We start from the raw sequence: 43,453 nt of genomic DNA, 5'->3' as shown, positions 1-43,453 counted from the left end.
ATGGTCTGAATGGTCTGAATGGTCTGAATGGTCTGAATGGTCTGAATGGCGTTTATTTGGTTGGAGATGAGCGTGAACGGCTTCAACACCTTTCAAGCTAATGAGCAGTGTTTGATCGACCGGAGTACCAGTTGGGGTAAGAATCCCAACGACCCTAAAAGGGTGGTGATTATGTTGATTAAAATGGGTTGATGACATGCCATGCGATAATATCAACTTATTGCCAAGTTGATAATCCAGCTTTTTCGCAACTGCTGAGCCGAGGACAACATCAAAAGGTTGAGAAAACTCTTGCCCATGACGCCATGATAATTGTTGGTTTGCACCATATCGAAAGTGTTTAAAGTATCCTTGTGTTGTTCCCATCACACGATACCCTTTGTGTGAGTCACCAAGAGAAATAGGGATTGTCCATTGTACATCATGATGCTTGGATATTTTCTTATATGTGTCCCATTGGATGTTTTGAGTTGGTACACCAATACGAAAAACGCTGTAGAGTAATAAATTTAACTGTCCTGTGCGTGGCCCAACGATTAAATCCACACCAGAGACGGCATTTGAAAAGCTCTGTTTTGAATGGTAACGGATATGCTCAACACTGACGAGGACAAAAATACTGACGGTCATTGCGATGAGAGAAAGACAAATCGCCCCTTTTCTATCAATTAAACTGCGAAAGGCTAGTTGTAAGAACATGATGCAATCGATTCCCATTGATTGATATGTTGAAATGGTTCAACGCGATGAAAATAATCAGCCAACGATAAGTCATGGCTCACAAACACCAGCGATACTTGATGTGATTTTGAGAGTGACATCATAAATGACATGATTGTTTTTGTATTCTTGCTATCAAGTGCTGATGTTGGCTCATCCGCGATAAGTAATTTGGGTTTATTGATCAGCGCGCGCGCAATAGCAACACGTTGTTGCTGACCAAGACTGAGTTGTCGTGTTGGCTGGCTCCATTCATGCTTAGTCATATTGAGTGATCTCAGCAAATGCTTGATGTCTAAAATCGAACTCTTTGCTTCTGTTGAAGGGGAAAAATAACTTGCTAACTGAATGTTCTCAATTGCATTTAAATACGGGATCAGGTTCAATTGTTGAAATACATAACCGATGTGCCCAGCGCGAAACCGATCGCGTTGTCGAGAACTCATGCGATCAAGTCGTTGCTGGCACACGTCAATTGTCCCGTGAGTGGGTGTGAGTAAGCCACTAAGTAAATTGAGAAAAGTTGTTTTGCCACAGCCAGAAGGACCATAAATAAAAGTGTGCTCGTGATGAGATAGCGACCAGTGAGGAATGTTCAGCATCGATTCATGAGGTGAATTTGGGTAGTGAAAACGAATATCTTTGAGCTGAATCACTGCACTCTCCTCTAGCCATATTAGGTTGTACTTACATATTTATTTTGTGATGTTATCATGTAACAAATTTAACTAAAACTCTGTTTGTCTTATGTGCGCTCAGCTTCCATCTCGACAGTCTCAAATTTGTATCTTGATTTTCTGTTTGCTTTTCTTTATCTCATGTGGGAAATCAAATAAACATGATGTGCAAACCCAATCGAACGTGCTTACCGAAGACAGTCAGATAAAATACCAATTTAAAATGGTTGAGTGGACTGAGCTAATGCCAGAGGAAGATCTGGATGCAATCCTCAATCCGCCAAGTTATATTACTGATGTTGAAGATGGTTCAATTGAAGATCAGATTGAGAGCCAACTGCAAAATAAAAAAAAGCGATTCAAAGATGACCGATACCAGCGGGCGCTTACTTCAACAAAAGTGATCCCAGAAATGAATAATAAACCAATTCGAATTGCCGGGTACGTTGTGCCATTGGCTTTTAATGAGGCGCAAAGAGTGACACACTTTTTTTTGGTTCCTTATTATGGTGCTTGTATTCACGTTCCTCCACCGCCTCCAAATCAAATTATTTATGTTGAGGCGAAACAAGGTTTTAAGTTAGTAGATTTGTATGATGCATTTTGGGTTTCAGGATGGTTACAGACTTCGTTGATTGAAAATGATACTGCAACCGCAGCTTATCGTATGCAGATGCAGTCAATTCAACTTTATTCAGAGTGAAGCTGAGATGTTGATATCTTGTCAGGGCAACAGTTCTCATGCATTCCTTTTTTGCTCAATTGATAATTCGCGCTATGTCCGAAAGCGATACAAATGGACCCGATCACAGTTAAGATAAGTTCTCCTTGCTCTCCAAGTATGCCGGTACCAAGAAGGAGGGCGAGCACTAACAAGATTAATCCAATGCTGACCCCAAAAATCACCCACGAGTTACCATGTTGTTGATATCCAGCTTTTAAAGCAAATAAACTGCTTGGGATGACAGCGATGACCAATGTGATGTGAAAGGCTTCGGTATTCAAGGATAACGCTGCGATACTAGGTAACAGAAGCAAAAGCGATGGGAGTAGCATACAATGAAGAGCGCATGTAAGTGACAAGCCAATGGCTACTCGATCAGTCACAATTTGGGATGTTTTCATATCCAGTTTTCCTCAGTCAATTTTGTTTCAATATTATTGTTTTGGATTTTTATCTTATGTTGACTTCACATGAGCTTGTAATTGATTTCACTTCTTCACCTTGGCTCGGTGTTTACAGACAAGAATAGTGTAAACAATGATAATTAATCAGCAAAATCTAAGGTCACGATCAAGCGTGGTTTCCGATTGTAAGGTGGGGATCGGTGGACAAGACCTGCACCCTCATTCCCTGCCCAAAGTTCTCCTTTAAGTAAAGCGACATCACCTTGGGTACATTGCTCAATAGTATCTTGGGTGTCGAATAAACCGGATTGCTCATCATCAAGTCCGTGTTGGCCACCGAGTTGAGCTCTATTGACAAGGTGATGGGGTATCCATTGTGTTGCATCACCTTGATAAGTGGTTACTAGACGGCATGGAACCCGATCCACATGAAATCGGGGGCACATGGCTCGATCAAGGACTGTAATCCGCATCCCTGCTCGGCGAAGATCGAACAGGCAACAAAACATATCAACGAGTTGTGTGATATCGGATAACAGAGGCTCAAGCGCCGCCGCTGATCCAAGCCTATCGTGTAGGACTGAGCCGACATTGTCTGGACTGACAACCCATGAAGCTTGAAAGTTTGGACTTTGATCGAATAAAGACTGGACAGCATTAGATATATCTTGGGATAAGTGGCGTTGCCAAATGACAAGATTTGTCTTTTCCTGGTAGATATCAGTGAGCACCGACGGGTCCTTTCCGGTGATCGCGAAGCGGGTTACAGGCGTTTGCTTCGTCGGGGAAATATTTGAGGTCATTGTGCTCATTGGATTTGGCTCCAGCTAGGAAAAGGGTCACTGAGCGTTGACCAATAATCTTTACCTTGATGAAGCTCCTGATCCGAAAGCAGGCATGCGTTGAGTGCTTTTGTCATGGCGAGTTGATCTAAATCTTGACCAATAAAGACAAGCTCTTGGCGCATATCTCCAAATGGTTCTACCCAGTTATTTTTGATTGCAGAAATAGATGTTTCATCCGTAGGCCATTTTTCTTGTGGGACGGCTTTCCAAAACATGCCGGCAAATCCATAACGCGCAATACCGCCAGCTTGACTCCATTGCCCAGCAAATTCTGGCCGTGATGCTAACCAAAAATAACCCTTTGAGCGAAGGAGCTTACCGAAATCTTCCGTATGATGAAGAAATTGATAGAATTTCTCGGGATGAAATGGACGACGAGCCACATAACTAAAGGAGCTGATACCATATTCCTCAGTCTCAGGAATATGCTCACCACGCATTTCTTTCAGCCATCCAGGCGCTTGTTGCGCACGTTCAAAGTCAAATAACCCAGTATTAAGCACCTGATTTAAATCGACTTGGCCGTTTTGAATCGGGAGGATTTTTGCGTGTGTATTTAAGGCTTTTAAAGTTGCGATTAACCTTTCGACATCGACAGTATCGACCAAGTCGGTTTTACTGATGAGCAGCACATCGGCAAATTCAACTTGATCGACGAGGAGATCGGACACGCTTCTTTCATCCTCTTCTCCAAGTGATTCTCCTGTTTCTTGAAGTGAGTTCGCTGCATCATAATCTTTTAAAAAGTTCACAGCATCTACAACGGTGACCATGGTATCCAATTGGGCAACATCAGAAAGAGAACGGCCATTTTCATCAGCAAATGTGAATGTTTCAGCAACTGGAAGTGGTTCAGAAATACCCGTTGATTCAATCACTAAATAATCAAAGTGACCATCTTTCGCAAGCTTATTTATCTCAATTAGTAAATCTTCCCGAAGGGTGCAACAGATACATCCATTACTCATTTCTACAAGTTTCTCTTCTTGATGGCTGAGCTGGACTTCATTTTGAACCATCGTAGCATCAATGTTGATTTCACTCATGTCATTCACAATCACAGCAACCTTTTGACCTTGTCGGTTATTGAGAATATGACTGAGCACAGTTGTTTTACCTGCGCCAAGAAAACCAGAAAGCACAGTGACCGGGAGTTTTGCCATCGTTTATCATCCACTCATTATCACGAATGTTATTCAGTTAAACACAATAAATGTTATGTTACAACATAACATTTATTGTCGGGTCACAGCTTCGCGTTATCACAACAAAAAGTGAGACTTTTTCAGCCGCCAGTAGTGACATTGAGTAAAGGTCAACAGACCCTAATTACTCTTGGCAAAAAAATTGCATAGACAAGCCTAATTTTAGTGTTATGTAGCGGTGAAACGATGCGAGTGTCAATTTTTTGTCTGGGTATATTGTTGTTATCTGGATGTGCTTTTTTTCAGGATGAGGCAGTTCCTGTACCTGAAAAACGATATACGAATTATACACCCTCTCAGGATCGTCGCGGGATCCAGTTTTATACAAACCGGATGGTGTCTCAGTTACTGCGCTCTCTACAAGAGTTGCAGGCGAATGCCAATATCGCGGTGACGACATTTGTATTTGCTGACACGTTAAAGCAACCTGGTCATAAAGCAGATCCGATGTATTTTGCTGGGAATCAGCTTCAAGAAGGGATGATCACTTCTGTTGTTCAACGTGGTCTTCGTGTTCAGGAATTTCGTGCGACACCATTTATTGACATTAAAGAAGGGGTTGATATTTCTCTGTCCCGTGATCTGGATGACCTGTCTTCCTCCCAAACCATTGACTATATTATCACTGGCACGCTCGTGCCGCAGGAGAATGGTTTAGTTGTGAACACGAAGCTGATCCAGTTGAACAATCGTCGTATTTTAGCTGCCGCTACAGACTATATTCCACAAAATATTTTTTGGCGTAGTGAAAAGGTTCGCATGCGCGACAACGCTATTCATCGCGTAGCTTATTAAGTTGGAGGTTACAATGAGGTTCGCTTTATTCATCATGATGTGTATTTGCTTGTCGGGTTGTGAATCCATGCCCTGGTTTGGTGACGAAACCGCAGCAGAACAAGAAACGAATCAGCCTGTCGTGGAACAGGAAGACTCCATTAGCCTTTCTGGTGTACCACAAGAGGGTGGGGCCGATTATTTTTCGCAACAAGCGGGTGGTGCCTTTGGCTCGGCAACAGAAGACGGCAACTTTTTGCAGGCTGTACTCAAATTTGGTTCGGATATTCCAGTCAAAAATATTAATCATTACGTGAAAGGTATGATGCAGGACCTCGTGCATAACCTGAAAGAAATTAGTGCGGATACGCCGCTTGCTGTGGCAAGTTTCATCTACCTTGATGGTCAATTTGATCAAACAGACCTCCTAGGTAACCAAATTGCGGAAAGTTTTATCCACGAAATTCACCAATTTGGTATTCCGGTGCTGGACTATAAAGTGACGGATTATATTCGGATCACAGACAAAGGGGATTTTGTCATGACCCGAGACTACCTTGAGCTGAAAGAAGCATTACCCATTAATTACATTCTTGCAGGCACAATGGTGAACCATAAGGGTGGTGTTTTATTGAATGCACGGATTTTGGGGATGGATTCGAAACGTGTTGTTGCCTCTACTCAGGGGTTTATCCCAGATCAAGTGGCGAAAGCGCTGATCAGCAGTCAGGTTGAGTCGAATATCCGTTTAAAATCATCGGGCACGAAGTAAAGGGAGATGACAATGAACGAGAAGCATGTTTTTAATCTTCAATTATTCAGCTTGGCATGTGTTGCAATACTAACGAGTTCATCCGTTTTAGCGAGTAGCGATCAATGTATCAATGATTTAGGGAAAGAAGTTGATTGTGTTCAGGTTGAAGCATTTCACCAAAAAGGGATGCACGATCATCAGATGGAAGTGATCCCTGATAAAGGGATGGGCTTAACTGAGCATCATAAACTCATTAGTGATTATGTAGAGCAAATGGCGATGCAGCTTCATCGAACAGCCACAAACCTACCTGATAGAGCACGCATAGCCGTGTCATCATTTGTGTCATTTGATGCATCATTAAAACAAACCAGCAGATTAGGAAATCAAATCGCAGAAAGTTTTATTCATGAATTACAAGTGTTTGGTTGGCCTGTCGTTGACTTTAAGACAATGGACACGATCCAGGTCACTGTAGCTGGGGACTTTGTATTTTCACGAAATTATATGGAATTAGCGAAGCGACAAAAAATTGATTATGTCCTTGCAGGAACCTTGAGCTATACCCCAAAAGGGATTATCGTACGAAGTCGGATCATTGATATTCATGAAAAAAGTGTTGCTGCCAGTAGTAAAGGGATGATCCCCTATTTTGTCTTAAAAGAAGTCTACTGAGTGCAAGCAACAATATTTTTGATGAAGGCCAGTTTCTGGCCTTTTTTATTGAAGGAAACCAGACCCTGTGTTGCCCGGTCTAATGTATGAAAAATTTGTTGTTTAAAGAGGAAAGTATGAAAAATATCATATGGCTTATGTTGTGTTTGGGGCTTTGCTCTTGTGCAGCGCAATATCCTAAAAATCTTCGAGTCCCAGACACAACACCGCTTATTTCATTTCAAGATGTTCTTTCCGATCAAAAGGGGAATGTTGGACTTCAAGGGCGCTGGGGTGGCGTGATTGCTGGGGTGCAAAATCATCAATCCACCACGGAAATCGAAGTCGTACAATTTCCATTAAGAAATAATGGCCGTCCGGAGGTTGAGGGGCAGACGCAAGGCCGCTTTAAAATCGTTGTCAAAGGGTTTTTGGATCCAGTTGTTTACCAGCAAGGCAAAGTGGTGACGGCTCTGGGGACGATTCGGGATAGTATTCAAGGAAAAATTGGCGAACACCCTTATTTGTTCCCGGCACTTACAGATGTCAAAATTTATCTATGGCCAGAAGTGAAAGAAGTCGAATATATTGAGCCTTGGCCTTACTGGCACCATCATCATTGGTACCATGGCCCTTATCTACATCGTGTGAAAGTAAAAAAATCTAAATAATAATCGGCAACTTCTAGGCAAAAAGACAATATTTCAATGAAAGAAATAAAAATACAAATAGGTGATCAAGTCATCGCTGGTTTGGATAATGAGGAAAAAAGTGAGCATATTTTACTTGCACTGCATGGCTGGTTGGATAATGCGGCAAGCTTTACACCAATCATGCCTCATTTGAATGGGTATCGTGTCGTTGCGATAGATTTCCCAGGACATGGTTACTCCTCCCATCGACCAGAAGGCGCTCACTATCATTTTGTAGATTGGATCGAAACGATAGTCCATGTGATCCAACACTTTGGGTGGTCCTCTGTAACGGTTGTTGGACACTCGATGGGAGGGATGGTTGCGACGGTTCTGGCTGCTTCATTTCCTGAGTTGATTGAACGACTGATTCTGATTGATAGTATTGGGTTAGTCACAACAGTTCCTGAAGAAGCGCCGAAGCAACTTCGTGATGCGATTCTGAGTCGTAAAAAAATGAAAGCGAAATCCAGAAATGTTTATTCATCCATTCATCAAGCAGTGGAAGCGCGATCAGTCGTAGGAAATTTTCATAGTGATATTGCACGATACCTTGTTGAGCGGGGAGCTATCTCTACTTCAGAAGGTGTAAAGTTTACGGCAGATATACGACTCAATATTCCATCAGCACTACGCTTCACGCCTTCTCAAGCTGAAGCATTTATCTCGCAAATCACATGCCCGGTACTGATGATGTTAGCCGAGGATCGCATTGGTGAATTGAATCAACGTGTCGAAAAAGCGATCGGGATGTACCAGAGGCATTATCAAAATCTAACGATGCTGTCTACAAAAGGGGGGCATCATTGTCATATGGAATTCCCGGACGAAACTGCCCAAAAAATGAAGGCTTGGTTGAATAATGATTAATATTGGTCTGATATTTATGCGTATCGCGTAATAATTGCTCGTATTTTTGTGTTGGCATTGAATTTAGAGTCAAGACTCAGTAATAATAGCCGGATTGTCCGAGAGATATACTTGTTCCCAACAGGGGTCGTTGAGCGAATGGCTCGGATCTTGGTTCTGTCGTTTGAGGCGTTGTTTTGTTTTCAAATGGACTTGCAACAACGTGCTACAAGAGAAGTTTGGGTACAAACTTAAATACATAAAAAATGCATAATAAGGAGAGGATAGTGGAAAAGGTATGGTTAAAAAGTTATCCTGAAAAGGTCCCTACCGAAATCGATCCTAATCATTATCAGTCGCTATTGGAAATATTCGATGAGGCGATAGACACTTATCGGTCTAGAGATGCCTATATCAATATGGACAAAGCCATCACGTATGATGAGCTTGATCAACTCTCTAGAAACTTTGCGGCCTATCTGCAGCATGACTTGAAGTTGAACAAAGGGGATGCTGTTGCTGTAATGATGCCGAACCTATTGCAATACCCGGTTGCAATTTTAGGTATCTTGAGAGCGGGTTGTGTCGTTATCAATGTAAACCCACTATATACTCCAAGAGAGCTAGAGCACCAACTCACAGATGCGGGTGCAAAAGCAATTCTCATTGTCGAAAACTTTGCACACACGCTTGAAGAAGTTATTGGCAATACAAAAGTTGAACATGTGATCCTGACGAAAATGGGTGACATGCTCGGTACAGTGAAAGGCACCATCGTCAATTTGGTGGTGAAATACGTCAAAAAGTTGATCCCGAGCTATCAGCTTCCAGGGTATATTCCATTTAAAGATACTTTAAAGCGTGGTGAGTCGCTGTCTTATGACAGGCCAAGCCTCAATCATGATGATCTGGCTTTCCTGCAATATACAGGTGGCACGACAGGTGTATCGAAAGGTGCAATGCTTACCCACGGAAACCTCGTAGGGAATCTTGAGCAAGTGAGTGGCTGCTTGGATCATCAGTTAATCAAAGGGAAAGAGTTTGTTGTCACAGCGCTTCCGCTGTATCACATCTTCGCATTGACAGCGAACTGCCTGACATTTATGAAATATGGTGGTACAAACCTCCTGATTACCAATCCGAGAGATATGCCGAGTTTTGTCAAAGAGTTATCGAAGTATCCATTTACAGCGATAACTGGCGTGAATACTTTATTTAATGGGTTATTAAATACGCCTGGGTTCGCTGAGTTAGATTTCAGCCATCTAAAAGTTTCACTGGGTGGTGGCATGGCAGTTCAACGTCCAGTCGCAGAACGGTGGGAGAGCCTGACCAATACACGCTTGTTGGAAGGCTATGGTTTGACAGAGTGTTCACCACTTGTCACGATATGCCCATATACAAGTAATGGCTTTACTGGAAGTATCGGCTTACCAGCACCATCAACAGATATTCGCTTGGTTGGTGAAGATGGGCAGGATGTTGCCCAAGGTGATCCAGGTGAAATGTGGGTGAAAGGTCCACAGGTCATGAGAGGGTACCTCAACCGTCCAGATGCAACAGCTGATGTTTTGAAAGATGGCTGGTTTGCCACAGGCGATATTGCAGTGATGGATGAAAATGGCTTTTTCTATATTGTTGACCGGAAAAAAGACATGATCTTGGTTTCTGGCTTCAATGTTTTCCCGAATGAAATTGAAGAAGTGGTTGCGATGCACCCGAAGGTGATTGAAGTTGCGGCGATAGGTGTTCCTCACGAAGTTTCTGGTGAAGTCGTGAAGGTTTATGTTGTTGCAAAAGACAGCTCTATCAGTGAAGAAGAAGTGATCAATCACTGCCGTGAGAAGCTTACTGCTTATAAAGTACCAAAGCTTGTCGAGTTTCGTGATGAATTACCAAAAACAAATGTTGGTAAAATATTAAGACGTGCGCTAAAGGATGAACTAAAACAATCTGCATAGCACCTGCGTCAAAAAATAAAGAGGTACCCATGATACCTCGAATAGAAGGGTGGGGAGACATAGACTCAGGGAGGAGACTGAGTAAAATGCGCTTTTCATCCTTTCTTTTTATCTGAAGAATTTGTCGTAAAAGAAGGAGTCGATGTTGGACTTTCGTGTCATTACAACACAAGAGGAATTGACTGCGTATTGCCAGGCAGCTCAAAAGCAATCCTATCTCATGATGGATACAGAGTTTATTCGTGATCAGCGCCGTTCCCCAGCTTTGGGTCTGATCCAACTCAACGATGGGCAGAACATTGCCTTGGTTGATCCCTTAAATATCGATGATTTATCTCCTCTTTGGTCTTTGATGGAGGAGGAAGGGCTATTAAAAGTCCTTCACTCCTGCTCAGAAGATCTTGAAGCAATTAGAGCCGTTTCTGGCAAGATGCCAACCCCATTATTCGATACACAAGTTGCTGCTAACTTTCTAGGGGAAGGCCCGTCGTTGGGTTATGGTTTTTTGGTGGAGAAACATCTCGGTGTGAGTCTGTCGAAAGAGGAAGCGAGAACCGACTGGTTAGCAAGGCCACTGACGGACGCGCAGCTTAAATATGCTGCCGCGGATGTTTTGTATCTATTGGATATATTTCTCAAACAAAAAGCACTATTGGAAGAAAAAGAATTGCTGGACTATGTCCTCGCTGAAGGGGCACTGATCACGCAAAAGAAAAGCCGTGAGATCCCATTGTCTTGTTTGTACTTTGATGTAAAAAATAGTTGGCAGCTGAAACCAAGGGAATTAGCAATTTTACGAGAGTTAGCGATTTGGCGAGAGGAGTTATCAAGAGAAATTGACCTGACGCCCTCAGTCATCGTCAAAGAACATAACTTAAGTTTGATTGCGCAAAGACGTCCGGGAAATGAAAAGAGCTTGAGGAATATTCCAGGGTTAATGAGCGATCGCCTGCATAAATACACAAAAGAAGTGCTAGCGTGTGTTGAGCGTGGTAAAGATGTGCCACCAGAGCATTGCCCGCCTGTTGTATCAAGGTTGATTGAGTATCCAGACTATAAAAAGACGCTCAAACATTTGAAACACATGATCCAAGAATGTGCGAAAGCACTGAATATTCCGGAAACTGCGATTGCTTCGAAAAAGCAAATTAATCAGCTGATCGCATATTTTTGGCAACTCAATCCTGAAGTACGTCATCAAGAATGGAAAAAGCCGGATCTTCTCCATGGCTGGCGTTATGAAGTTGCGGGTCGAGTTTTAGAAAAGGAAATGACTCACGATGAAACGTGAGTCACTTTCTTATTTGTAAGCGAGAAGACTTTGCCTAAGCACTTCTCTCTTCGGGTAAGGCAACATTCAGCTCTAGGACTGATAAATCATCCTCTTTTTGCTCTAGTTGAACCGAAACTTGATCCTCCGAAATACTGACATAACGGCGGATCACCTCGAGTATATCTTGCTTCAACTGTGGTAAGTAATCAGGCCCATGACGTTGTTTGCGCTCATGGGCGACGATGATTTGCAGTCGTTCTTTTGCAATATTTGCCGTTGGCTTTGCAGAAGATCGAAAGTAATCCAGCAATGACATAGGGCTATCCTCCAAAGATTCTTTTAAAAATTCCTTTTTTCTCGGCTGTCAAAAACCGGAAATCGATGGTTTCACCGAGTAAACGTTCAATCGCATCGCTATACGCCATTCCAGCATCGCTTTCTTCATCTAGAATGACAGGGCAACCTGAGTTTGATGCATTCAAGACTGATTGTGATTCTGGGATCACGCCAAGGAGGGGAATTGCGAGGATTTCTTTGACGTCATCGACGCTGAGCATTTCGCCTTTTGCAACACGTTCGGGATGATAACGCGTTAATAGCAAATGCTCTTTGATCGGATCCATATTGCGTTCTGCACGGTTCGATTTACTATGCAAGATACCAAGGATACGATCAGAGTCACGAACAGAAGATACTTCTGGATTCGTGGTGACGATTGCTTCATCTGCATAGTAAAGCGCCATTAATGCGCCAGTCTCGATCCCCGCAGGAGAGTCACAAATAATGTAGTCGAAGTTTTCTTTGAGTTCTTCAAGAACTTTACCAACCCCATCGCGCGTGAGAGCATCTTTATCGCGTGTTTGTGATGCTGGTAAAATATAGAGATTATTGACACGTTTATCTTTGATGAGTGCCTGGTTAAGGTTTGCCTCTCCATTGATTACGTTGACAAAATCATAGACTACACGACGTTCGCAGCCCATAACCAGATCAAGATTGCGTAACCCGATGTCGAAGTCCACAATGACTGTGCTATGTCCTTTTAATGCGAGTCCGGTGCCAATGGCAGCGCTGGAGGTGGTTTTACCAACACCGCCCTTCCCGGATGTCACTACGATTATCTTGGCCATTTTTATTTTTCCTTTACTTACAAAGCGGAAATTAAAATTTTTCCGTCGTTTAATTCGACTAATGCAGCCTGTTGCCATAAATCGGAATTGATAGAATCACTGAGAAGGTAATTCCCTGCGATTGAAATCAATTCTGCCTGCATATTTTGGCAAATGATACGGGCGTGTGGATTGAGTTTCGCCCCAGCAATTGCACGACCACGGAGCGCACCGTGTACGTGGATATCACCATCTGCGATCACTTCCGCTCCAGCACTGACACTCCCTGTAATAATCAAATCCGTATCTGCTGCATAGACCTGTTGGCCTGAACGGACGTTTCCACGCACGATTTTGCTGGCAACAAAAGCAGGGGCGTTTGTCGCATCGGGTGGTATTTCAGGCTTTTCTGTAGATTCGGGGGCTGTTTTCCCTGCATTTAATACTGCTAATCCATGGGTACTTGCATACGACTTTTGTTGTTCGCTCGCATGGGTAATACCAACCAGAACAAGATTGAATTCTGAAAACAAAGCAACGAGCTCACTAAGAGGAAACGTGTCATCGACCTTTTCCAGGTCAGCGACCATAGGCGCATTTGCAAAAAAGTTTGGTGCACTGGCGAGTTTTTTTGATAGAGAACTTGAGATGAGCTCCAGGCTGTCACTGTAAATTTTGACAACAGACAAGGTAAAGAGTGATCCTTTCAACTCAATGATTCGAAGTGGCATATGCGCGTAACCCAAAAAAATATTTCAGTCTTTTTATTATCAGGCCAATTTGGCTCTGGCAATTCTATTGCTACATGTTATATTTTGGCCCAGTCATACGCAAGTATAGCCTAGGTTTGCAGTAAATTATGTTGTGTTCAGTTTATAAATCATCCAAACGGGATGAAACGTATCTCTTTATCACGAAACGAAATGATTTTAGTAAAGTGCCAGAAACTTTACTCGAAATGTTTGGTCAAGCTTTACATATAATGACGTTTTCCATTGCACAAAAAACGCAACTGGGAACGGCAGATATCGATAAAGTTCGACAGGCTTTAGAAGCGGATGGGTATTATCTACAGATACCCCCACCAAAGGAAAACCTGTTGGACGAATTCAAAGCACAAAATAAAGTCAAAACAACGGAGCAATAAAGTGTCTCTACGTCACCTTATCAAATGGGCTGGTCTGAGCGTTGTTCTCTTTGGAGCTACGCCGCTGCTGGCCGCAGAAAAACCTTCATTCGCGGATTATGTAGGTGGTTTAAAAAAAGAAGCCATCGAAAAAGGCTATTCAGCACAGTGGGTGGATCAGGTTTTTTCCCAAGTATCCTATCGCAAGCGAATTGTAAAGGCCGATAAAAATCAAGCAGAATTTAAATTGACGCTGGAGCGTTATCTGAATACGCGCGTTCCTGAGTGGAAGGTTAAACAAGCACGAGAGAAGTTTAAAAAACATGAGAAACTTCTACAGGAAATTGGTAAAAAGTTTGGTGTTCAACCGCGCTTTATTGTGGCACTGTGGGGTCTGGAAACCAACTTTGGTCGTATTCAGGGAAAACATAAGGTGGTCGACTCTCTAGTCACATTGGCTTATGACGGGCGTCGTGAGGCATTGTTTAAGAGAGAACTATGGGCAGCATTAAAGATTCTGGATCAAGACCATATTTCTCAAGATAAGTTTATTGGCTCTTGGGCTGGTGCTATGGGGCAAACACAGTTCATGCCTTCTTCATTCTTAGCCTATGCAGTTGATTATGACGGTGATGGGAAAAAAGATATTTGGGGAAATCAGAAAGATGCATTTGCATCCATTGCGAATTACTTAAAGTCTGAAGGTTGGAATGATGCGATGACCTGGGGCCGTCAAGTGAAGCTGCCAACAGACTTAAATGATACTTTGGTGATGACCAAAGAGCGCAGCAATAAAAAGTTGTGGAATCAACGTTGGAATGAGACGAAGCGTTCGCTGAAAGACTGGAATGATTTAGGGCTTCGTCGAATGGACGGGAATCAACTGCCGACAGTCGATATCAAAGCGACTTTGATTGTTCCAGATGATCGTAAAGGGCGTGCCTATCTGGCTTACGATAACTTTAAAACGCTGATGCACTGGAATCGTTCCTATTATTTTGTTGCCTCTGTTGGATTACTTTCTGATAGAATTAAGTACCCAGCGATGAAATAGATCAGAACATGACAAGGTTCTGGTTTATTTGATCCTTGGCAGAATAAGAAAAACAGCGTCTCAGGCGCTGTTTTTTTATGAGATTAGTCAAAAGCGGTAGAGTCTATGTTGGAACAAAACTTCTGGGAAAACAAAACACTGGATGAGATGTCTGATCAAGAATGGGAAGCTATTTGTGATGGGTGTGGTAAATGCTGTTTGCAAAAAGTGATTGATGACTCAGAAGAAAAAGGGACAACAGACTATATCAACGATGGAGAAACGATTTATTTCACCTCGGTCGTTTGTCAGTATCTCAATACCAAGCAATGTGCATGTACCTGCTATAAGACAAGAACTGTGCTTGTTCCTGATTGCGTCAAGCTCACGAAAGAAAACCTGTCTGATGTTTTTTATATGCCACCCAGCTGTAGCTATCGCCGTCTTCAAGAAGGTCGAGGCTTACCTTCCTGGCATCCACTGCTCAATAAAGGCAAGAAAACCGCTATGCACCGCGCAGGTATGTCTGTCCGGGGGAAAACTGTTTCTGATGCGGAAGTCGATCTAGAAGATTACGTGGATTATATCGCTTATTGGCCGACGGAAGATTTAGATTGAAGCCTCTCTTTTAACACCTCAACCAAAAACTCAATCACGACTTGGATCCGCTTTACACTGCGTTTTTCTTTGACATAGGCTAGAAATAATCCAACATCGTAGGTTTCACTTGGCTCAACAGTATATAAGTATGAAATGCATACCGAGTTTTCATGCGATGAATATTATTCGACAACCTGATTTTGAAGCGTTGGTATCACGTTATAAAGACCACTTAACGCAGTACATTCTTTAACTGACTAAGAAAGCGCAAAGGAACTGTGCCAGTCATCGATACTCAATCAGTATTCAAGTTCCTTTCAAACTCAATAATGGTTCAATCAACCACTCTCCAACCGAGCGTTTTTCTAAAAGCACATCAGCTTCCAACAGCATACCAGCTTGAAGGGGCATCTCTTCCCCATAGGCTTGGATGGTTTGTTGTGGCAGGTGAACTTTCACTTTGTACATCGGTTCTTGCAGCTCAATAGGGAGGTTGACCTCATTGGGTAATAAAATCACTTGTGAGGTTTCGAACAACTCACCATTTAAAATGCCAAATTTTTGGTAAGGAAAAGCATCGAATTTAAGGCGCGTTGTTTGCCCTGCACGGACAAACCCAAATGCACGTGTCGGTATCAATAGCTCAGCATATAAAGATGCGGTTTTGGGGATCACGCTTGCAAGCAATGCATCAGCAGCGACAAGCTGGCCCTCTTTTGCAAGGATAGCTGTGACACGTCCAGCTTTTTGCGCTTTGATTTGAATTTTTGACAGGCTTTGTTGTTGAATGAGTTGCTGTTGTCTTTCTGAAATTTGAAGTTGTAGCGTTTGCTCTGACTTTTGCTTTTCCAGTGGCAGGCGCGCTAAAGCAGTTTGATTGGTCTGAATTTTTTGTGCAACTTGGACCTGCAACGCCTCTAGTTCTCCTTTGTCCTGATTGAGGCTTAATCGAAGCTCTTGTTGTTGTTCTTTTGAATATTGATCCAATAAGCCGCGCTTGCTGAGTTTCTCATAGTTATTGATTCGATGTTCAACAAGTGTGATCCGATCTTGAATGAAAGTGATCTGAGATTGAATATGTGTTGCTTGTAGTTGAAGGTTTTTCAACTGAAGCGTGAGTTCTGTTTTTTGTGAGTCATACAGTAAACGATCACTTTCAATCTGAGTGTTGAGGAGTCGAATTTGACTGTTGAGTTCGTGAACACTGGATTGATGCATATCCAGTCCATTGGAAAGGGTGCGTTTCATCTCCAGCGTAAATAAAACATCCTCAGGCTGTACTTGTTGACCTTCGTTGACATTAATATGGGTCACGTAAGCGCGCTCTGGGGAGTAAAGTTTAATGACGCCTTCTGAAGGGACAAGGTAACCTCGCACTCGCTCTTTTCTGTGGAAGTCGCTCGTAAATAAGAAAATACCCATGATAACTACAGCCATCATTGTGCAGGCTGATAACACCTTATAACTCAGTGGCTGGCTAATGGTGACATTTCCCCATAAGCGTTGGTAACTTTGCTCAAGCGCTTCTTTTCGGAATAGGGACATCTTTGGCTCCTTAGGCGATGACTGCATCTTGCGGTGTTACCACAGCGGCGGCTTTTTGCTGCTTTATTTCCTGTGTGACGTCAATCAATTGGCCATCTTGAAGGTGTAATATCCGATCAGCCATCCGCATGGTTTCAGGACGGTGAGCAATGATCACACGGGTAATGTCTAAGGATTTAACGGCATGATTGACCAGTTGTTCTGCGCCAATATCTAAATGGCTGGTCGCTTCATCTAAAAATAAGATCTTTGGATCCTTATAGAGCGCCCGGGCGAGGAGAATACGTTGCTTTTGCCCACCGGAAAGGGTTGTTCCCATGTCGCCAACTAACGAATTGAACCCCATTGGCATCGCACTAATATCGTCATAAATGGCGGCCATTTGAGCGACTTGAGCAACTTTTTCTAAATCAATCTCAGGATCAAACTGACTGATATTATCGGCGATAGAGCCAGAGAGCAGTTCGTCAGACTGCATGACCGCAGCAATCTGATTCCGATATTGTCGTTGTCCTAAATGCCGAATATCAACTCCACCCACTTCAATACTGCCGCGAGCGGGTAACAACAAGCCCAACATGATTTTCATTAAGGTGGTTTTTCCACAACCCGATTGACCGATGATTGCGATTGACTCTCCTGCTGGGATAGATAATGAGAGATCTTGGAATAACTCCGGATCATTCGGAGAATATTGATAGGTAATTTGTGAGAGTTTGAGTTCACCTGTGATTTGGAGCTGCCGTGTGCCCTCAATATGCTGTTCTTCTTCGGTCAGCGTAATATCAGACAATCGATTTAGATGCAGACCAAGCATTTTGAATTCGATGAGGCGCTCAACGAGTGCTGCATAACGCTGAGTGAGTTGCGATTTATACGCCATAAATGCCGTGAGCATACCGATTGTAAAGCTGTTTTCCATAATCGCCATTGCGGCAAGAAAGACGACAATGATATTTTCCAAACCAAACAATAGGTTATTAGCAACGGTATAATTGACCTTGAGTCGTTCAATCCGCACATTCGCATTAATCGCGTCGGTATAAAAATTTTGCCACATGGCTTGGCGCTTTGACTCAATGCTAAAGAGTTTGATCGTCTGAATGCCTCGAATATTTTCCATAAAGTTAGTCTGTTCTTTTGCGCCAGCAACGATATATTCTTCTGATACCGCTCTAAATGGGCGATACCAAATGAGTCGTATCATCAGATAAATGATCATGGCAACGAAGACAATGCTGGCCAGCTTCGGACTATAGATAAATAACATGATCAGTGTTGTGATGGCCATCAAACCATCGATTACAGCCTCGACAACACCTGTGGTGAGCATTTCTTTAATTTGTTGCAAGGAGCTAAATCGGGAAAGAACATCTCCCATATGGCGCTTTTCGAAATAGTCACAGGGAAGGCGAAGCAGGTGGCGAAAGAGGTTTGTCGCCAATTGGATATTCAGTAAAGCGCTCAGATGGACGACGACATAACTTCGAAGGGCAGTCGTTAGCGTATTAAAGAGACTGACAAACCCAAAACCAAGCGCAAGGACGAGAAGCAGATTATCGTCATAACTCACCACAACTTCATCGACGACAAGCTGCATATAATAAGGAGTGATCAATGCGAAAAGTTGTAAGATCAAAGACAATCCGAGTAATTGTAGGAGCGCGGGTTTTATGCCGGTGATCTTTTGCCAAAATTGGGATAACTTGACTTGGGCTCGCTCATCCGCTTTTTTAAATTCTGCTGTTGGGGTCAATTCCATTGCAATGCCAGTAAAATGTTTGCTGGCTTCTGAAAGTGACAATTCACGTTTACCAACCGCTGGGTCCATGATCACGAGGCTGTTTCTCTTCACTTTTGTTAAGACAACAAAGTGATTCATATCCCAGTGCAGGATGCAGGGGAGTTTAAGCTGTGGAAGTAACTCCATATCAAGCTTTAATGCCCGGCTTGCCATCCCAAGACTATCAGCGATTCCAATCAACTGTTGCAGGTTAGACCCTTTGAGCGTTTGTGGATATTGTTGACGTAGTAAATTTAAATCCGTTTTATATCCATGATGAGCTGCGATCATGGCAATACTGGCTAAACCGCATTCAGCGGCTTCTGATTGTAGAATACAGTCCATGAGAAATAGCGCTAAATCCTAATAAGTCGATGTACCTGTAAATGATGCGACATATCATACCGCAAAGCATGAATGCTTCAAAGTAAATAGGGTGATTCTATCGGTCAACGATGTTGAATTTGCGACCACGCTTATTTTTTAATTTTAGTTTCCAAATAGAAAACAAAAGCTCTCACTCAATACGCACGTCGCGAAACTGGAAAGAGTAAATTGAGTTATAAGTTTTTGTTAAACCGATTGGTTGATCTGTATACAAAATGGAGACAAAAATGCTACCAATATTCTAGAAACATGGTAGGGTGACGTGCCAGTCGTAACAGTGGCAATTCCGAAGATAAACATTAAAAGAGGATAAACTGATGACTGTCATGAATTTTCTGACAAAAACCCTACGCCAAGCATTCTTTTGTATGATGGCTTTTTTTTCCACGATTGCTTTTGCTGAGCAAGCCTGTATCGAGCAATGCGATAGTCGCCAAGACGGGACTTATGCATCTTGCCAGAGCGACGAAGCATTTGTCACCTGTACGGGTGGGATTTCTTTCGAGTCGATGTGTCCAACTGGGCTGGTTTGGCTAAGTGAGCACAATCGCTGTGGTGTGATGGACGATGCTGTAATGGACAGCCCAGTGATTTCCGATTTGTCGATTTTAGAAGTTGAGTCTGAGTCTAGCTGCGTGACTTCTTGTGATGGCAAGGCGGATGGAAATTACCAATCCTGTCAAAATTGTAACCAGTATGTGGCCTGTATATCTGGACGATTATACCAAATGGTATGCCCGAATGGTTATGAGTGGGATGATGACATGAAGAGCTGCACGACTGCATCTTTGACGTGTAATTAATGAAAGTTGAAGCCTAGCTGCTGTGAAAAATGAAGTCTAGGCTTCTTCCTGCCAGATTGAATTACATTCAAACGAATAGACCCACAAAATGGCAATATAGATAAAGTCTGATATCAGAAAAAACGTACTCCATAGAAACACGTCAATGTCTTCCACACTTCTTTGTGTCAACATTAATAAATAGACATTATCGAATAAAAACAATCCGAAATCAGCGACAAAAAACACTTTCCAGAACAACTTACAAAATGATCGAACACCAAATATGAATGAGAAAATACCAACAAAACCAAAGAGGTAAGCCCAATCTGCGATGTGATTCACGATGTCCTGCTCTAGGGCATTGAGCGTTGAGAGCACATATAAAAAGAGTGGCACGAAGAGCAGGAGCCACCAAAGTCGCTTGGTTTGAAAGTCAGAAATCAAAAACCAGTTCATAAAGTTTGTTCGCGTCTATCCTATATCTCATTGACCACTGAGTGAATCAACGCTTCATTCAGATCAAGATTGTGTGAGTAGAGGTTGGTACTTCCTTGTATTCTAACAATAATATGTTAGTCTGCACGTTTCAATTCAAGGACTTTATTACCATGAAGGTCAGTGTCATTGGTGTCGGTGCAGTTGGTGGATTTATTGCTACGAAATTACAACACCACACTTCAAATTCTGTTCAGCTTGTTGTGAAACCGAATAGCCCAATCTTATTAGATCCACATCTTCATTTAAACAATGGTGAGCAACCCGTATCCGTTTCGTTTGAAAATGTAACAGCGGATTTGCAGGATGTCGATGGGGATGTGATTTTTATGACCACTAAATCGACTTCAAACCTCGATATTTTTCGCGCTTTATCCCACTTGCAACATAAGACGTTTATTCTTTTACAAAACGGAATTGGTGCGGAATCTCAACTCGCCCGTTATGTTGACAAGACAAATACGATCATCGGTGCCATTAGTCATATCAAAGTGTCATTTGACCGAGAGCATCATCGGGTGAACTGTCATAACCAATTGTTCAATTGTGTTTATGCGGATGCGAGTGGCGATTCATCACCAGATGTTTTGGAACCATTACTTAGTCATATCTTTGATGATGTTCAGAAAAAAGAGAATATCTTTGCAGCGCGTTTTCCTAAGCTGATGGTGAGTATTAGTTGTAATGCGGCTTCTCTATTATTCGATGCTTGCATGCACCAACTCTATCAACGCAAGGAATGCCGTGAACTTATTCTGGCACTTTCTCATGAAGTGATTACTGTGGCTGCAAAATTTGGTGTCACGCTTTCAATTGAAGATATTGAGAATATTCTACAACTATTCGAAGCACCACAATATCAGGGTGTTTACTTTAGTATGAAAGAAGATCACGATAAAGGACTCGCATTGGAAGTTGACGGGATATATCGTTCGTTTATTGATCTTTCAAGGCAAGTCAAAGTACAAGTTCCTGAAACTAAAAAAGTATTAGAGCGTCTTTTGCAACTGAATACAAGGTTAAGTTGTTCGACTTAGGTTGTTTATGTTTTAAGAAATACAATTTGGTGTACTCATATTTATTCTGGTCTATTTTGTGTCTCGTTTATTTCATAAAGTCATAAAGTTCTGGCAACTCTTGACGGCATGATACGAGAATTTCTAACTGAAGGCTCTTCTCAAAAATACTCCTCTGATCAGTGATTGATGTCTTGTTTTGATCAATAAGTCGGCGTAAGTTGCATAAGTGTAACTCATTCATTCGGTTTACTTTAACCTGAAATCAAACTCTTTTGATATGAAGAATGGATGGAAGGTGCTCCCGCGAAACCCGTAATAATTGAAGCCCATAATAATTACTGACAACAATCAGGGTGAAGTATGAATAAAAATAATACCCCACAAATCTATCTGTGCCTTTTTTGGTTATTCACAATGCTATCTTTCCAATCATCATCTGTTGCAGCCAGCTCGGTGATACAGGAAAAAATCCAATATCAATTGCCCTCAGGGAAATCGATCACTGTCGTATCTGTTGGTCATCAATCATCAACACGTTTTGAATCGATTGATGGTTATACCTTGATTTACGAAAAGTCCAGTGGGTTGTTTTATTATGCCCAGCTGAGCGCTGATGGTACGCAACTGATATCCACCGGGATCCGTTATGATGGAGGAGAAGCACCATTTTATCTGGGATTAGAAAAACACCTCAAGCCAGTAAAACCAGCTTCAACTTTACGTCGAAAAATGATGCAACAAAGGACAATGACGCATCGACCAAGAATCGGTCAACCATTAACAGGTTCCGTTGAGGGTGTGACCATTCTCATTGATTTTTCTGATGAGCCAGCAAGGATCTCCAAGCAGGCGGTTGAGCGATATCTCAACCAGCGGGGCTATACCGGAGGTGGCAATCAGGGCTCAGTCAGAGATTATTGGCGTCGCGTGTCTCACCAGCAATTGGATTACACAAATCGTGTGACCGATTATATTCGCGCACCAAAACCAAAATCCTATTACTTGAATTGCCCGCAGGGGGTGGATTGTGCAAAAGAGCTTGTTGATTATGCCTTGCAACAGTTGCTTTCGAGCGGATTTAATTTCCATGGACTCACGACTTATCATGATACTTACTATCGTGTGACTGGGTTAAAAGCACTCAATATCTTTTATGCAGGAAGTGCGACTTTTGCCTCACAATCAAATACCTTTGCAGGGCAGCCAAATGCGCTGTGGCCCAGTACAGGCAGTACAAAGTTTGCGTTAGGAAACGGCGTTTATGCAACGGTTTTCCAAAAAACGAATATGGGCGATGCGCTGTCGATTGGCACATTCTGTCATGAAAACGGTCATATGCTCTTCAACTGGCCGGATTTATATCATATACCCGGAAATAGTGGGAATTTCGATTTGATGGCCTCAGGCAATTATGCTGCGAATGGTAAAAATCCAACACCACCAAATCCATACTTTCGTATGCGTGCCGGGTGGGAGGTACCGATAGAAATCAATACCAGTGTTGCTGCCTATGCGCCATCAGGCCCGCTCTACTCTCAAGCCCTAAAACGTCAAACCTATCAGTATTCAAACCCGAGTAACCCAAGGGAAATGTATATGATTGAGACCTTATTTAAAGGCAATCATACTGGTGGAACACCAGAAAATGGTATTGCAATTTGGCATATTGATGATAGAGGGAACTTTACTCAAACGAATTGTACGATGGGACCAAATTGCCATCCGCCTGTTGTACTGAAAAGAAAGACAGAGCGAAATGGACGGAGTCTATTTGCAAAAGGAGGAAAAACACAATTCCATGCCTGGAGTTCGCCTTCATCAAATTGGTGGAATGGCACATCTTCAGGACTTAGATTGACTGATGTTGGCATAGCATCGGAGCGGATGTGTTTTTCCATTGATGGTAGCAGCTGTACAACGGCTCCAGTGAACGCGCCACCAAAACTGACTGTAGGGCTTTGGTATGTTCTTTCTTTATCTCGAGATCGTTTTATCAACATTCCGCTGCAAGTCGGTGATGATCAAACACCAGCCAGTCAATTAACAATGCAAGCAACGGTCACATCAGGTACTGGTTTTGCCAATGTGTACACAGCATGGAACGGGCAAGTTTATTTGCAGGTTCAGCCAAATAGGACAGGCACGATTCATGTCAAAATATCTGTGACAGATGCTGGCCGTTTGACATCGCATAAGACAGTGTGGGTGGGGGTGAACCCATAGGTATGATGTTTGTCCCGGCATCAATGCCGGGACTGAATGACTTTTTATGAACTTCAAGGCGTAAGTAGTGAATCTGATTTTTCCGTGATCTGCTGATGCCGTCTTTTCCAAAACATTGAATCAGGCCACCGTTTCTCTATTTGATAGTAGTTTTGCCTCATCTCCATATAGGTCATGAATTGCTGCACAATATCATTTTGATAACACGCAAGTGGCTGTTGAATATCAGGATCCAAGTGCATTTGAATTGCACATGCACCATGACACCCCGACGATAAAGCAAAGCCAATGCCCATCGATGAAATCGGATCGAATGCACATGCGGCATCTCCAACAGCAATCAAATTATTTATTGAAGTGGGTGGAAGAAAGTGACTATATGCTTGACGGATCCACGGGTGTGTTTCAGTCGATTTCATAGCGGAAACAAAAGGCTTGATAGATTGACTCTTGGCAAGGTGTTGGTTCCAACCTTTGGATTGATTCAAGCGAAGCTGAGAAGCAATATCTGAATCGGTAAAAAATGTGATGACACACTTGTTTTCAGGGAGCACGGCACAATACCACCACCCTTGTTCTGCTGCTTCGATGAGGAATTCATGCTTCATCGGCAGGTGTTTTGGAATTTGATAAAACTGGCCCACACCGACGAGCTGATCCGCTTGTGGAGAAATAGTGTGAAAATCGTCTCTGACGACGATGAAACTTAGAAGGAAAAACAGTCAGTTTGTAGGTGGATTTTGTGACTTCTTGGTGATTTCAATGTGACATTTAGACAATATTGATGAGCCTATCCTCGAAAGCAATTGGGAAGAATTTTTGAAATAATTAAAAACTATTACTTAATCAAAGTTACTAATTAAATAATAGTAGAACTTGGAGCCATAAAATGACAATTCCTTCAATGGGTCATGCGAATGTTACCCTTTTATCTGCACGAGCGATTCCAGAAGCTGAGACGTCTAAAGTTCAATCCCAAGGAGAAATCGCTGGGAAAGACGTAAAAATATCAGCTGCTGATGCAAAAGCAAAAAATCTGGTTGGAAATGCAAAATCTGAGCACATTGATCGTCCGAAAGGTCACCTGCCATTTCGAGGAGTCCGTGTTTGGCTCGCGACGGTGAGCTCTATGTTGGTCAGTTCATTGATGAGTAAATTAGGCAAGCCAGTCTCTGCTTCGGTGAATACTGAAGCAAATACAAATAAAATACCATTGGAAGCTCATGTAAATGCATTACTTAAGTCATGTAAAAAAGATGGTGATGCGATGCTTCTTAGCTTTAACAAAGGAATGCATTCAGCCCTTGCTGTATATGACGCAGAGTCTAAACCACCAATTACCCGATACTTCTCAATGGGAGCGCCGGGTTATAACTCAAGTGGACGTGGTGCAGAATTTGGACTTTACGACGATATGGCAAACTATGGAGACAGATTGACCAAAGATGGTGAGATCACTTCCGATAATGTTGTTCGCTTGGAAGGAATTAATGCACAGAAAGTCATTTCAGCTTGGAAGGAAATGGAAGAAGATAAATTCAACTTGTTATCGAACAATTGCTCTGCGTATGTACGAGACCTTCTCGTTGTCGGCTATGAAGATGAGCTTGATGTTGATCCGAAAACACTCAAGCATAATCGGAGCAATTGGCAAATGCCTGCAAACACCCACGCAATGGCGATTGAAATGAAGCAGTTGATGCAAGGCGCTGCGGGGTAAATTCAATCAATAAAGCACGAAATGGGCTCTCCTTTTCGTGCTTATTCTCTCCTTTTGCTCAAGGTTAGTCACTCATATGTGCGTACTCATCCCTTTCTTTTCAAAATACTGAATGGGTTGAACTACTATTAAAGTGTGAAATAAAGAGAGTTCACACGTATGAATGGAGATGAATTTCGTACACAACCATTGGAAGTTTACGCATTTTTTTCTACGAAAAAAGAAGCGCAAAACGTTGCGTACTTTTTAGAGCAGTTTACTTTGGCCTTTCAATCAAAGATCTTACCGATTCAATCAATGTATCGATGGAAAGGCGAAGTGTATCAAGCATCGGAAAGTTGCTTAGTTTTCCAGTCTTACCCCTTATATTGGCGCTGGTTATTGCACTCTATCCATCAACGGCAATCGAGCTATGAATCGATTGCCGTATTGGGTCGATTGATGGATGTCCAGAAAATGCCAATTCGCTCAAATGAGATTGTCCAAGTTTTTCTAAATCGTAATGCTGTGGATGATCCTCAAATTAATGCGAGTTACCAAACTGCCCTTCAAACTTGTGTACATGAAAAACTCATAGTCGCTGCACATCAGTGGCGCTGTGTAGAAAGCGTTCAATACTCGTTTTTGACGACACAAGGGTGTATGTCCCATGTGATGGCAATTTTAAAAGAGTTTTCTGTCGATAACCCTGGGTATTCACTTGATTTATCGGTGGAAAAGGCTCATCTTATATCTCCAGATACAAGGCATTGGATATTGGAAAATACACATGCAGACACAGCAACTTGGGCAGTCAGACGTTCGATTAAGTAAGATCATATTTGGTGGGTGGCAGGCTGGTCAGGATTGTTGGTTGAATATCTCTGATGATGAGATAGTGAATGCTGTGTCTGCCGCGATTGAACTCGGGATGACATCGTTTGATACCGCTGAAGAATATGGCGATGGCCATAGTGAAATTGTATTAGGAAAAGCACTTCAGGGGAAACGGCGAGATGTACAAATCTTAACAAAAGTACGCTGGGACCATCTTGAATATGACCAAGTCATTGCTGCTTGTGAAGGTTCATTAAAAAGACTTCAAACAGATTATTTAGATTTGCTACAAATCCATTGGCCAAGCGGGAGTTTTGGTAGTGATATTGTGCCTCTCGACGAAACATTACGTGCATTTGAAGATCTCAAGCAACAAGGTAAAATCTGTGCTGTTGGTGTGTCTAATTTTAATCTATCCCAACTACAAGATGCTGTGGAAATTTGTCCAATCGATAGTATCCAAAATTGTTACTCCATCTTATTTCGCGGTTTAAATCATGCCGACCTTTTACATTTTGCTCAGGCAAACCAAATTACATGCTTAGCCTATTCACCAATGGCTCAAGGACTACTCAGTGGAAAATTCCAATCCGATATCCAATTTCCTCAAGGGGATAATCGGAGACAGAATCGGCTTTTTCATCCTGATATTCTTCCAACAAGCCTTGCAGTCATTGAGGAACTCAAGCAAATTGCGGAAGATAAGGAAGCGCGATTATCTCAACTTGCGCTTGCATGGGTGACGACACAGCCGAATGCATGTGCAATTGCTGGGGTCAGAAATGCTGAGCAGGTAGAATGTAACTTGCTGGCTGGAGATATTGAGCTCGCCTATGAAGAATATGAGCAAATCGAACAGATTGCTCAGCCCATCTTGGATAAGCTAGGCCAGGAAACGATACAATGGGATTGGTAAGGCCGTGCTATTGAAACACGACCTAAGCTCAAATCAACGAAGCAGCTAAGCAAGAAGCTCGTTGAGTTTTTCTAATACGACTGTGTGATGATCTTTGGTTTTAAATTTATTAAAGACATGGATCACAGTGCCTTCTTTATCAATGAGGAAGCTGAGGCGATGGATCCCATCATATTCTTTCCCCATAAACTTCTTGAGGCCCCAGACACCAAAGGCGTCCGCAATCTGATGATCTTCGTCAGATAAAAGCGTGAAATTAAGGTCATGTTTTTCTTCGAATTTTGTCAGACGTTTGACTGGGTCAATGCTGATGCCAAGTACAACAGTATCCTTCTCCTGAATCTGTGTTTGAATGTCTCTTAAGCCTTGTGCTTGTACGGTACATCCTGGTGTCATTGCTTTTGGATAAAAATAAACCAGGACGTTTTTCTTGCCAGCGAATTGAGACAAGGTCACAGAATTATCGTGTTGATCCTGTAACGTAAAGTCAGGTGCTTTATCACCTGCTTGCAGTGTGTTCATGTTGGATTCTACCTTTATTGGATCTTGGTAAATTGGCAGGTGAGTTTGAGTGTTTCACACTGCTCTGTAAACTTTTCTTTGAAGGTATCTTCGGGAAGATCAATAGGCACATTGACACGCATGGTAGAGACCATTTTACTTGGATCATCGGCTGCCAAATCTGCTTTTAAGGCTGTGATATCAACATCGAGATCGGCAAGAAACTGAGATATTTTGCTCAATGTACCCGGTTGGTCTTCCCCTTCATAGTCAATATTAAAACGTGCAGAAAATTGTGGCTCAGAATGATCTTTTGTGCGTTTCATCATAGTGAGCAGATTTTTTTCGAGGCTTAACTCTGGAAGTGCATGTTCGAAACAAGTAATCGCATTGGGTGTTCCAGATAGGAGCATCATAAAGGCAAAGTCATTGCCAAAAAGGGCCATACGACTGTCGATAATATTGCAGTTGCACGCACTGGTAATTTTAGTGATTTCACTGATAATACCTGGGCGATCTTCTCCTATCGCGGTGACAACGAGCTGAACTGACATGACCTTTGTATTCCGTCCTAAGTTTCATTAAAGCAGCATTCGAGTGTAACACACCCAGATCGAAAATCACCCTTTTTTACAGGTCGAATTGATGTTCAAAAATAACCGCTTTAAAAGGCGCGTGATGTCCAAAAATAGGCCAGAGAACTATCTTTGAACAAGCGCTATTTTTTTCTTTGAACAAGCGCGTTTTCGCTTGTATTTATGGGGCTTGAACAGTACTATAACCGCCTCAATCTTTGGGAGGAAAATATGTTTCAGGGCAGCCTGGTTGCAATCATAACACCAATGCACGCAGACGGTCGTATTGACTACGATTCACTTGCTGGACTTATTGAGAAGCATATTCGTCTAGGCACAACAGGGATCATCTCTCTCGGAACGACCGGCGAAAATGTAACATTAACTGCACAAGAGCAGTTTGACGTTGTCAAATTTACGATAGCACAAGTTGCAGGACGTCTTCCTGTCATCGTTGGAAATGGTGGCATTGCAACACACGCTGTGATTGAGAAGACAAAACAATTCAATGCGCTTGCCTTTGATGCATTTTTGACGGTTGTGCCTTACTACAACAAACCAACACAACGAGGCCTGATCGCACACTTTGAAGCTGTTGCAGAAGCTGCCAATAAACCTGTGATTCTTTATAATGTACCAGGGCGAACTGTTGTCGATATGTCCGACGAAACCATCATTACCTTGTCTCGTCATCCAAATATTTGTGGTATAAAAGAGGCGTCTGGTGATGTGTCCCGTGTTGCAAAACTCAAGTCTGAATGTGCAGAAGGGTTTACGTTGCTCTCAGGTGATGATGACACTGGATTAGATTTTGTGAAAGCGGGCGGAAAAGGCGTGATATCCGTGACTGCAAATGTTGCCATCCAATCAATGGCGAAAGCTTATGAGTTCGCTTTAGCGGGTCAGTGGGATCATGCAGCATCAATGCATCAAGCGCTATTGCCATTACATCAGGCTTTATTCTGTGAGCCAAGCCCAGTCCCGGCTAAGTGGGCACTGGACTATTTAGACGAAATTGAGAGTGCCGAGGTTCGTCTGCCATTAACATCACTTGAACCTTCAAACGAAAAAACAATCATAAATGCATTAGACACTGCTGGATTAATTTAGGAGACGCACTTCTGTGAATCATTGGTATAAAAAAGCAGCCATCCTCCCATTATTAACATTAAGCGGATGCAGCTTGTTTTTTTCTGAACAAGAACAAGTCGATGAAAAATACTCACTTTCAAAACCAATCGAGGTGCCTGAAAATCTAAAGCCACCAAAGCGCCCGGGAAATTATTCTATTCCAGGTAACACTGAGCAAGGCGTAGCAGCCGCTGAAGATCCAGATCTACGTCCGCCAACTTTGATATTGGCAGTGCCTGGTAATGCGCGCGTAGAAGAAGGGGAGCGTGCAGCATCCGTCATTTTCGAGCGTTTTGGCCGTATCAAAGACATTGAAAATGATGTCATTGGGCAGTTAATGCGCTTTTCATCCCAGGATGCACTGAAGCTGCATAAAACGGGTACATATACTTGGCAGTCCAATTGGCGAATTGAAACCGTCGAGGAAGGGTTTTGGTTCTTTAGTGATGATGTTGAAGTACGCCGAAACAAATATCAGTATACGTTGTCGTCGTCACGAAGTAATGCGATCACAGAGTTGTCCGTCAAATTACTTGACACGCAATCTCAAATTGAAGACCCAAATAAACAAGCGACACCGTTACAACTTGAAGTCGAAGAACTCAACCGTTTTCTAACTTTCTATAACCTTCACTATAAGACCCAAACAAAACTAAAGCATAAAGAGCGCTTGGGTGAAGTTACATTGTTACTCAATGCGAAATCAACGCCAATGCGTCTTGAGTCAGATTATGCAGAAGAAGTTGTCTGGTCTGAGATGGCATTGATTCTCAAGCGAATGGGCTTTGAAGTTGATGACTTAGATCGCAGTCAAGGACGTTATTACCTTACCTACTATAAACCAGAACCTGGGTTTTGGGACTGGCTGACAGGTGGAGATGATGTCCCACCGATTCCAATCAAAGATGGCGTTTATCATGTCATTATTGGACATGAGGGTGAAAAGACAACGATCCATTTTGAAGATGAAGCCGGTACGCCACAAGATGCCGCAGTGATGCAAGCCTTTTATGAAGGCATAAAAATTGTCGCAGAAGAAGAAAATCTCGAAATTTAACCTAAAATGCCAGCACGACCGCTGGCATTTTTTTAACTGACCAAAACGTGGAAGTAATCATGGAAAAAACAAACGAACTTTATCGTGGTAAAGCTAAGACAGTTTACGAAACCTCTGATCCTGACCGTTTGATCCTACATTTTCGCAATGACACCTCAGCCTTTGATGGTGAAAAAGTTGCTCAACTTGATCGCAAAGGCATGGTGAATAACAAATTTAACGCATTTATCATGCAGAAGTTAGAAGAAGCAGGCATTCCAACACAAGTGGATCGTCTGATTTCTGATGATGAAGCATTGGTGAAACGCCTGGAGATGCTCCCAATTGAGTGTGTTGTGAGAAATATCGCAGCGGGTTCAATTTGTCGTCGTTTAGGTGTTGAGGAAGGGTTAACACTCAACCCGCCAACATTTGAGTTCTTCTTGAAAAATGACGAGCTTCACGATCCGATGATCAATGAATATCATATTCGTTCTTTCGGTTGGGGTGAAGATGAACATATTGAACAGATGAAAAAGCTGACATTCCAGGTCAATGATGTTTTGAAAGCACTATTTGATGAAGCTGGTTTGCTACTTGTCGACTATAAGCTTGAATTCGGCTTGTACAAAGGTGAAATCGTACTTGGTGATGAGTTTACGCCAGATGGCTGTCGCCTTTGGGATAAAGAAACTCGCCAAAAGCTGGATAAAGACCGTTTCCGTCAAGGATTAGGTGGTGTGGTAGAAGCATACGAAGAAGTTGCACATCGCCTCAATGTACCGCTTGATTAATTGATGATTGTTCATCTCTGATTGAAAGCTGGTGACAAATGCCACCAGCTTTATTGGGTTATGAACGTGAGATTATGACTTACAATTGGCTGTTTTCCAGCCTTCCCATTTGTCTTTGTTCTCTTTGATCCATTTACTGGCTGCTTTTTCCGCCGTCATTTTTTCTACATCGACCCATGCTGCGAGTTTGGCGATATTTGCGTTATCAAAATTCATATTTTTGACGATATCGAATGCGCAAGGCCATTTTTCCGGCATACCAGACCAGACTGCTTTTTTAAGCCAGCCTTTTTTCGGGTTACCACAGTCATACAAATAATCTTTGCTCAGGCCCCATTCTGGTTTAGAAACACACTCTTGTGTCCAGTCAGGAAATTCGACAAACTTGCCCTTATAAATGGCTTCGACCCAGTTTGGTGTCCAGTTGAACATTAAGATTGGCTTCTTCGTTTCATTTGCTTTTTTGAGCTCTTCCCATAGCGCGTCGCCTGATTTAACTTTTTTGACGCGAAAATTGAGGCCAAGGGCACGAATACGTGTTTGGTCAGGTTTACCCCAGGGGCCAGTTACGTAAAGACCCTTATCTGTTCCATCTGACGAGAAGACCTTGGAGCACTTGAGCAGTGCTTTCCAATCGGGCAATCCGGGACAAAGTTGCTCAACGTACTCTGGGTACCACCATTCTTCTCTGGTATTCGCATCGTGAGCGCCAGCATCAATAATCTTCCCTTCTTTGACCATGCCATTAAATTTGTCTGCCATGGTGCCTTGCCAAACTTCTGTTTGTACATGCAAACCGCCACTTCCCAGTCGAAACCATTGGCTTTTTGTTGCGCTTGATACATATTCAACTTTATGACCAGAGTTGGTGAGAATTTGTCCAAGCACATGTGAAAGCACAATTTGGCTTGTCCAGTTATTGGTTGCAATTTTGATGGGTGATTGATTGACTGCAAGTGATGAAGTTGTTGCCACTGCACAGACCAAGCCAACCAACAGTTTGGTTTTCATAGAAAGCCTCTTTTCTAACGCAAAGCTAACTATAAAAATAGATGATATTCGTGGGTTTTGAAGCCTTGTCGCGATCGAGGTTGACCGCGACATTGAGCAAAGCTGTGTTTTGTCTAAACATTCATCTCAGGAACAAACTCTGGAACAACCAACTTTCCAGCGGTTTTTTGTTGAATTTCATCAACAGAAACGCCAGGTGCTCTTTCTAGGAGATGGAAAGCCCCATCTTTGACTTCAAGAACAGCAAGGTCGGTGACGATCTTTTTGACACAATTGACTCCTGTGAGGGGAAGGGTGCACTCTGATAGCATTTTGGACTCCCCTTTTTTATTCGCATGTGTCATGGTGACAACGATGTTTTTTGCACCTGCAACGAGGTCCATTGCGCCACCCATTCCTTTGACAAGTTTTCCTGGGATCATCCAAGATGCAATATTTCCTTGCTGATCAACTTCAAATGCGCCGAGAACTGTGAGATCGACATGTCCCCCACGGATCATCGCAAAGCTATCTGCGGAATTAAAAATCGCTGCGCCTGTGACAGCGGTCACGGTTTCTTTGCCAGCATTGATCATATCTGCGTCGACTTCTTCTTCTGTTGGATATGGACCCATTCCCAGTAGGCCATTTTCGGATTGAAGCATCACTTCGATATCGTCTGGCACATAGTTTGCGACGAGTGTGGGGATGCCGATACCAAGGTTAACGTAATACCCATCTTTGAGTTCTTGTGAGACGCGGATGGCGATTTGTTCTCTAGATAATGACATGACTTTTCCCCTTATGACCGAGTAACACGACGTTCGATGCGTTTTTCAAAATTGCCTTTGATAACACGATCAACAAAAATCCCTTGTGTATGAATATGACAAGGATCCAGCTCACCAGGCTCGACGATTTCTTCAACTTCTGCCACAGTAATTTTCCCGGCGGTTGCTGCCATAGGATTGAAGTTCATTGCAGTATCTCGGTATACCAAATTACCATATCGGTCGGCTTTCCAAGCTTTCACGATTGCAAATTCACCTGTGATTGATTCTTCCATGATGTATGGACGGCCATCGAACTCTCGAACTTCTTTCCCTTCAGCGACCGGAGTGCCAAAACCTGTTGCTGTGTAAAATGCAGGAATGCCTGCACCGCCAGCACGCATTTTTTCTGCAAGGGTACCTTGTGGCGTTAGTTCAACATCGAGTGTCCCTTCGATGGCTTGTTTTTCAAAAATGGAGTTCTCACCAACATATGACGCAATGATTTTTTTTATTTGTTGTCCTTCTAGTAAGATCCCTAAACCAAAATCATCGACACCACAGTTATTGGATACGACAGTGAGCTCCCGGGTGTTCATCCGTTTGATCTCCGCAATTAACCCTTCAGGAATACCACATAATCCAAATCCGCCTGCGATAAGGGTCATGCCATCTTGCAGTCCTTGCATTGCTTGTTCGTAGTTGTCTACGACCTTGTCAAAACCTGCCATTGTTTACTCCTGTTTTTCTAATTTTGCTCTCATTGCGTTTGAAACTTTTGAAGTTGGCTGGGTGTTTAATACGTCCGAAATGAACCAGCCAGCTTTTGCTAATTTACCTAAATGGACCCCTGTTTCAATCCCCATGTCCTGTAACATGTATATGACGTCTTCTGTTGCAACATTCCCTGCTGCACCCGGGGCATAAGGGCATCCTCCCAATCCAGAAACTGCACTATCAATGGTTGAAACGCCATATTGCAGGGCGACATAAATGTTCGCCAGTGCTTGCCCAAAGGTATCATGGAAGTGGACCCCGAGACGATCGACAGGAATTTTATTGAGCACAGCATCCATCAACTGGTGTGTTCTCCCTGGTGTTCCTGTTCCGATTGTATCGCCTAATGAGATTTCATCACAGCCGATCAATAACATTTGTTCGCAGACATGTGACACTTCTTCTGGCAGTATCTCGCCTTGATATGGGCAACCCATGACACATGAGACATAACCACGAACGCGGATCTCATGTTTTTTAGCTTTTTCAACAACAGGTGCGAACCGCTCCAAACTTTGTGCGATGGAACAGTTGATATTTTTCTGGCTAAAGCTCTCAGAGGCGGCACCAAAAACGGCAACTTCTGTTAATCCAGCCTGAATCGCATCTTCTACTCCTTGAAGGTTCGGGGTGAGGGCGGTGTAGCAGACATCCATCTTTCTTTCGAGCTGTTGGAATAATACAATGCTGTCAGCCATTTGCGGGACACGCTTCGGTGAAACAAATGCGCCTGCTTCAATGGTTTTCAGTCCAGCCTCTTCCAAAAGATGAATCAGCTTTAGCTTTGTTTCGATGGATACAGGGGGCGCATTTTGCAGCCCATCCCTTGGGCCGACTTCAATGATGCGAACGGCTGTTGGCAAACTCATGACTTTTCCTCATTGGCAATCATGGATAACAGTTCTGCACCATCTTGGATTAAGTCGCCTTCTTTAAAGTAAACTTCATCGATTTTCCCATCATAGGGTGCGGCAATCGTGTATTCCATCTTCATGGCTTCCATGATCACGAGTGGCTCACCAGCACTGACTTGATGGCCTACTTCTGTCAAAATCGATACTATCGTGCCATTCATCGGGGCTAAAAGCCCACTTTCATCCTGATGAGACTCTTCTTCAGGGGTTGAGAGATTGGCTTTTTGTACAAAATGATAGACATTTTGTTTTTCGAATAGTGTGATTTGTTCTCCATGCGCAGCGACACGGACATTGACCTGATGTCCGTCAATACTGGCTGTGAGGTGATCTTCATTCAGGGTACCGGATGCTTTGAGCAGATGGCCATCAATTGTGATCTGATAGTTGCTGAGGTTCTGATTGATGGTGATTTCATGTTCAACCTCTGATGCATCAATGAGGACGAGTGTATGTTTTTGTGTTTGGTTGAGTCGCCAGCCATTGAATGCATGCCAAGGTGAATAGGGATCCTGGCTGGTATTTGCCGATCGTTGTCGCTCTTGAGTTTGGGCGAGGATCAAATATAGGCTCACCAGCGCTAACGCACGATTACAAGGTTTATAGCCTTCCGAAAATAAGACTTGATGATGGGTCTCGATGAATCGTGTGTTGAGTTCTTTTTGATGAAAAGCGGTGTGCTCAAGTATATTGGAAAGAAACTCCAGATTGGTTTGGACCCCAGAGATTCGATATTCATCGATGCCACTCGTCAATCGGCGGATCGCCTGCTCTCGGGACTCATCCCAGGCGATCAATTTCGCAATCATTGGATCATAGAAAGTACTGACTTCGTCATTTTCACGAACGCCAGTATCTACACGTAGGTGATTGGATATATTCGGTTGGCGTAGATAGTTGAGTTTCCCTGTCGCTGGAAGAAAATCATTGTCTGGATCTTCTGCATAGATACGCGCTTCTATTGCATGGCCCTCAATGGTGACCTCTTCTTGAGTAAGCGGGAGTTCTCCACCTGTTGCAACATGCAATTGCCAACGGACGAGATCTTGACCTGTGATCATCTCGGTCACAGGGTGCTCCACTTGAAGGCGTGTATTCATCTCCATAAAGTAGAAATCGCCATTATCGTAGAGGAATTCAACCGTACCAGCACCTACATAATCAATCGCTTTTGCTGCCCGTACCGCAGATTCTCCCATGGCTTTGCGGATATCATCGGGAACATCTGGTGCAGGAGCTTCTTCGATAATTTTTTGGTGGCGTCGTTGAATAGAGCAGTCTCGGTCAGCCAGGTAGATACAATTGCCATGTTGATCGGCAAAGACTTGTACTTCGACATGGCGAGGTTGTGTAAGGTATTTTTCGATCAGGATCTTATCGTTTCCAAAACTGGCAAGTGCCTCTCGTTTTGCACCAGCCAGTGATTCAGAGAATGCACGTGCATTTTCTACAACGCGCATGCCTTTACCACCGCCACCAAAAGCGGCTTTTAAGAGGACAGGATACCCGATCTTCTGCGCTTGTTTGCAAAGATGCGATTCATCTTGATTCTCACCGTGATAACCTGAAATGAGTGGTACACCAGCTTGTTCCATGATCATTTTTGCAGCGGACTTAGATCCCATGGACTCTATCGCTTGAATCGGTGGTCCAATAAAGACGAGACCATTTTCCTGACAGGCCTTTGCGAGTATTGGGCTTTCCGATAAAAAACCATATCCTGGGTGGATTGCTTGGGCCTCAGCACGTGTTGCAATATCGATAATTTTATCGACGCATAGATAGGATTCCTGGCTCGGAGAGGGGCCGATATGATAGGCTTCATCAGCCAGTGCAACATGTCTTGCTTCCCTGTCCGCATCAGAATAAACCGCAATACACCGGATCCCAAGCTGGTGTGCGGTGTCAATGATCCGGCAGGCGATTTCTCCCCGATTGGCAATCAGAATCGACTTAAACATCATTTCTCTCCTTTTTCGGATTGGATGAGCCAGGCGGGAGAACGCTTTTCAAGAAAGGAAGATAGCCCTTCCTGACCTTCGGGGGAGGTGCGTATATCTGCAATACGCTGGCTAGTAAATTGCATCAGTGAGCTCTCAGTACCATGATGTGCAACAACACTTTGGATGAGTGTCTTGGCATGTTGCATCGCTTTTGGTCCATTCCTCATGAAGGATTTAATGAATACGTCGAGTTGCGCCTGTGCTGCTTCGGCTGATTCAGCGATATGGTGAATCAAACCGATATCTTGTGCAGTTTGTGCATCAAATGCTTCTGCTGTGAGGAAATAACGACTTGCTTGACGTTGCCCAATGGCTCTAATCACATATGGACTAATTACGGCAGGGATCAGCCCGATTTTTACTTCGCTTAAGCAAAATTTTGCATGTGATTGGGCAAGCGCAATATCACAGCAAGCGATGAGGCCGATGGCGCCACCAAAGGCATTTCCTTGGATCATCGCAACGGTTGGTGTCGGAAAGTGCGTAAGCGCGTCCATTAATTTTGCTAATTGAAGTGAATCTTCTAGATTTTCTTCTCTGTTCTTTTTCGCCATTGAGCGCATCCAGTTGAGATCTGCGCCAGCTGAAAATGTCTTCCCATTTGCGCTCAAAACCAGTGCTCTCAGAGAATCATTTTGTTTGAGTCCTTCAAAGGTCTCGATCAGGCGCGCAATGAGATGATCATCAAATGCATTGTGGACGTCAACCCGGTTGAGTGTAACGGTTGCGATACCTGATTCAGAAATATGGACGATTAAGTCATTAGAACGATCGTTCATCATCTTCTCCTTACATCCGAAATACACCAAAAGTTGAGGACTGAATCGGTGCATTCAGGGACGATGAAATTCCCAGACCAAGCACCATCCGGGTTTGCGCGGGGTCGATGATCCCATCATCCCAAAGTCTTGCACTTGCGTAATATGGATGCCCTTGTTCCTCATATTGTTCGATAATCGGAGCTTTAAACGTTGCTTCTTCTGCGTCGGTCCAAGACTTTCCTTTGCGTTTTAAACCATCTTTTGTCACTTGTGCCATCACGCCAGCTGCTTGTTCACCACCCATGACAGAAATCCGGGCATTCGGCCACATCCAGAGCATCGTTGGGTCATATGCACGGCCACACATCCCATAATTGCCTGCACCATAACTGCCGCCGATAATGACAGTAAATTTGGGCACATTGGCACAGGAAACTGCGGTTACCATTTTCGCGCCATGTTTTGCGATGCCTTCAGACTCATACTTTTTACCGACCATAAAACCAGTAATATTTTGTAAGAAAACGAGGGGGATTTTTCGCTGGGCACACAGCTCAATAAAATGTGCCCCTTTTTGGGCTGATTCAGAAAAGAGGATCCCATTATTGGCGACGATCCCAACCGGATAGCCAAAAATTCGGGCGAAACCACACACGAGTGTTGTACCGTAGTACTGCTTGAATTCGTCCAGTTCAGAATTATCGACGATACGAGCGATAACTTCTCTGACATCATATGGCTTTTTAAGATCGGTCCCGACAATGCCGTAAATTTCGTCCGCATCATAAAGTGGATCTTGCGGTGGCCGAATATCCATGTTGATTTGTTTTTGACGATTGAGACGGGCAATACTTTGTCTGGCGAGTTGCAGCGCATGTTCATCATTTTGTGCGTAGTGATCTGCAACCCCAGATATTTTACAGTGGACATCAGCGCCGCCAAGCTCTTCAGCGCTGACTTCTTCACCCGTTGCTGCTTTGACCAGAGGCGGTCCAGCAAGAAAAATCGTTCCTTGCTCTTTGACGATGATACTCTCATCAGCCATTGCGGGAACATAGGCACCACCGGCTGTACATAGGCCCATCACAATGGCGATTTGCGGGATATTCAGCGCAGACATATTGGCCTGATTAAAGAAAATTCGTCCAAAATGCTCTTTATCTGGGAAAACTTCATCCTGTCTAGGAAGGTTTGCACCCCCAGAATCAACAAGATAAATACAGGGAAGGTGACACTTCTGGGCAATTTCTTGGGCACGTAAGTGTTTTTTGACGGTGATAGGGTAATAAGTACCGCCTTTAACGGTCGCGTCGTTGCCGATGATCATGCACTCGACACCATTGACCCGACCGATACCAGCGACAACACCAGCACATGGTACTTCTTCTTCATAACATTCCCAAGCAGCGAATTGGCTGACTTCTAGGAATGGTGCACCTGGATCAATCAGTTTGAGAATTCTGTCTCGAACAAACATTTTGCCACGAGATTCATGCCTTTGAATGAGTTTTTCACCGCCGCCTTGTTTAATCGTTTGAAGCTTTTGTTGTAGGTCATCGACCAAGCGCTGCATTTCTTCTGCATTCGTCAGAAAGGCTTCACTGCGAGTATTGATTTTTGTCGTAATTCTACCCACGTCATCGGTCCTTTTGAGCTATCTGAAATTGAAGGAAAATAGGGGGTGCAGAAAGAATGCTGCACCAAATCGTTTTTAAGCGGACTCGTTAAATAGTTCGCGCCCAATAAGCATGCGGCGTATCTCAGAAGTGCCTGCACCGATCTCATAGAGCTTTGCATCACGAAGCAATCTTCCAGTCGGGTATTCATTAATGTAGCCATTTCCACCGAGGATTTGGATCGCATCCAGCGCCATTTGTGTTGCTAACTCTGCGCTATAGAGGATCGCACCTGCTGCATCTTTACGTGTGGTTTCGTTTCTATCACAGGACTGTGCAACGGTGTAGACATAAGCGCGAGCTGCGTTCATCCGTGTATACATGTCGGCAATCTTGCCTTGGATCAGCTGAAATTGTCCGATAGGTTGGTTAAATTGCTGGCGCTCATGGATATATGGAACAACTTGATCCATGCAAGCCTGCATGATCCCAAGTGGACCGGCAGATAAGACAACGCGCTCGTAGTCTAGGCCACTCATGAGAACATTCACGCCGCTGCCCTGCTCACCAAGAATGCTTTCCTCCGGTATCGCACAATCTTCAAAGACCAGCTCGCAAGTATTGGAACCGCGCATCCCAAGCTTATCCAGCTTTTGTGCTTGCGAAAATCCAGGCGTCCCTTTTTTAACGATAAATGCAGTGATCCCTCGAGATGCAGCAGCCAAATCAGTTTTTGCGTAAATGACGAAAACATCTGCTTCTGGACCATTTGTGATCCACATCTTGTTACCATTTAAAATGTACTGATTGCCAGATTTTTCGGCTTTGAGTTGCATACTGACGACATCAGAGCCAGCATTTGGCTCACTCATTGCTAATGCACCAACGTGTTCACCAGTACATAATTTGGGAAGATATTTTTGCTTTTGTGCTTCAGAGCCATTTCGGTGAATTTGGTTGAGGCAAAGGTTGGAACATGCACCATAGCTCAACCCTACAGATGCAGACGCCCTGCTGATCTCTTCCATGGCGATGACATGTTCAATATAACCTAATCCGGAACCGCCATATTGTTCGTCGACGGTGATCCCTAGTAATCCCATCTCACCGAGCTTTTTCCATAAGGGGAGAGGGAATTCGTTCTTTTCATCAATATCTGCGGCAATCGGTGCGATTTCGTCCCGCGCAAATGCGTTCACTTGCTCGCGGATCATGTCAACGGTTTCGCCTAAATTGAAGTTTAGAGATTTGTATCTAGAGATCATAAACTCAGCTCCAACGGGCGAGCTATTCTGGTTGCTCGCTCTTTTCAAGTCGTTTTAATGTGTCAATACAGCGGTTTTCTGCTGTAACCAGCTCCATCAGGACTACTTTAATGTCATCCATTTGTTGATGAAGCGAAGCTTTCTTTTCCTGGATCAGTTCCAGCATAATGCGTAACTGGGTGCCACTGGATTTATCAGCATCGTAAAGCTCAAAGAGCCGTCCGGTTTCAGCAAGTGAAAAGCCAAGTCGTTTTCCACGAAGTATAAGTTTCAACCGAACACGATCCCGCTTTGTATAGATACGTGTTTGACCTTGACGTCTAGGTGAAAGTAGTCCCTGGTCTTCATAAAAACGAATGCTTCGCGTTGTGATATCGAACTCTTTGGCTAATTCGCTGATTGAGAATGTGACTTCAGCTTTTTTACTCATCATGGATTACCTAAAACTGATTGTGGGACACTATATGGTAAGTTTACGTAAAGGTAAAGCTGTGTCCTTGTTCAAAATTATGATTCATTCTAAAGTATTAATATAATTTGGTGAAGTGATTTTCCTCTGAGCACTGAATATATAGGATGTTTTGGGTAATTTGATGGTTCAATAGTCATCATGGGTTTTCGAAAACTTCGTACAAATTTACGTTGGCGTAAACGGCAAATTTGTGTACGCTTGTTCCGGAAAAATTCAATTGAGGAATCAACCAATGGAAAATCAAGATCCAGTCGTCATTGTGGCAGCCAAGAGAACACCAATGGGTGGTTTTATGGGAGAACTTCAGCCAAAGCAAGCGACAGAACTCGGTGGAGAAGCGATTGCTGCTGCGCTTCAATATGCCAGTATCCAACCGTCGGACATTGATGAAGTGATCATGGGTTGTGTTTTACCTGCAGGATTAAAGCAGGCGCCTGCCCGTCAAGCCATGATCAAAGCTGGGGTTTCTGTTTCAACAGGGGCAACAACAATCAATAAAGTTTGTGGCTCTGGCATGAAAGCAGCGATGCTGGCCCATGATTTGATTCGAGCAGGCTCGGTAGACATTGTTGTTGCGGGAGGTATGGAAAGTATGACGAATGCACCACATTTACTTTCTGGAAGCCGCTCTGGGCAGAAGATGGGGGCAATGCAGATGATGGATCATATGATGACGGATGGTCTTGAAGATGCTTACGAAGGTGGGGCAATGGGCTGTTTTGCGCAAGCGACAGCAGATGAATACAAAATGACACGAAGTGACATGGATGACTTTGCGATTTCCTCATTGAAAAAAGCCCAGCAAGCCATTGAAAACGGGTGGTTTAAAGAAGAAATCACGCCGGTGACGATCCAGGCGCGTAAAGGTGACATCACAATTGATACTGATGAACAGCCCGGAAAAGCAAGAATTGATAAAATTCCGAGCCTTCGTCCTGCCTTTGCAAAAGAAGGGACAATTACTGCAGCGAATTCAAGCTCAATCTCTGATGGTGCAGCGGCGCTCATTTTAATGCGAGAAAGTGAAGCCCAAAAGAGAGGTTTGACCCCTCTATGTCGGATAGTTGGCCATTCAACTCACTCCCAAGAACCAGCTTCCTTCACAACTGCACCTGTTGGGGCTATTCGTCATTTGCTTGAAAAAATTCACTGGAATACTGGTGATGTTGATTTATATGAAATCAATGAAGCATTTGCGATGGTGACGATGTTGGCAATTCAAGAATTATCTCTGGATGAAACAAGCGTCAATGTCCACGGTGGTGCGTGTGCACTTGGTCATCCAATTGGTGCAAGTGGTGCGCGTATTTTGGTGACTTTGATCCATGCCTTAAAACAAAAAAATCTCAAACGTGGTGTGGCATCACTGTGTATTGGTGGTGGAGAAGCGACAGCAATAGCCATTGAAATGATGGCTTAATTTGTTCACATATTTTTTGACATATATTCAGCGATGTGTCGCTGAGCAAATGGGGATGATGAATATGAAGCAGGTACCCTTATTAATCAACGGTGAGTTTTGTCAATCACAAAGCACCAATAAACTTGATGTTGTTGATCCAGCGACTCAGGAGGTACTTGCACAAGTGCCTTATGCAACGGACCAGGAAATGCAGGTTGCCATTTCCAGTGCAAAAGAAGCCTTTGAGTCTTGGAAAGAAACCCCTGTTTCTGAGCGGGCACGACTGATGATGCGATTTGGCATGTTGCTCAAAGCGCATCAGGACGAAATTGCACAAATTATTTGCCAAGAGCTTGGTAAAACGATGGAAGATGCAAAAGGGGATGTTTGGCGCGGAATTGAGGTTGTTGAGCACGCCGCAAATATACCATCCATGCTGATGGGTGAAACGGTCGAAAATGTAGCCAGAAAAATTGACACCTATAGTTATACCCAACCATTGGGCGTGTGTGCGGGGATCACACCATTTAATTTTCCTGCCATGATCCCGCTTTGGATGTTTCCAATGGCCATTGCTTGTGGGAACACTTTTGTTCTCAAACCTTCTGAGCAAGATCCGATGACGGTGATGCGGATTGCTGAGTTATTCCTTGAAGCTGGTGCGCCCAAAGGCGTCTTACAAATTGTTCATGGTGGAAAAGACCAGGTCGACACGATTTTAGATCACCCAGAAATCAAAGCAATTTCCTTCGTTGGTTCTGTCCCTGTTGGTCAGTATATTTACCGCCGCGGCACTGAAAACCTCAAACGTGTTCAAGCATTTGCAGGTGCCAAAAACCATATGGTGGTGATGCCGGATGCGAACAAACAACAAGTCATCAATAACTTGGTTGGCGCATCAGTTGGTGCGGCTGGACAACGTTGTATGGCGATTTCTGTGGCAGTTTTTGTTGGTGAGTCGAAAGACTGGATCCCAGAAGTTGGCGAAGCGCTGTCAAAAGTGAGCCCTGGGGTTTGGCAGGATGAAAAGTCTGCCTATGGTCCACAAGTCAGCGCACAAGCAAAAGAGCGGATCCTGTCTTTGATTGAAAAAGGAAAACAGGAAGGTGCAAGCTGTCTTTTGGATGGCTCGGAGTTTACACATCCTGACTACCCGCAAGGCAATTGGGTGGGACCGACGATGTTTGCTGATGTCACCCCGAAAATGCACATTTATCAAGAAGAAATCTTCGGGCCAGTGTTATTGGCAATGCATGTGGAATCTTTAGAAGATGCTTTGGAAATTGTGAACAATAACCCATATGGTAACGGAACGTCTATTTTCACATCCTCTGGGGCTGCGGCTAGGAAATATCAA

At 43.4% G+C, this 43,453-nt stretch carries 45 protein-coding genes (1 of these 45 cut by a window edge); 22 read left to right on the top strand and 23 right to left on the bottom strand.

All coding sequences use genetic code 11. From position 1 onward, the window contains the following. Positions 1-699 (bottom strand): ABC transporter permease (locus C505_RS21020; protein ID WP_169336981.1); only part of this gene is annotated, 699 nt, incomplete at its 3' end. Next, positions 684-1,376 (bottom strand): ABC transporter ATP-binding protein, encoded by a 693-nt coding sequence (locus C505_RS0100830; RefSeq protein ID WP_018690699.1) that lies wholly within the window; start codon positions 1,374-1,376, stop codon positions 684-686. The genes C505_RS0100830 and C505_RS21020, both read right to left, overlap by 16 nt. Before the next feature lie 187 nt (positions 1,377-1,563). On the opposite strand from C505_RS0100830, the gene C505_RS0100825 reads away from it, so the two are divergent. Further along, positions 1,564-2,100, top strand: a complete 537-nt coding sequence (locus tag C505_RS0100825) for a DUF3299 domain-containing protein (RefSeq protein ID WP_211215036.1) — start codon at positions 1,564-1,566, stop codon at positions 2,098-2,100. Here C505_RS0100825 and C505_RS0100820 read toward each other — a convergent pair. The 3 genes from C505_RS0100820 to zigA form a co-directional block, all read right to left on the bottom strand. Continuing rightward, the gene (locus tag C505_RS0100820) at positions 2,088-2,522 is read right to left on the bottom strand and encodes a MerC domain-containing protein (RefSeq protein ID WP_018690697.1); all 435 of its coding nucleotides are present in this window, start codon (positions 2,520-2,522) and stop codon (positions 2,088-2,090) included. The two genes, C505_RS0100825 and C505_RS0100820, sit on opposite strands and share 13 nt — an antisense overlap. 143 nt (positions 2,523-2,665) lie before the next feature. Next, a complete protein-coding gene (locus C505_RS0100810) occupies positions 2,666-3,337 on the bottom strand; it encodes a DUF1826 domain-containing protein (RefSeq protein WP_018690695.1) in 672 nt (223 codons plus the stop codon). Beyond that, on the bottom strand, positions 3,334-4,533 hold the full coding sequence (gene zigA, locus C505_RS0100805; RefSeq protein WP_018690694.1) for a zinc metallochaperone GTPase ZigA: 1,200 nt from the start codon (positions 4,531-4,533) through the stop codon (positions 3,334-3,336). Before zigA ends, C505_RS0100810 begins: the two co-directional genes overlap by 4 nt. A gap of 228 nt (positions 4,534-4,761) precedes the next feature. Between zigA and C505_RS23340 the strand changes: the two genes are divergently transcribed. From C505_RS23340 to rnd, 7 genes are all read left to right on the top strand, one after another. Beyond that, positions 4,762-5,370 carry a FlgO family outer membrane protein gene (locus C505_RS23340; protein ID WP_018690693.1) on the top strand — a complete coding sequence of 203 codons (609 nt, stop codon included), beginning with the start codon at positions 4,762-4,764 and terminating at the stop codon, positions 5,368-5,370. A gap of 13 nt (positions 5,371-5,383) precedes the next feature. Next, the gene (locus tag C505_RS23335; protein ID WP_157368702.1) at positions 5,384-6,121 is read left to right on the top strand and encodes a FlgO family outer membrane protein; all 738 of its coding nucleotides are present in this window, start codon (positions 5,384-5,386) and stop codon (positions 6,119-6,121) included. A gap of 12 nt (positions 6,122-6,133) precedes the next feature. Next, on the top strand, positions 6,134-6,778 hold the full coding sequence (locus C505_RS21005; RefSeq protein WP_018690691.1) for a FlgO family outer membrane protein: 645 nt from the start codon (positions 6,134-6,136) through the stop codon (positions 6,776-6,778). Between the two features lie 116 nt (positions 6,779-6,894). After that, positions 6,895-7,428 (top strand): Slp family lipoprotein, encoded by a 534-nt coding sequence (locus C505_RS0100785; RefSeq protein ID WP_169336980.1) that lies wholly within the window; start codon positions 6,895-6,897, stop codon positions 7,426-7,428. Positions 7,429-7,464: 36 nt separating this feature from the next. Continuing rightward, on the top strand, positions 7,465-8,319 hold the full coding sequence (locus tag C505_RS21000; protein ID WP_018690689.1) for an alpha/beta fold hydrolase: 855 nt from the start codon (positions 7,465-7,467) through the stop codon (positions 8,317-8,319). A gap of 266 nt (positions 8,320-8,585) precedes the next feature. Next, on the top strand, positions 8,586-10,259 hold the full coding sequence (gene fadD, locus C505_RS0100775) for a long-chain-fatty-acid--CoA ligase FadD (protein WP_018690688.1): 1,674 nt from the start codon (positions 8,586-8,588) through the stop codon (positions 10,257-10,259). 142 nt (positions 10,260-10,401) lie between these two features. Further along, positions 10,402-11,550, top strand: a complete 1,149-nt coding sequence (gene rnd, locus C505_RS0100770) for a ribonuclease D (RefSeq protein WP_018690687.1) — start codon at positions 10,402-10,404, stop codon at positions 11,548-11,550. 34 nt (positions 11,551-11,584) lie between these two features. On the opposite strand, the gene minE is transcribed toward rnd, so the two are convergent. Genes minE through minC form a run of 3 tightly spaced genes read right to left on the bottom strand, consistent with a single transcriptional unit; the run spans position 11,585 to position 13,372 of the window. Next, positions 11,585-11,848 (bottom strand): cell division topological specificity factor MinE, encoded by a 264-nt coding sequence (gene minE, locus C505_RS0100765; RefSeq protein ID WP_018690686.1) that lies wholly within the window; start codon positions 11,846-11,848, stop codon positions 11,585-11,587. Between the two features lie 4 nt (positions 11,849-11,852). Continuing rightward, entirely contained in the window at positions 11,853-12,662 is an 810-nt protein-coding gene (gene minD / locus C505_RS0100760; RefSeq protein WP_018690685.1) for a septum site-determining protein MinD, read from the bottom strand. A gap of 17 nt (positions 12,663-12,679) precedes the next feature. Next, the gene (gene minC / locus C505_RS0100755) at positions 12,680-13,372 is read right to left on the bottom strand and encodes a septum site-determining protein MinC (protein WP_018690684.1); all 693 of its coding nucleotides are present in this window, start codon (positions 13,370-13,372) and stop codon (positions 12,680-12,682) included. Positions 13,373-13,500: 128 nt separating this feature from the next. On the opposite strand from minC, the gene C505_RS0100750 reads away from it, so the two are divergent. The 3 genes from C505_RS0100750 to C505_RS0100740 all read left to right on the top strand — a co-directional run bounded on the left by C505_RS0100750 (position 13,501) and on the right by C505_RS0100740 (position 15,418). Next, positions 13,501-13,788 carry a YcgL domain-containing protein gene (locus C505_RS0100750; RefSeq protein WP_018690683.1) on the top strand — a complete coding sequence of 96 codons (288 nt, stop codon included), beginning with the start codon at positions 13,501-13,503 and terminating at the stop codon, positions 13,786-13,788. A 1-nt stretch (position 13,789) separates the two neighbouring features. Then, complete coding sequence (locus C505_RS0100745) at positions 13,790-14,821, top strand: lytic murein transglycosylase (RefSeq protein ID WP_018690682.1); 1,032 nt, start codon at positions 13,790-13,792, stop codon at positions 14,819-14,821. 105 nt (positions 14,822-14,926) lie between these two features. Beyond that, on the top strand, positions 14,927-15,418 hold the full coding sequence (locus tag C505_RS0100740) for a YcgN family cysteine cluster protein (RefSeq protein WP_018690681.1): 492 nt from the start codon (positions 14,927-14,929) through the stop codon (positions 15,416-15,418). Positions 15,419-15,706: 288 nt separating this feature from the next. Here C505_RS0100740 and C505_RS0100735 read toward each other — a convergent pair whose 3' ends face one another. Then, positions 15,707-16,945, bottom strand: a complete 1,239-nt coding sequence (locus C505_RS0100735; protein ID WP_018690680.1) for an HlyD family efflux transporter periplasmic adaptor subunit — start codon at positions 16,943-16,945, stop codon at positions 15,707-15,709. A gap of 10 nt (positions 16,946-16,955) precedes the next feature. Next, positions 16,956-19,073, bottom strand: coding sequence for a peptidase domain-containing ABC transporter (locus tag C505_RS0100730; RefSeq protein WP_018690679.1), 2,118 nt, complete (start codon positions 19,071-19,073; stop codon positions 16,956-16,958). Between the two features lie 359 nt (positions 19,074-19,432). On the opposite strand from C505_RS0100730, the gene C505_RS0100725 reads away from it, so the two are divergent. Beyond that, the gene (locus tag C505_RS0100725; protein WP_018690678.1) at positions 19,433-19,918 is read left to right on the top strand and encodes a chitin binding peritrophin-A domain-containing protein; all 486 of its coding nucleotides are present in this window, start codon (positions 19,433-19,435) and stop codon (positions 19,916-19,918) included. Between the two features lie 36 nt (positions 19,919-19,954). Here the strand turns inward: C505_RS0100725 and C505_RS0100720 are convergent, their stop codons facing one another. Beyond that, a complete protein-coding gene (locus tag C505_RS0100720) occupies positions 19,955-20,356 on the bottom strand; it encodes a hypothetical protein (protein WP_018690677.1) in 402 nt (133 codons plus the stop codon). A gap of 152 nt (positions 20,357-20,508) precedes the next feature. On the opposite strand from C505_RS0100720, the gene C505_RS0100715 reads away from it, so the two are divergent. Continuing rightward, entirely contained in the window at positions 20,509-21,432 is a 924-nt protein-coding gene (locus C505_RS0100715; RefSeq protein WP_018690676.1) for a ketopantoate reductase family protein, read from the top strand. Positions 21,433-21,774: 342 nt separating this feature from the next. Beyond that, positions 21,775-23,637 (top strand): M6 family metalloprotease domain-containing protein, encoded by a 1,863-nt coding sequence (locus C505_RS0100705; protein WP_018690675.1) that lies wholly within the window; start codon positions 21,775-21,777, stop codon positions 23,635-23,637. Positions 23,638-23,690: 53 nt separating this feature from the next. On the opposite strand, the gene C505_RS20995 is transcribed toward C505_RS0100705, so the two are convergent. Continuing rightward, positions 23,691-24,281, bottom strand: a complete 591-nt coding sequence (locus C505_RS20995; protein WP_157368700.1) for a tryptophan 7-halogenase — start codon at positions 24,279-24,281, stop codon at positions 23,691-23,693. 245 nt (positions 24,282-24,526) lie between these two features. Here C505_RS20995 and C505_RS0100695 point away from each other — a divergent pair, with 245 nt between their 5' ends. The 3 genes from C505_RS0100695 to C505_RS0100685 all read left to right on the top strand — a co-directional run bounded on the left by C505_RS0100695 (position 24,527) and on the right by C505_RS0100685 (position 27,089). Beyond that, positions 24,527-25,357 carry a hypothetical protein gene (locus tag C505_RS0100695; protein ID WP_018690672.1) on the top strand — a complete coding sequence of 277 codons (831 nt, stop codon included), beginning with the start codon at positions 24,527-24,529 and terminating at the stop codon, positions 25,355-25,357. Between the two features lie 159 nt (positions 25,358-25,516). Continuing rightward, positions 25,517-26,170, top strand: coding sequence for a divalent cation tolerance protein CutA (cutA, locus tag C505_RS0100690; protein ID WP_018690671.1), 654 nt, complete (start codon positions 25,517-25,519; stop codon positions 26,168-26,170). Then, positions 26,127-27,089, top strand: coding sequence for an aldo/keto reductase (locus C505_RS0100685; protein ID WP_018690670.1), 963 nt, complete (start codon positions 26,127-26,129; stop codon positions 27,087-27,089). Before cutA ends, C505_RS0100685 begins: the two co-directional genes overlap by 44 nt. A gap of 45 nt (positions 27,090-27,134) precedes the next feature. On the opposite strand, the gene bcp is transcribed toward C505_RS0100685, so the two are convergent. Both bcp and C505_RS0100675 read right to left on the bottom strand, forming a co-directional pair. Continuing rightward, positions 27,135-27,611 (bottom strand): thioredoxin-dependent thiol peroxidase, encoded by a 477-nt coding sequence (gene bcp / locus C505_RS0100680; protein WP_018690669.1) that lies wholly within the window; start codon positions 27,609-27,611, stop codon positions 27,135-27,137. 14 nt (positions 27,612-27,625) lie between these two features. Next, on the bottom strand, positions 27,626-28,144 hold the full coding sequence (locus tag C505_RS0100675) for a glycine cleavage system protein R (RefSeq protein ID WP_018690668.1): 519 nt from the start codon (positions 28,142-28,144) through the stop codon (positions 27,626-27,628). 252 nt (positions 28,145-28,396) lie between these two features. Between C505_RS0100675 and dapA the strand changes: the two genes are divergently transcribed. From dapA to purC, 3 genes are read left to right on the top strand one after another with little or no spacing between them, the layout of a single operon-like run. After that, entirely contained in the window at positions 28,397-29,275 is an 879-nt protein-coding gene (gene dapA, locus C505_RS0100670; RefSeq protein WP_026317631.1) for a 4-hydroxy-tetrahydrodipicolinate synthase, read from the top strand. A 13-nt stretch (positions 29,276-29,288) separates the two neighbouring features. After that, positions 29,289-30,353, top strand: a complete 1,065-nt coding sequence (bamC, locus tag C505_RS0100665; protein WP_018690666.1) for an outer membrane protein assembly factor BamC — start codon at positions 29,289-29,291, stop codon at positions 30,351-30,353. A gap of 59 nt (positions 30,354-30,412) precedes the next feature. Then, on the top strand, positions 30,413-31,126 hold the full coding sequence (gene purC / locus C505_RS0100660) for a phosphoribosylaminoimidazolesuccinocarboxamide synthase (protein WP_018690665.1): 714 nt from the start codon (positions 30,413-30,415) through the stop codon (positions 31,124-31,126). A gap of 72 nt (positions 31,127-31,198) precedes the next feature. Here the strand turns inward: purC and C505_RS0100655 are convergent, their stop codons facing one another. The 9 genes from C505_RS0100655 to C505_RS0100615 form a co-directional block, all read right to left on the bottom strand. Continuing rightward, the gene (locus C505_RS0100655; RefSeq protein ID WP_018690664.1) at positions 31,199-32,137 is read right to left on the bottom strand and encodes an ABC transporter substrate-binding protein; all 939 of its coding nucleotides are present in this window, start codon (positions 32,135-32,137) and stop codon (positions 31,199-31,201) included. Between the two features lie 113 nt (positions 32,138-32,250). Continuing rightward, the gene (locus C505_RS0100650; RefSeq protein ID WP_018690663.1) at positions 32,251-32,907 is read right to left on the bottom strand and encodes a CoA transferase subunit B; all 657 of its coding nucleotides are present in this window, start codon (positions 32,905-32,907) and stop codon (positions 32,251-32,253) included. Positions 32,908-32,918: 11 nt separating this feature from the next. Further along, entirely contained in the window at positions 32,919-33,617 is a 699-nt protein-coding gene (locus C505_RS0100645) for a CoA transferase subunit A (protein WP_018690662.1), read from the bottom strand. A 3-nt stretch (positions 33,618-33,620) separates the two neighbouring features. After that, entirely contained in the window at positions 33,621-34,532 is a 912-nt protein-coding gene (locus tag C505_RS0100640) for a hydroxymethylglutaryl-CoA lyase (protein WP_018690661.1), read from the bottom strand. Continuing rightward, positions 34,529-36,538 (bottom strand): acetyl/propionyl/methylcrotonyl-CoA carboxylase subunit alpha, encoded by a 2,010-nt coding sequence (locus C505_RS0100635; RefSeq protein WP_018690660.1) that lies wholly within the window; start codon positions 36,536-36,538, stop codon positions 34,529-34,531. Before C505_RS0100635 ends, C505_RS0100640 begins: the two co-directional genes overlap by 4 nt. Then, positions 36,538-37,359, bottom strand: coding sequence for an enoyl-CoA hydratase-related protein (locus tag C505_RS0100630; protein WP_018690659.1), 822 nt, complete (start codon positions 37,357-37,359; stop codon positions 36,538-36,540). The genes C505_RS0100635 and C505_RS0100630 overlap by 1 nt, the downstream gene beginning before the upstream one ends. Before the next feature lie 10 nt (positions 37,360-37,369). Further along, on the bottom strand, positions 37,370-38,977 hold the full coding sequence (locus tag C505_RS0100625) for a carboxyl transferase domain-containing protein (RefSeq protein ID WP_018690658.1): 1,608 nt from the start codon (positions 38,975-38,977) through the stop codon (positions 37,370-37,372). 75 nt (positions 38,978-39,052) lie between these two features. Beyond that, positions 39,053-40,222: an isovaleryl-CoA dehydrogenase gene (locus C505_RS0100620; protein ID WP_018690657.1), complete on the bottom strand. Its 1,170-nt coding sequence runs from the start codon at positions 40,220-40,222 to the stop codon at positions 39,053-39,055. Between the two features lie 22 nt (positions 40,223-40,244). Continuing rightward, the gene (locus C505_RS0100615; protein ID WP_018690656.1) at positions 40,245-40,655 is read right to left on the bottom strand and encodes a MerR family transcriptional regulator; all 411 of its coding nucleotides are present in this window, start codon (positions 40,653-40,655) and stop codon (positions 40,245-40,247) included. A 271-nt stretch (positions 40,656-40,926) separates the two neighbouring features. Here C505_RS0100615 and C505_RS0100610 point away from each other — a divergent pair, with 271 nt between their 5' ends. Together C505_RS0100610 and C505_RS0100605 are read left to right on the top strand one after the other, a co-directional pair. Then, on the top strand, positions 40,927-42,114 hold the full coding sequence (locus C505_RS0100610) for an acetyl-CoA C-acyltransferase (RefSeq protein ID WP_018690655.1): 1,188 nt from the start codon (positions 40,927-40,929) through the stop codon (positions 42,112-42,114). Positions 42,115-42,178: 64 nt separating this feature from the next. Next, positions 42,179-43,453: the 5' portion of a CoA-acylating methylmalonate-semialdehyde dehydrogenase gene (locus C505_RS0100605; RefSeq protein ID WP_026317628.1), read on the top strand. 216 nt of this gene lie beyond the right edge of the window; only the first 1,275 of its 1,491 coding nucleotides appear in the window; it begins with the start codon at positions 42,179-42,181; its stop codon lies beyond the right edge, outside the window.

The organism is Algicola sagamiensis DSM 14643, from assembly GCF_000374485.1.
GTDB classification, from domain to species: domain Bacteria; phylum Pseudomonadota; class Gammaproteobacteria; order Enterobacterales; family Alteromonadaceae; genus Algicola; species Algicola sagamiensis.
Note: the sequence above shows the minus strand (reverse complement) of the source record. Positions and strands in the feature narration are given on the sequence as shown.

Excerpts from the sequence above, each read along its gene's own strand:
- C505_RS0100610 (WP_018690655.1), top strand. The coding sequence starts at position 40,927 with ATGGAAAATCAAGATCCAGTCGTCATTGTGGCAGCCAAGAGAACACCA.
- dapA (WP_026317631.1), top strand. The coding sequence starts at position 28,397 with ATGTTTCAGGGCAGCCTGGTTGCAATCATAACACCAATGCACGCAGAC.
- C505_RS21000 (WP_018690689.1), top strand. The coding sequence starts at position 7,465 with ATGAAAGAAATAAAAATACAAATAGGTGATCAAGTCATCGCTGGTTTG.
- C505_RS0100650 (WP_018690663.1), bottom strand. The coding sequence starts at position 32,907 with ATGTCATTATCTAGAGAACAAATCGCCATCCGCGTCTCACAAGAACTC.
- C505_RS0100785 (WP_169336980.1), top strand. The coding sequence starts at position 6,895 with ATGAAAAATATCATATGGCTTATGTTGTGTTTGGGGCTTTGCTCTTGT.
- C505_RS0100730 (WP_018690679.1), bottom strand. The coding sequence starts at position 19,073 with ATGGACTGTATTCTACAATCAGAAGCCGCTGAATGCGGTTTAGCCAGT.
- C505_RS0100620 (WP_018690657.1), bottom strand. The coding sequence starts at position 40,222 with ATGATCTCTAGATACAAATCTCTAAACTTCAATTTAGGCGAAACCGTT.
- C505_RS0100725 (WP_018690678.1), top strand. The coding sequence starts at position 19,433 with ATGACTGTCATGAATTTTCTGACAAAAACCCTACGCCAAGCATTCTTT.
- C505_RS0100810 (WP_018690695.1), bottom strand. The coding sequence starts at position 3,337 with ATGAGCACAATGACCTCAAATATTTCCCCGACGAAGCAAACGCCTGTA.
- minC (WP_018690684.1), bottom strand. The coding sequence starts at position 13,372 with ATGCCACTTCGAATCATTGAGTTGAAAGGATCACTCTTTACCTTGTCT.
- C505_RS0100635 (WP_018690660.1), bottom strand. The coding sequence starts at position 36,538 with ATGTTTAAGTCGATTCTGATTGCCAATCGGGGAGAAATCGCCTGCCGG.
- purC (WP_018690665.1), top strand. The coding sequence starts at position 30,413 with ATGGAAAAAACAAACGAACTTTATCGTGGTAAAGCTAAGACAGTTTAC.
- C505_RS0100735 (WP_018690680.1), bottom strand. The coding sequence starts at position 16,945 with ATGTCCCTATTCCGAAAAGAAGCGCTTGAGCAAAGTTACCAACGCTTA.
- C505_RS0100630 (WP_018690659.1), bottom strand. The coding sequence starts at position 37,359 with ATGAACGATCGTTCTAATGACTTAATCGTCCATATTTCTGAATCAGGT.
- C505_RS0100685 (WP_018690670.1), top strand. The coding sequence starts at position 26,127 with ATGCAGACACAGCAACTTGGGCAGTCAGACGTTCGATTAAGTAAGATC.
- C505_RS0100655 (WP_018690664.1), bottom strand. The coding sequence starts at position 32,137 with ATGAAAACCAAACTGTTGGTTGGCTTGGTCTGTGCAGTGGCAACAACT.
- C505_RS0100750 (WP_018690683.1), top strand. The coding sequence starts at position 13,501 with ATGTTGTGTTCAGTTTATAAATCATCCAAACGGGATGAAACGTATCTC.
- C505_RS0100615 (WP_018690656.1), bottom strand. The coding sequence starts at position 40,655 with ATGATGAGTAAAAAAGCTGAAGTCACATTCTCAATCAGCGAATTAGCC.
- C505_RS0100740 (WP_018690681.1), top strand. The coding sequence starts at position 14,927 with ATGTTGGAACAAAACTTCTGGGAAAACAAAACACTGGATGAGATGTCT.
- minD (WP_018690685.1), bottom strand. The coding sequence starts at position 12,662 with ATGGCCAAGATAATCGTAGTGACATCCGGGAAGGGCGGTGTTGGTAAA.
- rnd (WP_018690687.1), top strand. The coding sequence starts at position 10,402 with ATGTTGGACTTTCGTGTCATTACAACACAAGAGGAATTGACTGCGTAT.
- zigA (WP_018690694.1), bottom strand. The coding sequence starts at position 4,533 with ATGGCAAAACTCCCGGTCACTGTGCTTTCTGGTTTTCTTGGCGCAGGT.
- C505_RS0100715 (WP_018690676.1), top strand. The coding sequence starts at position 20,509 with ATGAAGGTCAGTGTCATTGGTGTCGGTGCAGTTGGTGGATTTATTGCT.
- C505_RS0100640 (WP_018690661.1), bottom strand. The coding sequence starts at position 34,532 with ATGAGTTTGCCAACAGCCGTTCGCATCATTGAAGTCGGCCCAAGGGAT.
- C505_RS0100720 (WP_018690677.1), bottom strand. The coding sequence starts at position 20,356 with ATGAACTGGTTTTTGATTTCTGACTTTCAAACCAAGCGACTTTGGTGG.
- C505_RS0100820 (WP_018690697.1), bottom strand. The coding sequence starts at position 2,522 with ATGAAAACATCCCAAATTGTGACTGATCGAGTAGCCATTGGCTTGTCA.
- C505_RS21005 (WP_018690691.1), top strand. The coding sequence starts at position 6,134 with ATGAACGAGAAGCATGTTTTTAATCTTCAATTATTCAGCTTGGCATGT.
- C505_RS0100675 (WP_018690668.1), bottom strand. The coding sequence starts at position 28,144 with ATGTCAGTTCAGCTCGTTGTCACCGCGATAGGAGAAGATCGCCCAGGT.
- C505_RS0100705 (WP_018690675.1), top strand. The coding sequence starts at position 21,775 with ATGAATAAAAATAATACCCCACAAATCTATCTGTGCCTTTTTTGGTTA.
- C505_RS23340 (WP_018690693.1), top strand. The coding sequence starts at position 4,762 with ATGCGAGTGTCAATTTTTTGTCTGGGTATATTGTTGTTATCTGGATGT.
- C505_RS0100645 (WP_018690662.1), bottom strand. The coding sequence starts at position 33,617 with ATGGCAGGTTTTGACAAGGTCGTAGACAACTACGAACAAGCAATGCAA.
- bcp (WP_018690669.1), bottom strand. The coding sequence starts at position 27,611 with ATGAACACACTGCAAGCAGGTGATAAAGCACCTGACTTTACGTTACAG.
- minE (WP_018690686.1), bottom strand. The coding sequence starts at position 11,848 with ATGTCATTGCTGGATTACTTTCGATCTTCTGCAAAGCCAACGGCAAAT.
- C505_RS23335 (WP_157368702.1), top strand. The coding sequence starts at position 5,384 with ATGAGGTTCGCTTTATTCATCATGATGTGTATTTGCTTGTCGGGTTGT.
- C505_RS0100695 (WP_018690672.1), top strand. The coding sequence starts at position 24,527 with ATGACAATTCCTTCAATGGGTCATGCGAATGTTACCCTTTTATCTGCA.
- cutA (WP_018690671.1), top strand. The coding sequence starts at position 25,517 with ATGAATGGAGATGAATTTCGTACACAACCATTGGAAGTTTACGCATTT.